Source organism: Wandonia sp. (assembly GCF_984588085.1).
The window spans coordinates 1-57,671 of record NZ_CFIGVI010000017.1 but is presented as its reverse complement, the minus strand read 5'-3'; the positions used below and the strand labels follow the sequence as shown (position 1 = coordinate 57,671).

General features: G+C 39.0%; 51 protein-coding genes (1 of these 51 running past the window's edge). 19 read left to right on the top strand and 32 right to left on the bottom strand.

Annotation, left to right across the window (positions count from 1 at the left end; genetic code table 11):
• The 10 genes from AC4PL9_RS08680 to AC4PL9_RS08635 all read right to left on the bottom strand — a co-directional run.
• Positions 1-169: the 5' portion of a class I SAM-dependent methyltransferase gene (locus AC4PL9_RS08680; protein WP_491604356.1), read on the bottom strand. 476 nt of this gene lie to the left of the window's left edge; 169 of the gene's 645 nt are visible here — the first part of the coding sequence; it begins with the start codon at positions 167-169; the stop codon falls past the left edge of the window.
• Between the two features lie 25 nt (positions 170-194).
• Entirely contained in the window at positions 195-1,148 is a 954-nt protein-coding gene (locus tag AC4PL9_RS08675) for an NAD(P)-dependent alcohol dehydrogenase (protein ID WP_491604355.1), read from the bottom strand.
• A 100-nt stretch (positions 1,149-1,248) separates the two neighbouring features.
• Positions 1,249-2,628, bottom strand: coding sequence for a hypothetical protein (locus AC4PL9_RS08670; RefSeq protein WP_491604354.1), 1,380 nt, complete (start codon positions 2,626-2,628; stop codon positions 1,249-1,251).
• A gap of 293 nt (positions 2,629-2,921) precedes the next feature.
• Positions 2,922-3,893 (bottom strand): WD40 repeat domain-containing protein, encoded by a 972-nt coding sequence (locus tag AC4PL9_RS08665; protein ID WP_491604353.1) that lies wholly within the window; start codon positions 3,891-3,893, stop codon positions 2,922-2,924.
• Positions 3,883-4,389 (bottom strand): hypothetical protein, encoded by a 507-nt coding sequence (locus tag AC4PL9_RS08660; protein ID WP_491604352.1) that lies wholly within the window; start codon positions 4,387-4,389, stop codon positions 3,883-3,885. The genes AC4PL9_RS08665 and AC4PL9_RS08660 overlap by 11 nt, the downstream gene beginning before the upstream one ends.
• A 90-nt stretch (positions 4,390-4,479) precedes the next feature.
• Positions 4,480-6,117, bottom strand: a complete 1,638-nt coding sequence (locus AC4PL9_RS08655; RefSeq protein ID WP_491604351.1) for a S41 family peptidase — start codon at positions 6,115-6,117, stop codon at positions 4,480-4,482.
• Positions 6,118-6,176: 59 nt separating this feature from the next.
• Positions 6,177-7,274 carry a serine hydrolase domain-containing protein gene (locus AC4PL9_RS08650; protein ID WP_491604350.1) on the bottom strand — a complete coding sequence of 366 codons (1,098 nt, stop codon included), beginning with the start codon at positions 7,272-7,274 and terminating at the stop codon, positions 6,177-6,179.
• A gap of 118 nt (positions 7,275-7,392) precedes the next feature.
• Positions 7,393-8,109, bottom strand: a complete 717-nt coding sequence (locus AC4PL9_RS08645; protein ID WP_491604349.1) for a heavy-metal-associated domain-containing protein — start codon at positions 8,107-8,109, stop codon at positions 7,393-7,395.
• Between the two features lie 82 nt (positions 8,110-8,191).
• Entirely contained in the window at positions 8,192-8,752 is a 561-nt protein-coding gene (locus AC4PL9_RS08640) for a helix-turn-helix domain-containing protein (protein ID WP_491604348.1), read from the bottom strand.
• A 136-nt stretch (positions 8,753-8,888) separates the two neighbouring features.
• Positions 8,889-9,509 carry a helix-turn-helix transcriptional regulator gene (locus AC4PL9_RS08635; RefSeq protein WP_491604347.1) on the bottom strand — a complete coding sequence of 207 codons (621 nt, stop codon included), beginning with the start codon at positions 9,507-9,509 and terminating at the stop codon, positions 8,889-8,891.
• Between the two features lie 187 nt (positions 9,510-9,696).
• On the opposite strand from AC4PL9_RS08635, the gene AC4PL9_RS08630 reads away from it, so the two are divergent.
• From AC4PL9_RS08630 to AC4PL9_RS08615, 4 genes are all read left to right on the top strand, one after another.
• A complete protein-coding gene (locus tag AC4PL9_RS08630) occupies positions 9,697-10,323 on the top strand; it encodes a superoxide dismutase (protein ID WP_491604346.1) in 627 nt (208 codons plus the stop codon).
• A 63-nt stretch (positions 10,324-10,386) separates the two neighbouring features.
• Positions 10,387-10,899, top strand: a complete 513-nt coding sequence (locus AC4PL9_RS08625) for a DUF2480 family protein (protein WP_491604345.1) — start codon at positions 10,387-10,389, stop codon at positions 10,897-10,899.
• A 5-nt stretch (positions 10,900-10,904) separates the two neighbouring features.
• Positions 10,905-11,444, top strand: coding sequence for an NADPH-dependent FMN reductase (locus AC4PL9_RS08620; protein ID WP_491604344.1), 540 nt, complete (start codon positions 10,905-10,907; stop codon positions 11,442-11,444).
• A 58-nt stretch (positions 11,445-11,502) separates the two neighbouring features.
• On the top strand, positions 11,503-12,060 hold the full coding sequence (locus tag AC4PL9_RS08615; RefSeq protein ID WP_491604343.1) for a pentapeptide repeat-containing protein: 558 nt from the start codon (positions 11,503-11,505) through the stop codon (positions 12,058-12,060).
• 7 nt (positions 12,061-12,067) lie between these two features.
• Here AC4PL9_RS08615 and AC4PL9_RS08610 read toward each other — a convergent pair whose 3' ends face one another.
• Both AC4PL9_RS08610 and AC4PL9_RS08605 read right to left on the bottom strand, forming a co-directional pair.
• Positions 12,068-12,763 (bottom strand): hypothetical protein, encoded by a 696-nt coding sequence (locus AC4PL9_RS08610; RefSeq protein ID WP_491604342.1) that lies wholly within the window; start codon positions 12,761-12,763, stop codon positions 12,068-12,070.
• A gap of 129 nt (positions 12,764-12,892) precedes the next feature.
• On the bottom strand, positions 12,893-14,275 hold the full coding sequence (locus AC4PL9_RS08605) for an MATE family efflux transporter (RefSeq protein WP_491604341.1): 1,383 nt from the start codon (positions 14,273-14,275) through the stop codon (positions 12,893-12,895).
• A gap of 711 nt (positions 14,276-14,986) precedes the next feature.
• On the opposite strand from AC4PL9_RS08605, the gene AC4PL9_RS08600 reads away from it, so the two are divergent.
• The 10 genes from AC4PL9_RS08600 to AC4PL9_RS08555 are packed head-to-tail and all read left to right on the top strand — an operon-like array spanning position 14,987 to position 24,089.
• Positions 14,987-16,045: a hypothetical protein gene (locus tag AC4PL9_RS08600; protein ID WP_491604340.1), complete on the top strand. Its 1,059-nt coding sequence runs from the start codon at positions 14,987-14,989 to the stop codon at positions 16,043-16,045.
• Positions 16,046-16,057: 12 nt separating this feature from the next.
• Positions 16,058-16,618: a hypothetical protein gene (locus AC4PL9_RS08595; protein ID WP_491604339.1), complete on the top strand. Its 561-nt coding sequence runs from the start codon at positions 16,058-16,060 to the stop codon at positions 16,616-16,618.
• An 11-nt stretch (positions 16,619-16,629) separates the two neighbouring features.
• The gene (locus AC4PL9_RS08590; protein ID WP_491604338.1) at positions 16,630-18,471 is read left to right on the top strand and encodes an OmpA family protein; all 1,842 of its coding nucleotides are present in this window, start codon (positions 16,630-16,632) and stop codon (positions 18,469-18,471) included.
• Positions 18,472-18,486: 15 nt separating this feature from the next.
• Entirely contained in the window at positions 18,487-18,945 is a 459-nt protein-coding gene (locus AC4PL9_RS08585; RefSeq protein WP_491604337.1) for a hypothetical protein, read from the top strand.
• A gap of 29 nt (positions 18,946-18,974) precedes the next feature.
• A complete protein-coding gene (locus AC4PL9_RS08580; protein ID WP_491604336.1) occupies positions 18,975-19,847 on the top strand; it encodes a hypothetical protein in 873 nt (290 codons plus the stop codon).
• Positions 19,848-19,906: 59 nt separating this feature from the next.
• On the top strand, positions 19,907-20,443 hold the full coding sequence (locus AC4PL9_RS08575) for a hypothetical protein (protein ID WP_491604335.1): 537 nt from the start codon (positions 19,907-19,909) through the stop codon (positions 20,441-20,443).
• A gap of 6 nt (positions 20,444-20,449) precedes the next feature.
• Complete coding sequence (locus AC4PL9_RS08570; RefSeq protein WP_491604334.1) at positions 20,450-21,508, top strand: hypothetical protein; 1,059 nt, start codon at positions 20,450-20,452, stop codon at positions 21,506-21,508.
• A 3-nt stretch (positions 21,509-21,511) separates the two neighbouring features.
• On the top strand, positions 21,512-22,240 hold the full coding sequence (locus AC4PL9_RS08565) for a hypothetical protein (RefSeq protein WP_491604333.1): 729 nt from the start codon (positions 21,512-21,514) through the stop codon (positions 22,238-22,240).
• A gap of 9 nt (positions 22,241-22,249) precedes the next feature.
• Positions 22,250-23,431, top strand: a complete 1,182-nt coding sequence (locus tag AC4PL9_RS08560; RefSeq protein ID WP_491604332.1) for a PASTA domain-containing protein — start codon at positions 22,250-22,252, stop codon at positions 23,429-23,431.
• Positions 23,424-24,089, top strand: a complete 666-nt coding sequence (locus tag AC4PL9_RS08555; RefSeq protein ID WP_491604331.1) for a PASTA domain-containing protein — start codon at positions 23,424-23,426, stop codon at positions 24,087-24,089. Before AC4PL9_RS08560 ends, AC4PL9_RS08555 begins: the two co-directional genes overlap by 8 nt.
• Positions 24,090-24,207: 118 nt before the next feature.
• On the opposite strand, the gene AC4PL9_RS08550 is transcribed toward AC4PL9_RS08555, so the two are convergent.
• On the bottom strand, positions 24,208-25,125 hold the full coding sequence (locus AC4PL9_RS08550; RefSeq protein WP_491604359.1) for a ClpXP adapter SpxH family protein: 918 nt from the start codon (positions 25,123-25,125) through the stop codon (positions 24,208-24,210).
• Positions 25,126-25,341: 216 nt separating this feature from the next.
• Here AC4PL9_RS08550 and AC4PL9_RS08545 point away from each other — a divergent pair, with 216 nt between their 5' ends.
• Positions 25,342-25,662 carry a winged helix-turn-helix transcriptional regulator gene (locus AC4PL9_RS08545; RefSeq protein ID WP_491604330.1) on the top strand — a complete coding sequence of 107 codons (321 nt, stop codon included), beginning with the start codon at positions 25,342-25,344 and terminating at the stop codon, positions 25,660-25,662.
• Positions 25,663-25,791: 129 nt separating this feature from the next.
• A complete protein-coding gene (locus AC4PL9_RS08540; RefSeq protein ID WP_491604329.1) occupies positions 25,792-26,421 on the top strand; it encodes a hypothetical protein in 630 nt (209 codons plus the stop codon).
• 45 nt (positions 26,422-26,466) lie between these two features.
• Here the strand turns inward: AC4PL9_RS08540 and lon are convergent, their stop codons facing one another.
• The 3 genes from lon to AC4PL9_RS08525 form a co-directional block, all read right to left on the bottom strand.
• Complete coding sequence (lon, locus tag AC4PL9_RS08535) at positions 26,467-28,911, bottom strand: endopeptidase La (RefSeq protein ID WP_491604328.1); 2,445 nt, start codon at positions 28,909-28,911, stop codon at positions 26,467-26,469.
• 135 nt (positions 28,912-29,046) lie between these two features.
• Entirely contained in the window at positions 29,047-30,204 is a 1,158-nt protein-coding gene (locus AC4PL9_RS08530; protein WP_491604327.1) for a GlmU family protein, read from the bottom strand.
• A 132-nt stretch (positions 30,205-30,336) separates the two neighbouring features.
• Positions 30,337-30,591 carry a type B 50S ribosomal protein L31 gene (locus AC4PL9_RS08525; protein WP_343787446.1) on the bottom strand — a complete coding sequence of 85 codons (255 nt, stop codon included), beginning with the start codon at positions 30,589-30,591 and terminating at the stop codon, positions 30,337-30,339.
• A gap of 192 nt (positions 30,592-30,783) precedes the next feature.
• On the opposite strand from AC4PL9_RS08525, the gene AC4PL9_RS08520 reads away from it, so the two are divergent.
• Together AC4PL9_RS08520 and AC4PL9_RS08515 are read left to right on the top strand one after the other, a co-directional pair.
• Positions 30,784-31,404 carry an HD domain-containing protein gene (locus AC4PL9_RS08520; RefSeq protein ID WP_491604326.1) on the top strand — a complete coding sequence of 207 codons (621 nt, stop codon included), beginning with the start codon at positions 30,784-30,786 and terminating at the stop codon, positions 31,402-31,404.
• Between the two features lie 68 nt (positions 31,405-31,472).
• Positions 31,473-32,858, top strand: a complete 1,386-nt coding sequence (locus AC4PL9_RS08515) for a contractile injection system tape measure protein (RefSeq protein WP_491604325.1) — start codon at positions 31,473-31,475, stop codon at positions 32,856-32,858.
• A gap of 67 nt (positions 32,859-32,925) precedes the next feature.
• Here the strand turns inward: AC4PL9_RS08515 and AC4PL9_RS08510 are convergent, their stop codons facing one another.
• From AC4PL9_RS08510 to AC4PL9_RS08435, 16 genes are read right to left on the bottom strand one after another with little or no spacing between them, the layout of a single operon-like run.
• Positions 32,926-36,252, bottom strand: a complete 3,327-nt coding sequence (locus AC4PL9_RS08510; RefSeq protein WP_491604324.1) for a hypothetical protein — start codon at positions 36,250-36,252, stop codon at positions 32,926-32,928.
• A 10-nt stretch (positions 36,253-36,262) separates the two neighbouring features.
• Positions 36,263-40,975 carry a baseplate wedge protein gene (locus tag AC4PL9_RS08505; protein ID WP_491604323.1) on the bottom strand — a complete coding sequence of 1,571 codons (4,713 nt, stop codon included), beginning with the start codon at positions 40,973-40,975 and terminating at the stop codon, positions 36,263-36,265.
• Between the two features lie 14 nt (positions 40,976-40,989).
• Positions 40,990-41,175 (bottom strand): hypothetical protein, encoded by a 186-nt coding sequence (locus tag AC4PL9_RS08500; protein WP_343787457.1) that lies wholly within the window; start codon positions 41,173-41,175, stop codon positions 40,990-40,992.
• Between the two features lie 7 nt (positions 41,176-41,182).
• Positions 41,183-42,889 (bottom strand): hypothetical protein, encoded by a 1,707-nt coding sequence (locus tag AC4PL9_RS08495; protein WP_491604322.1) that lies wholly within the window; start codon positions 42,887-42,889, stop codon positions 41,183-41,185.
• A gap of 28 nt (positions 42,890-42,917) precedes the next feature.
• On the bottom strand, positions 42,918-46,247 hold the full coding sequence (locus tag AC4PL9_RS08490) for a baseplate J/gp47 family protein (protein WP_491604321.1): 3,330 nt from the start codon (positions 46,245-46,247) through the stop codon (positions 42,918-42,920).
• Positions 46,247-46,672, bottom strand: coding sequence for a GPW/gp25 family protein (locus AC4PL9_RS08485; protein WP_491604320.1), 426 nt, complete (start codon positions 46,670-46,672; stop codon positions 46,247-46,249). The genes AC4PL9_RS08490 and AC4PL9_RS08485 overlap by 1 nt, the downstream gene beginning before the upstream one ends.
• 1 nt (position 46,673) lies before the next feature.
• Positions 46,674-46,952 carry a PAAR domain-containing protein gene (locus AC4PL9_RS08480; RefSeq protein ID WP_491604319.1) on the bottom strand — a complete coding sequence of 93 codons (279 nt, stop codon included), beginning with the start codon at positions 46,950-46,952 and terminating at the stop codon, positions 46,674-46,676.
• A gap of 6 nt (positions 46,953-46,958) precedes the next feature.
• Entirely contained in the window at positions 46,959-48,803 is a 1,845-nt protein-coding gene (gene vgrG / locus AC4PL9_RS08475) for a type VI secretion system tip protein VgrG (RefSeq protein ID WP_491604318.1), read from the bottom strand.
• Positions 48,804-48,815: 12 nt separating this feature from the next.
• The gene (locus AC4PL9_RS08470; protein WP_491604317.1) at positions 48,816-49,580 is read right to left on the bottom strand and encodes a CIS tube protein; all 765 of its coding nucleotides are present in this window, start codon (positions 49,578-49,580) and stop codon (positions 48,816-48,818) included.
• Between the two features lie 2 nt (positions 49,581-49,582).
• Positions 49,583-49,744: a DUF5908 family protein gene (locus AC4PL9_RS08465; protein WP_491604316.1), complete on the bottom strand. Its 162-nt coding sequence runs from the start codon at positions 49,742-49,744 to the stop codon at positions 49,583-49,585.
• A 14-nt stretch (positions 49,745-49,758) separates the two neighbouring features.
• Positions 49,759-50,211: a phage tail protein gene (locus AC4PL9_RS08460; protein ID WP_343787473.1), complete on the bottom strand. Its 453-nt coding sequence runs from the start codon at positions 50,209-50,211 to the stop codon at positions 49,759-49,761.
• A complete protein-coding gene (locus tag AC4PL9_RS08455; protein WP_343787475.1) occupies positions 50,211-50,648 on the bottom strand; it encodes a phage tail protein in 438 nt (145 codons plus the stop codon). The genes AC4PL9_RS08460 and AC4PL9_RS08455 overlap by 1 nt, the downstream gene beginning before the upstream one ends.
• A 34-nt stretch (positions 50,649-50,682) precedes the next feature.
• Positions 50,683-52,518 carry a phage tail sheath family protein gene (locus AC4PL9_RS08450; protein WP_491604315.1) on the bottom strand — a complete coding sequence of 612 codons (1,836 nt, stop codon included), beginning with the start codon at positions 52,516-52,518 and terminating at the stop codon, positions 50,683-50,685.
• 33 nt (positions 52,519-52,551) lie between these two features.
• Positions 52,552-53,973 carry a phage tail sheath family protein gene (locus AC4PL9_RS08445; RefSeq protein WP_491604314.1) on the bottom strand — a complete coding sequence of 474 codons (1,422 nt, stop codon included), beginning with the start codon at positions 53,971-53,973 and terminating at the stop codon, positions 52,552-52,554.
• Positions 53,974-54,003: 30 nt separating this feature from the next.
• A complete protein-coding gene (locus tag AC4PL9_RS08440) occupies positions 54,004-55,023 on the bottom strand; it encodes a hypothetical protein (RefSeq protein ID WP_491604313.1) in 1,020 nt (339 codons plus the stop codon).
• 6 nt (positions 55,024-55,029) lie between these two features.
• Positions 55,030-55,638 (bottom strand): Pvc16 family protein, encoded by a 609-nt coding sequence (locus tag AC4PL9_RS08435; protein ID WP_491604312.1) that lies wholly within the window; start codon positions 55,636-55,638, stop codon positions 55,030-55,032.
• Between the two features lie 589 nt (positions 55,639-56,227).
• On the opposite strand from AC4PL9_RS08435, the gene AC4PL9_RS08430 reads away from it, so the two are divergent.
• Positions 56,228-57,637 carry an ATP-binding protein gene (locus tag AC4PL9_RS08430; RefSeq protein WP_491604311.1) on the top strand — a complete coding sequence of 470 codons (1,410 nt, stop codon included), beginning with the start codon at positions 56,228-56,230 and terminating at the stop codon, positions 57,635-57,637.
• Positions 57,638-57,671 lie beyond the last annotated feature (34 nt).

The window sequence follows — 57,671 nt, the reverse complement described above, 5'->3', positions numbered from 1 at the left end:
CGAAGTCAAGAACATTATCAGTTGCCTTTACGTGCTTTTTTGCCTGCTCAATAAGGCGCAATGTATTCTTTCCTTTTTTTCTTTCTCTGCTACTAGTATAGCTTCCGGCTGTTCTGTCCCAAAATTTTTCAGCTTTACTTCTGTTATCTACATTTTCACTCTTTCCCACAACGAATGATTTTATGTGTTTTTAATTACGCATTCCTCCATACCATTACCACTTTTCCTTTTGTATGCATTGCTTCAATATAACGGATGGCTTCCGGTATTTCATTATACGGATATGTTTTCTCTACACTTGTCCTGACTTTTCCCGCCCGGATCATATCCGTCAGTACATTAAGATCACTTGTAGTAGCTTTTGCAGTAAACTGTTTGAGCTGAAATTTACTAAAAATATTTCTGATAAGTACAGATATCATATTGCTCATAGATGTAAAACCGACCATCACACCTCTCTTACCCATTCTGGTATAATCGGCATGTGTGAAATTACCGTGTGTATCTACAACAAGATCATACTTCCCCGTATGTTCATGGATATTCTCCTGATCATACGCGATAATATGATCTGCACCCAAACCTTTCACAAAATCAATACTTCCCGATGAACAAACAGCCGTTACGATTGCTCCGTACGCCTTTGCTATCTGAACAGAAAAATGCCCCACTCCTCCTGATGATCCATTAATGAGTATTGATTCTCCTGATGTCAATTTTCCGTGTGTAATCAGTGCCTGAAATGCTGTTAGTCCCGCTACAGGAACACAAGCCATTTCTGAAAAATCACGATTATCCGGCATAATTGAACAAGCATCAGCAACTATACAAAGGTATTCCGCAAACGCTCTTCCTTTCAGACTTTCACCAAAAACCCTGTCCCCGACTTTAAAAGTCGTTACTCCCTCTCCTACTCCTTTTACAACACCGGAGAAATCTATACCCGGAACTTTTTCTTTTGGGCGGAAAAGACCAAATGCAAAACGGGATAAAAAAGGTTTACCTCTAAGAATATGCCAATCTGCCGCGTTAGATGAGTTTGCATATATTTTCACCAGTATATGTCCTTTCTTAACGGAAGGTTTATCTACCTCCATCAATTGTAATACTTCCGGCCCTCCGTACACATCTCTAACAAAAGCTTTCATCTCTGTTCATTTACTTCAAGTGTTGTATCAATATACAAGTTTCTATAAAAAAACAGAGTGATGCTACTGTTATATTTTATTGTTTAGAAATACTCTTAATCTATTCATATCTGATATATTTTTGCGTACTCCCGTCAGAATAAATCTCAATTACCATTCCTTTATAAAACTCATTTACATCCTGTCCTATCAAATTGACTGTTTTTAGCAGTTCTTTCTTTGAGCTTCTGTTGTCGACACTAACTATATTGTACATTCGTGTTGTTCCATCAAAGTCAACCTGTTTCAAGCGATAATAATTTATTGTTTTTGAAAACGCTCTATCTTCCAGTTCATACTGTAAGATAGATGATGAGTTTCCCGCTGCTTTTACTCTTTTCATTAATTTCCAATCAGCACCATTTAAAGAATGTTCAACCTCAAAATAGTCACTATTTAGTTCGGTTGCAGTAGCCCAGTAAATATGATTCATGTTTTCTTTAGATTTAGCGCTAAAAGCTATGAGTTCAACAGGTAACGGGCTAAAATAACAACCACTGTGATTTGAAAAATCTTCAGAGGGACCACCTACCGGTGTCCAGCGAAAGATCGTTCCTGTCCCGGGACCAGCCGTCACTGTCAGGTCTCCTCTATTTGCAGGAGTAGCATATACAGGTTTATTGCTAGCGTTATTCCTTACATTATTGAAATTCATCGTATTAATTGTTCCGGAAGGAAGCCCTGAAGCTGCACTTGAATTGTTGTTCCAAACAGAACCGGTTGTTGTTTTTGTTCTTACATTAAAATCGATGGCAGAAGTTCCTCTCAAACCAACCTGAACATCACTGGTAAGAGAACCTGATGAAGAAGTTCTGGGATTTCCAATCAAATAATGAAATTCAATAACATTTGTTGTTTCGTACAACCGAATCTGGAAATGCAGATAATCATTATTGTGACCGTTTATAACTCTGCGCCAATAATTATGTCCTCTATAGGTTCCATTTAAAGTAGCATCACCGAAATATCTTCCTCCCCATTGGAATACAATAACCCGATTAGGGGCAGTTCCCACTACTCGTATTGATAAGTTACTGGATCCTGTAGTTTGTAATCCCGTCCCAAAAGCACTTATCGAATTATTTATATGGGTTAACGGTGCTTGTCTGGTTGTCGATGAGATAGATGGGTTTCCAAATGCTATCCAACCATTATAATCCATAGAAATACGCGTTCCTGCCGGAAAAACCTGCCCTCCTAAACAAAATGAAAAAGGAGTTGTCATAGATGTTGGAGTTGTTCCACCTGACGGATTATTTGTTCCATTGGCCGTTCCACTCCAACCTCCAAGAGATGAATTACCTAAAATAGCCTGATAAGTACCTGTTGTCTCAGTAAAAGCATAATTGGCGACTTGTAAATAGGAATTCTTGGGAACTGAAAATAATATACAGCTAAAAATGATCATTTTTTCCAAAATGAAAAAAACTACAGTTTTCATAAATTATAAAGTTAGATTGTTAGCTAATATGATACAAAATGAATCTCTTTTGTAAAATTAGAAAAGAATAGGCAAGAAAAAGATGGGCTGCCCCCTCATTTTCAAGCATTAAGAAATAAAAGTCACTTATCCCTGAAGTATAAACTATTTTGCACGTAACAGCTACCCAAAATTAAGGGTGATCTACATTATTATATTCAATAAAACACTTGTATCAATAATTCAAACCCTTTTTACCAAAAGAAGCCCTGCAGATAACCGGACATTCCCATTCCGGATACTTTCACGTATTTTTACAAGTTCCAGAAATGAATTTCACCCATCAAATCAACGGAAACTAACTGTGATTCATCTTCTGAAAGAGTTACTGCACTTATTGTTCCCTTATGCTGTAAAAATGTTTCTATAAGTTCCCCGGACAGTTTGTCCCACTTTCTTATTGACTTGTCCAACCCACATGTATAAATATGTTCTTCTGTCAGAACTCCGGAAATAAGATGCAAACTCAATGGAATGTAAATAGTTGTATCCCTGTCTGCTATATACATGGGCCAATCAGGGTGCCGTTTTTTAAATCGAAAACCATCCGCTTCTTCACTGTAAAATGCAAATTGTTTGTTACTGAACAACAAACAATTTCCCTCACGATCCACATCAATGAGTTTTCCTTTTACACCTTCTATTTCCGTTACTTCATTCATTGGATATTTCCATACATAGATAGAAGAAACTCCATCAAAATAAACTATTCCATCGTCTGAAATAAAACGCGGTAGTACCCCTTTCAATTCCACAGGTGTCATAAGTGTATTGAAGTTGTCTTTCGCATTCCAAACGTATGAATTCCCTTTTTCATCGTACGAGCAAAGAATTCCTATCTCTTCGTTATAATATAAATCGTGGCTCCAGGTTTCTTTTAGCTTGATCTTTCGCAGTACTTCTCCTGTTTTCCCATCAAGAACCAAAATTCCAGAGTTCAATGTTGCTACGATAATCTTATCTTGTCCGAAGTCATACACCATACTATAAACTTCGTCTTCAATAGCTGCAATTTGATTTCTTCCCGATCTTCCATTTATGATTTCATAGATCTTACCATCAAAAGTAGAAACAAGTACGGTATCCAACGCACCTTTGTAAACAACATCAGTATAAGAAACCGGATTAATACCTGTTAGCTTCCCCGGTTTAACAGATAACTGCTGTCGGCAGGATGTATAAACTACTAAAAGAATAAAACCAATAACCAGCTTACTATTTTTCATGGTCTCCCTCCTTTATTAGATTTTGTCTTTTCCCATTCTCAGAGACAGTTAACCAGGGGCCTTCGTCAGAAGCTCCGAGATTAATTTCATTCCCATTTTCTCCCCAAACCCTCAGAGTTGTTGCTCCCTGAGGTTCTGCGACAAAAAGTGCTTGTTGAGATGTTTTAGAGTCAAGTGTGAAAAATACATTTCCATAAGAATCATCCGTTACATAACCACTCCTCTCCTGACCTTCATGATCATATAACATAATCCCCGATACGGATGAGTTATCCCCTCTGTAGAAACGATAACCAAACGACTGCGCCGGAGGAAGTGGTGCCCCGATTATAACACGTTCTTTTCCTGTTGAATCTGTAACCACTAAGCCCCGTACTTTCAAAATCTGGTCAGAAATATCTAACTCAATTCTATGACTTCTTACGACATAGATCAATAACCCAATAGTCACAAGTGTATTTGCACCAACAATTAATTTCAGGAATACATTCTTCATAATTATATCAACGAAGAATAAAAAGGAAATGTTACAGCTTATGCCAATAGATATTCAACAATGCCACTCAGCTACCTTCGAATGATTTTGTTATTCATTACGAATTAACTCCAGTGCTTTATTCATAATCAAGTCGTTACCGGATTCAATATAACTTTTATCCTGTACAACGGGTATATCCCGTTTAACCCCCACTTGCTGTGTTCCTGTGCCATTCGGATAATAGACGCCTAACCCTGAAAACACAGAACGGATTCCAAAAGGCAGAGGAATTTCGACTATGTTTCCGTCTGCACCTGCCGTTTGCCCTCCTATTACAGTTGTATTTGGATGTTGTTGCAGTGCCATAACTGTATATTCAGCCTGACTCATTGTATTGTAATCCACCAGAATATATAATTTACCTTTGTATTCTTTGCGTTTATTTCCTATAGTCTGACTGGTTGTCCATTCAAATGAACCCGGATAATTAAAGTCCATTTTTATGAATTTTGCAAAGTTCCGTTTTCCTTTTATCAGTGCATCAGACAATTTTAAAACAGTCCAGTTCGGATAATTTCGGATATCAATAATAACATGATCTGTTTTGTGTAGTTTTCGTTGAAACGTATGTGTAATTTCAGAAGACTTCAGTCTCCCCATGTGGATATACGCATACTCTTTTCCTGAAACAGAATCTTTCAAAAAAGCATACGAACTCTTCTCACCATTGCTTTGGGTAGGTTTATATCGGGACTGTAAAGTCTCTCTGTCAATGGTTAACAGCGTATCCGTTATCAATTCCCCATTTCTTTCTACCGTTATCACCATTGTATCTTTGTCAGAAATCCGGAGGTAATAGGTTGCTTTTGATAGATAGTAATCATTAGAAGTAGATACTACCCGACTGATTTCTTCCCATTTTTCTTCTATTGTCTTTCCGTCTATAGCCACCAATCTGTCCATTGGCTGAAGGTCAAAAGGTTGAAGTGTATCCTGCCAGACGAGCTTTACAAATACTCCGTCACTTACACTTTCACAATAAAACGGGGCAAATTTATAGCGCTCCATAGGATTATTTTCTGTTCGGATAAAACCATGTGCATCCCGTATCTCAGTAGTTAAATTTCTCACAGCAAAATAGTAGGCATCGTAGGTGGAAGCCGAAATAAACTCAGGAATATGTGCCCTGTATACCGCTGTCCACTGCTTAGGAATCAGATCGCGATATGGATAATAATAATTGATAATGTTCCAATACCGTGTAACAGCCAGATAATTAACCGCCGGACTAAAAACGAATGTCTCATATTTGTTTTCACCCGTAATATCAGGGCTTCCCACAAAGGCTCCTTTGATGTATTTGTTCTTAAACGCGGGTTTATTCAAACGTAAATGATGCAACCATGCTTTGTTATCGGCAGATATAAGTTCATTTTCTATCCATTCAAAACTCTGGTGAAACAGCATGGAATCATTCACCTCTCTGGGTATGGGTTCGTAATCTTTGCAAATTTCCAGTAAATCAGAAAGAGTGATATTGAATGCCTCTCTACTCTTACAATTCTTTACGATCTCATAATTATCCAGTAAAACCTGATCCCAATCTCTATACCCCGGTTCGGGATGAAAATACTTAAGAAAACCCCACACTTGTCCATAAACGATTAATCTTTCTGTTGCTTCTTCTTCCTGTCCCTGACAGATACAACTTATCGCAAGTAGTATTACCGTTAGTATTCTTTTCAATTACGTTTATTTTTTAACTATAATACTCAATTTCTATTTTGTTACAAAACCCGGGAGCTTTAATAGAATTTGCTTAAATCCGTGAATAAGCTCCACCAATCTACACTTCCTGATTTTTTACCCAATCGGACGATAATCAGATTTTTCGCTGGATTGACATAAATAAACTGCCCCAGGATTCCCTGTGCCATAAAATCACCGGTTTGAGTTGGTAACCACCATTGGTATTGATAATACCAGGCACTTCCATTGGTCTTATCTACTTTCGTGGACTGCTCTACCCAGCTTTCCGAGACAATTTGTTTCCCATTCCAGTTCCCCTTGTTCAAATACAGCCTGCCAATTTTAGCGTAATCTCTTGCCCGGGCATTGATGCAACAAAACGTTTTTTCCAATCCGTTTTTCTTCCTGTCAAGGCTCCAACTCGCCTCATACTCCATTTCCAAGGGTTGCCAGAGTTTCTCTTCCAGATAAGACGAAATCGTTTGATTCTTAATTGCTCTTTCCAAAATCAAACCTAATAGCTGTGTGTTACCACTTATATATTCAAACTTTTGTCCGGGGTCCGTTTTCAATTTCATTTTCCGAATAGCCTTTCGGAGATTCGTTCCGTAATAAAATGTCGCAACATCCCCGAAAGGATTAAAATATCCTTCGTCAAATTTTACTCCCGATGTCATTTGTAACACATGCTCAATTGTCACTTTTTCAAAACCACTCTCTATTAACTCCGGAATATAGTTGGTAATCGGTTCATTTACTGATTTTATATATCCCTCATCAATTGCACAACCAATTAAAATGGAAGTCACCGATTTTGCCATGGAAAAAGAAGGAACAATAGAATTTTCCGAATAGTTGTCCCAATAGTTTTCGTACAGAATCGTATCATTCTGAATCACCATAAAAGCTACCGTTTCATTTTCTTCCAGGTAAGATTCAAACGGTAAAACAGTAGTATTAATCTCTATTTCTTTCGGGATATTATTCTCTTCTGTTTTTGAAAAGTAAAAGCTGGTCATCCCTTTTTCTACTGATCGGGAAGGAAACTTTTTGTAGTCTTTTATATCAGCAAAATTGTAAATAATAAATCGTCCGACTTTACAGGACGAGAAAATGAATATCATTACAACAACTAACCAACTTATCTTCCTCATTTCATGCAATTTGTTAAGCAGGTCAGTAAGTTACTATTATTTTTTATTTCGAGCGACTACAAATAAAACAAAGGCTCATGGAAAATCCATAAGCCGCTGTTCCGAACAATACTGTTTATTAATTGAAAGCCATGTAAAGCATTCCCAGACTCATCAGGATCATTAATCCGTCTTCTATAATTGTGACCGTACTCATAGGAAGATTGAATACGTCTCCCAAACAGGCACATTTAATCGTTTTTTTATTCAAAACAGTTTTCAAAACCCCGATTATACTTACTGACATTACTATAAAAGTGATACCATTGACCAATACAGGATTAAAATTCAGTAAAAAAGCGATTCCTAAAAACAGCTCGGTAAACGCATAAATATACCCCCAAACCGGAAATTTTCGGGCTACAATATCATACATAACGTAACTTTCTTTAAACCCTTTCAGATTCAACATCTTGAAGAACGAAAAAGTCAGAAAAAAGCCCGCCATAAAATGACGCATCCATCTTGAATAATCAATTTGTTCTGTACTAAATTCTATCAACGCTGTTACTGCCAGAATATAAAAAAAGATGAGTAAAACGGGTTTATATGTCGCTAACCACGATTTTGTCTGTTCAATAGATTCATGATGATGAATTGCAGAAATCTGATACTTATTTCCAAGCATTTTCTGAAGCTCGGACAAAGCAATGTGTTTGTCCATCGTTATTGTAGCGGAAGCAGTTTCCCTGGAAACTTCGGTTGCCGTTACATGTTCAACAGCTAATAACGCTGATTTTACTTTCGCTTCACAACTCCCACAAGTCATTCCGGTAATCTGATACGTATGTGTCATAATTTTATATTTTCTTATGCCACAAAGATCACCTGATAACTGTCGTTAGCTATTACACTATTTTGGAATTGATTTGTAAGATTTATAGTTCTTCAAGGGGTTTTCGTTTGATCGTCCCCAATTTCTTAAAATGACTTGGAGTTAACCCTGTAACCTTTTTAAATTGATTACTCAGATAGGAGACACTTGAATAATTCAGCTGAAAAGCAATTTCACTTAACGTCAATTCATCGTAAACCAGTAACTCCTTTACTTTCTCAATTTTTTGCAGGATATAATATTTTTCGATTGTAATCCCTTCAACTTCCGAAAACAAATTACTCAACGCACTGTAATCCTGATGTAACTCATCGGATAAATACTCCGAAAGCGTTCTGTCCAACTGATTGTTTCTGTTCTGTACAAGATCTGTGATACGATTTTTTATTTTCTCAATTATCCGTGTTTTCTTATCGTCCAACAAATCAAACCCGTATGATTGTAACTCCCGTATCAACTGTTCTTTTATCGATGAGATTTCTTCCTCCATCAATTCAATCTCTCCCAACTCCACCTGCACAGGATGTAATCCCAGTCCTTCAAGTATTGATTTAACAACCATTTTACAACGGCTGCAGACCATATTTTTAATATAAATTGTCATTGTCTGAGTATCCCGCTTCCGGTATTTCAACTTTGTACTGAACCGAAGGTACTAAATACTCGTTATATTTTGCTTTTGTACCTACAATTCGCATTGTATTTCTGGTTATATGAAATTCAAACTTTGGCTACTATACTCATTCTGTTATCCGATAGGTACACCTTTGCCCTCCTGTTACGATGTGCTGAATCCTTTCGACAGTATAATCATCCCCCAAAAGTTGTCTGAAATTAGTCAGCTCTGTCCTACAAAACCCCTGACACTCTGTTGCTGCTGCACAAATCGGGCAATGATTTTCTATTAAAAAATAAGCACCGCTTTCTTTCTTCCATTCGGCCATATATCCCTCATCCGAACGCATCTTACACAGTCTGTTCAACTTGCCTTCCAGTGTTTTTGTCTTACTAATCTCTTTTTCATATCGTTCGTACACCTGTTTTTCCCGATCACTAATCAATAAATCAAGAGCATTCTCTCCCAATAGTTTTTTTACTGACTGTAAAAGCTCCACAGTAACCTGCGCATGTGAATCCGGAAATTTAGACAGTCCTTTATCGGTTAATTTGTAGTAGATTGACGGACGCCCTACTCCTTCACTTTTTGTAACAGTCTCAACCCAACCTTCCGAAGCAAGTTGTAACAAATGTTTTCTGGCTCCTTCTTTAGTTATATTAAGTTCACTCGCTATCTCTTTCGAATCAGCTTCTCCCCGCATTTTTAAATGCATCAAAATAATATCTGATTGCTTTTTCTTCATTTAGCAACAATAAGTTGTTTTATACCTTCATACACAAAGATACAAAATTATACAATCAGTATAAAATCATTAATAAATATGATTTTCAGAATATCATAAATCCAAATCACAAAAAATAAAACAACAAAAAAGTTGTTTTATTAAATCTCTCCTTCTACATTTGTAACCGATATTAAAAACATTTCTTATGAGCAAATTTCAATTACCGGCTCTTCCATACGCTTACGAAGCTTTAGAGCCACATTTCGATAAAGAAACTATGACTATTCATCATCAACGTCATCACCAGGCGTATGTTGATAATCTGAACAAAGCCGTTGCAGGTAGTGATGCAGAAAACGAAACACTGGAAAACATCCTACGCACTGTCAGCAAGTACAGCCCTGCTATCCGAAATAACGGAGGAGGACATTACAATCACTCTTTATTCTGGGAAATACTCTCGCCAACTCCCCAGATACAACCCGAAGGACAACTTGCCGAAGCGATAAAAAATACATTCGGAAGTCTTGATGAACTGAAAGCACAGATCAAACAAGCCGGACTGGGACAATTTGGTTCAGGTTGGGCCTGGTTATTTGTAAAATACAACGGTAGTTTAGGAGTAGCAGCTACTGCCAATCAGGACAATCCGCTGATGGATACAAATTTAACCAATCAGGGGTATCCAATATTGGGAGTAGATGTATGGGAACATGCTTATTATCTTAAATACCAGAATAAACGTGCGGACTATCTGGATGCTTTTTGGTCTGTTTTAGACTGGAGCGTAATCGAAAAAAAATACGCTGAAATCATCGCTAAACTGCAATAATGTTCATAGATAAGGAGTAAGAGGAATGCGACCTCTTACTCTTTTTTGTTTTAAGTTGCTAATATGGCCAAAGAATTACCCGTAGAAGGAGGAATTAAAAGTAACATTATTACGATTGACCTGCTGGATTACAGACCCGCAGCAAAAAGTCTATTTTTTGACCTGAAAGAGGGGCTTTTCATGGAAATGATCCTGAAAGAAAAGGAATTCCGACACTTTCTCTCAGAAATTAACTGGGAGCTATTCAGGGATCAGGCTGTGGCAATTGGTTGCAGCAGCGAGGCTATTATTCCTTTTTGGGCCTATATGTCCGTAGCAGACAAGTTGAGCGGAATAGCCTCAATTATCAATTACTCCACTCCTGAAGCTCTGAACGAATATGTTTGGAAAAAAAACATTGAACAAACTGATTTTTCTTTTCTTCAGGGTGAAAAAGTAGTCGTCCGGCAAAGTATACATGTTCCCCCTTCTTTGTATATTGCAATCACCCAACAATTAAAACCATTTGTAACGACACTTATGTACGGCGAAGCCGGGCTTCCCAAAGTAATCTCAAAAAATAAAACTAGAAGTTAGAAGTAATGAAAGTATTGATCTTTAGCGGAGCTCCTGAAAGAATGGAAAATTCAACCTCCGAACGTATTTCGAATCATCTGAAGGAAAAACTAACCGGAATGGGTATCGACTCAACTGTATTTAAAATCACAGATGCAGGCATCCCCTTATTCGATACAGCACACAAAAATACTCCCAGATCCGTGATACTTATGAATCATCTTTTCCGGGATGCTGATGTGCATATCTGGTTAACTCCCCTCTATCACGGAAGCATGACTGGTGTTATGAAAAATGCACTGGACTGGCTGGAATACAGTTCTCAGCTTCCTCAGCCCTATCTAACCGGAAAAATAATCGGACTCGTTTGTTGGGCGGATGGTGTTCAGGCAATGCAGGGAATCAATGCGATGGACTCTGTTGCCAAAGCACTCCGTGCCTGGACAGCTCCACTAAGTGTGCCCATTCAACGAATTGAGTTATTTGACGAAAATGGAGCTGTGTGTCAAAAATATGACGATCGATTCACTGCATTACTTGGGTTACTTACTCAGAAGAAGAGTTAAAATAAACTTCTCCCGCCTCCTCTCTTATTTCTTATATTTATCTCCTTAAAACGGAGAAATGGGTTATTTTGAAGAACAGCGAATAGAGAACGTAAATGAGTTAGGAGCGGGAGAATACGAATTATGTGAATTCGTCAACTGTGATTTGTCAGAAAGCAACTTATCGGGGTTAAAATTTACAGATTGTGAGTTTGTAGAATGTAACCTAAGTGTTACCCATGTATCCGGTACTGCGTTTAGAAATTGTTCATTTAAAAGCTCTAAACTTCTCGGAATCCGTTTTGAGGACTGCAATCCCCTCGGACTCAGCTTTTCTTTTGATAGCTGTATCATGGATCACACCTCTTTTTACAACCTGAAACTAAAAGCCACCACTTTTACTAATTGTCGACTTACCGAAGTTGATTTTACCAATACTGACCTATCCGGTTCTTCATTTGAAAACAGTGACCTGAGTGGAGCTGTATTCGATCGTACCAATCTCCAGAAAACAGATTTCAGAACAGCTCTTAATTATCGAATTGACCCGGAAATCAATTCACTAAAGAAAGCCAAATTTTCCCATCAGGGGCTCTCCGGTTTACTGTACAAATATGATTTAAACATAGAAAAATAAATCTCTGTTATTTTTCAAAATTATTCTCATAGTCATTAATATTTTCTTCAGTAACATCTGGTGGCATAGCACCAATTTTTGAGGATACGAAAAAGATAAATGCAAAGGAAAGTATAAAAACAAAAGCACCTATAACAAGAGAAACAAGGTATATCTCTACATAATTATGAATGTAATCATTCAATTTTATAAAAGGACTACTTAACTGTCCATCAAAGAAAATATACCCCAGAATTTTTACGGGAAAAAGTGCAATATTTTCCAACCTTCGAAAGAACACTTCATCCACCCCATTAACATAAGCAAAATAGCTTATTGAAGCAGCCCATGCTATTATACCCAAAGTAATAGCTCTGAAAAAGACAAAAATAAAATTTCTATCAAACCATTCATTTGAAGGTTTCACTACTAAATTCTCATGTACAAGTTTAGCATAAGCAAGTTTTATTTTCAAATATTCAGATTCTTCTTCTGATGCATATCCCTCTCTCCCTCTGAGATCATTTAAATCATTGTTATAATGAGCAATTTCACCTAACGAATGAAAGAAAAGTTTTTTCTCAAAAGGTGTTAACCAATAATAGGAGACCTCTCTCATCCGCGCTTTGTTTTTAAACAGAAGAACAATCGCTATTACTAACCATAACAACAATAATAGAATCGGAGCAAAAACTAAAAGAATAATCAATAAGATTCCGATCATAAAACTCCTAAGAGGTCTCCCTCTCGAAAACATTCCAGAAGACATTGTAGTAGTAAGTTTAGTTACATTTTTTTTGCTAAATATAAAAATAACAAACTATAATGCAACAACTTAACCCAAAAAAAACACCTATACCTCCACTTGTTTCCATCGACCTTTTCTAAACATCCAAAGAGCTACCAAAGCATGTAGCGAATGACAAAAAGCTATCGTGATAAAAATTCCCAGCATCTCCATTTCCAAAAATAACGCCAGGAAGAAAGCCAAAGGAATTTCGATCAGCAGAAACACAAATATATTAATAAACATAGGGGTGCGCGTATCCCCTGCACCATTGAAAGCCTGAATCATCACCATACCTACAGCAAAGAACACATATCCCAAAACAATCACCCGTAAACCTGTGCTTATCGTTTCTATTACTGCCGGAGATTCAATAAACCAACCCGCTATTGTATTTCCAAAAACAAGATAAATAACTGTAACTAAAAACAGAAAGATCACATTATACCGTACTGTTAACCATACGGAAAGCGAAGCCCTTTTTACCTTTTTTGCTCCGAGGTTTTGTCCGACAAGCGTCGAAGCTGCAGCACTCAATCCCCATGCAGGCATCAAACTAAACATAATGATCCGGAAAGTTATGGTAAGCCCTGCCACAGCATCATCTCCAAAACTACTCGACATACGGATCAGAACAATCCATGCAACAGAATCAATTAAGAACTGCCCCATTCCACTAACAGATATAGAAAGAATCCTTCGAATAACAGACCATTTAACAACAATATGTTCTCTCAAAATTACTAAATGATGTTTTCCATTTAGCAAGTGATACAACTGATAAATTACTCCTATACTCCTTCCGATTGTCGTTGCCCAGGCCGCTCCTTCAAGTCCCATTCCGCCCCAGTTTCCGACCCCGAATATCAGAATCGGATCCAGAACAATATTGATACCGTTCGAAATCCAGAGCGCACGCATAGCAAGATGTGGTTGCCCTGCTCCGCGAAAGGCTCCGTTTATAAGGAATAATAGCATAATCGCCATATTCCCGGCAAAAATTATTCTTGTGTAAGGCACACCTATTGCCAAAACTTCTTCACTTGCCCCCATTATCTGGAGAATTTCCTTTGCAAAGACAAAACCTCCTACCGCTATAACAAGGGAAAAAATAGCCCCCAACCCCACTAACTGAAAAGCTGTTGCTCCTGCCTCACTATATCGTTTCTCTCCGAATCGTCTGGCAACCATTGCAGTTGCTGCCATACTCATTCCTACTCCAATTGAATAAACAATCATCAGAATAGCTTCCGTTAATCCCACAGTAGCAGCAGCCTGTTCGCCAAGTTTTCCTACAAAGAAAATATCAACCACAGCAAAAGCTGATTCCATCATCATCTCAAGGATCATGGGAACGGACAGCACAAAAATAGCCGTCTTTATATTTACTTTTGTAAAATCCTGCTCCTTACCTAAAAGAGCATCTTTAAATAACTTCCAGCGGTTCATCTATTTTCAAAAAAGAAGTACAAAAATAGAGCTTTGCGGATGAGTGACAATCATCCAAAGACGAATAATCCGGTTAAGAGAGTCTTTTTTCTCACGAAAAGTGAAAATACACACTTACAGGCGCCATAATTATTTTTTTGGTTTATTAAAAATCAACCTACAGCAAACTAACAAAAATAAGTACAGATCAAAAACATGTGAAAGCATTATGTTCAGAGGGATTTGCGACTATTGTTCAAAGGTTTTTCAAATTGATGCGAGGCGTATTGAACGACGCTAAAAAAAGCTACTGCAAATACAGAAAAAGAGTATGTTCAACGCATAAAAATTGAAGCTGCTAAAAAATCTTTTGAACCCGGTTTCAGACAAGTTAACAAAGTAATGTTTGAAGTATATTATTACGATCTCAAAACCTTCCTTGATGTATTCAGAAAAGGAACCGGATTAATGCCTCCTGATTATCGACAACGGTTTATGAAATAAAGAAATTGTTACGATAGTCTACCTTTCCAATCTGGTTGTATTTGCTGAAAAAACAAATTAAACGATAAAAATTATAGTTTAATCTATTTTTTATTATATTTGATCGCAACTAACAATTACAACTTCATGAAACTAATCTTTTATTCATACTCAAACTTCTTGTTTCAAAAATTTACTTCTTCCGGATTTCACCACCTGTATTTTCAATAAACCGTAAATCCTATTATTTTGAAAAGAGTAATTATTGTATCCATCGGAGAGGCTACTCCGGGAATTGCTAAAGCACTATCTGAAGCATTTAAACTGAACCATGAAATTCTGGTCAAAATGCTGTACAATGCACCTACTGTATTTCTGGAAAATGCTGATGGAGAACTTGCCGAAAAGTCAAAAAGCATGCTTTCCGAACTCGGACTGGAAGTGTTAGTTCAGGATATGTCTGAAGAAGCTCCTGCGCCTTCTGCACCTGTTGATATTGCTGTCTATATTGAAAATCCTGCACAACTTACGCTCGTCAACAAACAGCTATCGGAATTTCTCGGTTGTAAAGAAAGTGAATCATTACAATTGCTTCTAAACGAACCCAGTGTTGTTTTAGGTGGTGTTTCTATGGCTACAGCCGAAAGTCTTCAAAAACGTCTGGAAGCCGAAGTCATGGCCAGTAATCCCAAAACAGATTTGTATACGCTTGAAATAACAGAAAAAGATCCATCTATACGCTCTGCTATTCTTTCTTTACTGAAAGACCAAAAAGTAGTCATTCAGAAGGATACTGAAAAATGGATTAAAAACATAACGTATGAACAGTTAAACACGGTTTTATCGCGTTATAGAACACAGAACGGAATTCGCATTTATAACCAGAGCTTTTCCAGATATACAATCCTGTTAGAAAACTTTGATCTTAATTCAGAAGCGCAAACTACCTTCCTGAAAAAAGAAATCGGCATGCCTGCCGAATCTCTCGCTGAAATTCACGATAACTTACCTGTGATCCTTGATGAATCCGTCAACTACAGCATTTTGCAAAAAAAGCTTGCTATATATCAGGAAGCCGGAATTCAATGTACCGAAGAACGTATTCCATTCGGAAAATACAAAATAGCTATCAGCAATATAACCGATACAGAAAAAACAGGGGAACTATTAGAGAAATTCTTTTCCGGCATACAAATCGGTGAAACAACCCAACGCTGGAAAGCACCGCTTCCCCTGGACAGTATACTAAGTCGGTTTTTAGAGAAGCAACTGGAGTACATCGGATGCGAAATTGAACACGAATACTAAAAAACAACTAATATGAGTTCTACTACCACAAGTAACCTGCATCTGCATGTAGCAGAACAGGGAAAAGTTCTTGCACTGAAAAATGATCACAAGGAAGCTTTACGACATTATAAAGAAGCATTAAGAATGTGTCAGAATGATGCTAACTCAGAGGTATTCCTGCAACATTACAGTCTTTGTGCCATGGAGTCTCTCGAACGCATGCAGGCACACGAAGATGTTATTGCTTTTTGTGATAAAAGTATTGCTTTTCTGGACGAAAAAAAGACGGAAAGACCTGATAAATTATTCCGTAAATACCTTGCCTCCCTTTGGGAGCGAAAAGGTATTCAGTATACATTTTTAGAGGATAAACAAGCTGCTGTTTTCGCATTCGGACAGGCACTGGAAGAAGCAGGAGACTTACTTATGCCCCTGAGCAAAGAAATATTATCCTGGTTACAACGCGGTTACAAGATAACTGATAAGCAAATTCGTGATCTACAAAACAAGCACTCGTATTTCACTGTACGAAAAGAAAATGTCAATGAAAAAATAGCTATTCAACTCCCGGAAATGATTAACCCCTTTTAAACTAAAAATCTATGAGTAATTTGACTAAATTCAGTGAAGGTGCTGCCATTCTACAACAAGTGGATGTTAGTGATATCTTCAAAAACCTGGCTTTAGGTATTGCAGAAGCACAACAAAAGCTTGATGACAATTCCGTTGCCCAGGTAATCCGGCTTTCTCAGCAACAAATCAATGGAGTATCACTTCTCCAACTCGGTTTTGCCCCGGTTTTTTATGCATTTCAGTATGCTGACATCAGTGCCAGTATCAACCTGAAAATGGCCATGAAAGAATCTATGGAGTTTGGTTTTGGTTTTGACCTTTCCATTGCCAATAAAAAAGGATACAAAGAGTCAGAACGTCAGTTTATCAGCGAGAATAATCACGAAGAATTTGCTCAGGAATTTAAAAGTTCCCGCACACTTACTTTTAAAGCCAAAGAAAGAAATACAGTAAAGGTAGAAAATAAATCTTTCCGCCTGAAAGAAGACCTTCAGGCTCTCCACAGAGTAGAAGACCTGGAAGACAGTATCGTTAGTGAAACATCTGTTGATTATCTTATACGTGAAGTACAATCCGAAAGTATTCGTGAGAACAGAAGCGAAGGAATAGACATCTGGTTAGAAGGTGGTTTTATACGTATTGAAGAAGGCTTGGCTTACAAGAAAAAGACACTGGGAGTATTAAAAATCAGGGATTACAATGACGATGATGTAGATCTTGAAGGAGACGGTTCGAATGATTTTATGATCTCCGGAAGTTTCAGTGATACAATTGATCTGGCCCTTACGAAAAATACGGGTACCGTTTATGGAGTCAGACGAGACGGAACCTTCTTTAAATATGATGGTGCAGCATGGGTTGAAATCAGTAGTACTTTACACTTTCTGCACGACAACATTCGAAATACATCCGGACGCCCAAGAGGTCATGAGGTCGTGTATGGAAGTTCGCTTCGGTACGGAACTGAAACTCCGCCGCTCACGCATCACGGAGGAGGAACTTCGTGGGAAAATCATGCAGACCATGCACTAATACATCAGGCTTTACGGGTTATTAACCGATACGATTCTTCCGCTGTAATTACGATTACAGGCTATACAGACGACAGTGGTTCCGTTAGTTACAATGAATCTCTGGCAATGCGAAGAGCAGAATCTGTAAAGAATCATATTTTCGGAAGTTCTCCTGCTGTTCGAACAGTACAGGGTACTGTCAGCGGTGGTGGAACAACAGATGTTAATAAGCGAAAAGCTACTATTACACTGGACGCAGATTATATCGTTTTTATAGATGGAAACATTACAGAGGACGCAACTCCTGAAAAGTCTTCCAGCGGTTCTAATAAATTTATTCATCTTCAATCAACTCCTGTTGCCAGCGGCTTCCACATTCTGAATGCGAGTTACGGAAATATAGCACTGGAATACACACAAGACTCCGGCTTTGAGCAAGTCCTTACGTATGTTGGCGAGCAACTTGAACATTATTCTTCCGAAACCCGGGAGAGCAGACATTACTTCCTTCACAATGAATCTATTATGAAATTTCATCTTTTCTCGATGGATTCCGAAGATATTTCCATTGATTATTCCAGAGAAGAAAGTCTGGATACCAATGAAACGGAAGATACCTTCATGTCAGGAAAAACAATGAACTCCTCATCTATGGCACAAGAAACCTTCAAAGATGTTTCAAAAGATAATACGTTCGCTTTAGGAGCCAATGTTGACTTCCGGATGGCAAAACAATTTGAAATGTCCATGGAAGGAAATGCCTCGATGTCAGCTCGCTTAGTTGCCGTACCTGCACCGGAAAGCTTTCTGAACTTTGTACAAAACACTTTCGTTACAACAGATTCTGATAACGAATAATAACGATGAACCAATATGCCTGCTATTGACACTGTACAAAACACGTTGACCAACTCTCCCCTGTCAACCATGATTGAAAAAATGGGACTTTCTGTTGCGAATGCTCAGGCCGCACTGGATAGTAATTCCATCGAAATGTTAAAAAAAATGGCTACGACCAAACTCACGATTGGAAGTAAAGAAATGAATTTGATTAATCTGGGGTTCGTTCCCAGTTTTTACACCTTCACAGAAGCCAGTTTTGAAGCAAAAATGGAATTTTCTCTTTCAGAATCCATTTCCTATGGAATATCAGGAGAAGTTTCTGTGAATACAGAAGTTGTCTCAGCCAATGTCAGTGCTCATTTTGCAAGAAAATTTGAACAATCGGCCTCCGCTTCTTCCAGTATTGCAGCCAGAATGGTATCTCTTCCACCTCCTGAAAACCTGATTGAGATGTTGAGAAATCTGGATACAGAAGAAGACAACGCCTGAATACTTTTAACGACAAAAAACAATTAACTATGTTTGGAAACAGAAGACCACGGATAGGACAAGAACTCCTTGACGTACCAATGGGCGACATGATTCGCCAAATGGCTTTTGCGATCGCTGAAGCCCAGATCCAGCTGGATCAAAACTCAATTGATGTTGCTGAAATGATGGGTGGTTTACGCACCATAACAGATGACTTGGGTAATGTTACTTTTGAAGATAGTCGTGTCTTTTTCGGGAACGAGCTAGTCCAAATAAATACAGCTATCGCTCTGCATAATAGTAGTGAGGATGTACTATTGAAAAACGAAATACGTAAAGCGCTCGGAGAAGGTAATTACACCCCAAATCTTGAAGTACACACGGATCAAGAAATACCCAAAAACGAAGACATTTCTACAGATGAAGCCCTTACTTACAACGGAATGATTTACATCAAAAATGAAGGTGGAACATCAGATCCGGCTACTGCTATATCCTTTGCCAGTTTTCAAATCGCACAAAAAGGATCTATTGATCCTTCCGACGAAATCTCACTTCCCCGACGAATTTCTATGATGGAACTGGGCTTTACCCCTACTTTTTATCAATTTGTCGATACAATAATTGAAGTGAAAATTTCGATTAAGTATACCCAGGAAGGAGAAGTCGGTTATTCACGTACCACTAATAATCGTTCTTCTTCTGCGAGTCTGGGAATCGGTTTTGGTCGTATTAAAGGTGGAAGATCCGTTCAGACTTCACAGGTTAATGCTACATATTCACAGAAATATAGCTACTCTGCGGAAGGTTCAAGTCTGCTGCGTACTAAATTGGTTCCTATTCCACCACCCGCAGTACTTGAGCAGCGAATTCAAATGATGCTTGAACAGGAAATCATAGATCAGGAAAATTCTAATTAATTCTATTCATCCGGCAGCTATCTCTCCAGGGATAGCTGCTTTAAAGCTCTACCGGTCGTATGCGTAATGTTGGTAAAGAATTACTTAATGCACCTTTTCCCGAATTGATACAAACACTTGGTGTCGGTATAGCCGAAGCCCAGTTCGCTCTTGATAAGGTTTCTATTCGGATGGCTCAGCTAATGGCTGGTTTTAAACTGGATGAAGATGATAACCTCGTCCGGGATGAAACTTCCCTGATTAAGCTGAAAGAGGGCACTCCCGGTGTCAGTTTACTGGCACTCGGTTTTACTCCTACATTCTATCAGTTTGTTGAAACACATATAGAACTCAAACTTGCGATCTCTATGAAAACCGAATCCGATGTCGGAGTCAGCTCAAAAGTAAAGGGAACCGCCTGGTCTCCATTCGGGGTCGTCAGTGCTTCCGTTAATGCGAGTTATTCACAGAAATACCAGTACGAAGCTAGTGGAAGTTCAGAAATGAGAACAAAACTGGTAACCGTTCCGGCACCCCCGATGTTCGAACGACGATTAAAAGAAATCATGGATGAATCTGCTACAGAAGACCTGAATCCGGATCCACAACCTGAATAAAATTCTATGGCAAAGAGTTGGAAAAAAATTATTCAGAAAGATCCTTCCCCTCCTTTGGAAGAAGATTTGTCCTGCGAATTGGTTCAGCCTACTCTTGATGAAGTTGCTGCACAACATAAAGAGTTAGAACAATTACTTCAGGAGCGAAAATCACTTGAAGAAGAAATGAATACCCTTATTGATTCGGGTATTTCAAACGAAGATACTGATCCCAGGTTTTCCGGAACTATTGAATCTTTTGCTAACAAAAGAAAAGCTGAACAAAAAAGAAGATCTACAAAAGAAAAACTTGAAAAACAGTTACTTACTAAAAATAAGGAACAGGAAAAATGGGAGCGTAAAAAACAACAACTCAAAGAAAAGGTATACCAACAAAAAAGGCAACTCAAAGAGAAAATTGAGTTCCGACAAAAAATCAACCCTCAAAAGGAGAAAGACCTTCCGCTTAACCGACCCAATCATTCAGAAAAATCTCCTGAAAGACAATGGTTCAGTATAGACTATGAAACAAGAAAAAAGCAAAACAAAGTTGTACGAAAAAAGAAGGCTACAATTTCTTTTAATCGCCCATCCGAGAAAAAATCACCGGATTTATTTGAAATCAGGGATGCAAAGAAATTAACTCAAAAATTCAGTTCCCCAATCCAAAAACGATCTGTCAGGCAGGCAGAACGACCATTGAATCGTCCAAAAAAGAAAAACAATAAAATTCCTTATTTGCTTGTTCGCTCTACTTTGATAAAGGATAAATGGGAGGAAAAACATGATAAAAGAAGAGAAGAACAACAAAGACAGGTTGTTATAACTCATATCACACAAATCGTTGATCCTCCTCTTCGCTCCTTTTATTCGGATAAAAAACCGGTAAATCCCAAGCAGACAAAGGAGCCGTCTGACTGTAAAAGAAAACTCAATAAAAAAGAAGATTCTTTTTACGACCAGAAGCGAAAAGAACAATTGAAAGAACAGTCTTTATTAGCAAAAAAAGCGGAGCGGGCACAAGAAGAAAAGGAATTTCGAAAAAAAGAAAAATTGAAACTTAAAGCCAAAGAAAAATACAGTTAAACTATGAGCCAATCAGGATATAACTCACTTGCCCTTCATGAAATACTTCTCAGTATTGCTAACAGTCTGAATGAAGCACAACATACATTGCGCAGTATGCCTGCTTATGATGAATACGGAAGACCCAACACCTTATATCACCTCCCCTATCTTGATTTCAATCTGGAGGTCGTTTCTTCATTTGAATCAACAGAAAGTACAATTCCGGAAGATACCGCAAAGCGAGTGACTTCTGATTCTTTTTTACGCAAGGAATCTTTTGCTCAATTATCTTCCGTTAATGCGATTCGGTTTATTCCCTACAGGAGCACTGAATCTTCTTCTAAAAATACAGGGGCTATTACCAGCTCTATTTCCGGCAGATTTGTAGCTGTAATGCCTAACGAAGGTCAAAGACAAGTCGTTATGACCTATTCAAGCGAACTAACAGAACAAACCGATCTACATATCGATTATACTATATCTCTTCGGTTAGTCTACCCTGATAATACACCAGTAGTCGGACAGCGGGTCGAACTGAATTTTGATGAAATGACCAGTTCTGCTATCAATTCCGCTATGCAAGTAACCGCTCCAATAGTACTTGAAAGCAATGATGGATTTACCAATACAGAAGGAGAATTCTCTTCCACCCTACGTTTTGATAAAGATGATTATTCAACCGGAGCTACTTTTGTTTTTGTAGCCAACAGTGGAACCCAGTTTTTATCAATAGCTATTAGTAAAGATTAATACCTGACCATGATTACATTCAAATATATAAGCTTCACAATTAAATTAAACGATACGCAGAATACTCCTGTTAATGATTTGGCGCTCTTTGTGCAGTACTTCAATTTTTCAGAACAAAAATGGGTTAACATCTATCGTTCTATTGTATCCAACGGCACCTTTTTTTGTAGAGGGACTGTCTCTTCTACGCTCAAATACAGACAACCTTTTTTAGAAGCGATTCAGAAGGGGCTGATGCTACCTGTACGCATTGTTCCAACACAAAAAATCTATGATAGCAAACAAAAAGAAATTATAGGCATGACTTTTTCTCATGTGTACAATCCGGAAAATGATATGCTGGAGTTTGATTTTGGCTCTATGTGGCTTATGCCGGAAAATAGCATTGCAAAATATGCAACCTACCATGACTTTGTAACCATAGCTTCTCTTTACCCGCCTGAAATGACTTCTGTTACAGAAAATTCAGATGATATACCTATCAGGTCAATAGATGGTCAATGTGAACAGCAGTTGAATGAATGCACAACCAATCTTCAGACAGTCAGTTCTCAATATGAAAAATTATATTCAGCCCATCAAATACTGGCTCGTTCCAATCGGGCAACTCTTTCACTAAATAAGGAACTGGAAGGTCAATTAACCAGCCTCAAAAACGATTTACTAGACCAGGAACTTCAAATTCAAAAGCTACAAGATACAATCGCTGCATTATCAGTAGAAGAAAATCCCACAGAGGGAAATCAACTTATTCCTATTAATTCTCTCTACAGTAACATACTCGGACAAGTTGAAACGGTCAATAAATCAACCGAAACTTCTGCATTTAAACTCTCCAATCTCTCTTTAAAACTAAAAGCTATTATTCAAAAAGACGGAGACAACCTCAGTGCTTCGTTGCTGGATCCGTCCCTTTCTGATACTATAAATGGTAATTCTATCAGTGAGCTTTCTTTCGAAATTACTCCAACACAGAATCAGAATCCAGCGACTGCAAAAATGCCCGATCTGAGTGGATTAACAGAAACTGCCGTGCGCAGGGTATTGCAAAGTATTGGTTTACGTCTCAACCCCGTATATCAGCAAAATTTCAATGTCGTTCACGGTAGTGCTTTCAAACAAACTCCCGAACCGGGTACAACTATCCAACCCAATCAATTAGTAACCGTAATTTTCAGCAAACATGAGTAATGACAATACTAATCCGGTAAAACTATTCAGCGAACTCCTCGGAGGGCCACTAGGTGAACTCATCAGTAGCATTGGTAAAGGTGTAGGAGAAGCACAGGCTGCACTGGATGAAGGAGCGCTTCGCCAAACACTTGAATTATATAATAGCGAGAAAGACAGTGAACGTTCTGAAGAAGAAATGAAACTGCTTAACCTTATCAGAAGTATGGGATACCAACCCACCTTTTATACGATTCCCGAAACAGAAGTTGAAGCTCAGATTTCATTATCAATGGATCTGAATTCGGAACAAACGGGTATCGTTGGAAAACATCCACTTTCCAAGTATTCCGTTAATGCGATTCCTGTCAACGCGGGAAACGTTAACCGCTATAATCTGCAATCCAATGCAATGGCCAAATTAAAGTTCAAGATCGTTCCTGTTCCTCCACCTTCTTCTGTACCTGAAATGCGTGTCGTTCCTGATCTTATGCATCAGAAATGGAACAATGTAAAAGCAATACTACTCTCTCTGGGGTTTGAAGTACAGTTTCAGAATCAATTGGGAGATATTTTGAGTGAGGACACATTAGAAGAAAAGACAATTACAGCGCAAAGCATTCCTGAAGGAACAATAAGTACAGTCAATACTATTCTAACTCTTACTTTTACGGACTAATATACTTACCGGGGAATTACCATTGGACATCAGGATAGGAAATGCAGATGGTCTTAATCAATTCATTATTGCCAATGGCATACTAAATGATAATTCCCCGGAAGCTTTAAACCGGTTCTTATTGCACTTTGTACAAATTCCCGTTTTTGGTGGTAAATTTACTTAGCTTTCCTTGGGTTACAAGCTTTTCCAATTGAATCTCCGCATTTTCTCTTGACTCTCCGGACAACACGGAAAATTCTTTTGCTGTAAGTGTCGGATAGATCGAAAATAAATCGCTCCATTCTTTTCCGTACTCTTGTTTTTCTCCCTGAAACAACTTCAGAACAGATCCTTCATACACCGGATAGGGTTTTGAACCATATACGCGCTCAACAGCATTTTTCTCATCTATAAAAAAGATGGTTGGAAAACCTCTTACTCCCATTTCACGAGCAAGTTGTAAGTCTTCTTTAAACAATCTTTCTGCCTGCCCTCCTTCGTAATCAGCCTTTAGACGTTCCACATCTAGCCCTGTTGTTTTTGCTGCCTGCTCCACATACTTCCACTTCGTTATATTCTTCTTTTCCAGGAATACCAGCTCTCTTAACTCACGCAAAAATTTCACTGCCTTTGTCTCATCCTGCATTTGAGCAGCCTTAAACGCAATAGAAGGAGGATACGAAGAGTTAAGCGGGTCTTCCAACCATACATCACCATCAATAGGCATATCATAATACACACTAACCTCGTCCCAGTGGTGAGCCACATCAGAAGGCTTATTGATCCCTCCACTATTATAACTCCAATCCGGCAGCAATCCACCCATTCTGTAATCAATGTCCAACGCATAACCGTACTCCAACTTTAGTTTTCTTAATTGTGGCTCTATCCCCCAACAAGAAGAACAAATAGGATCTGTAAAGTAAATAACACGTACAGGTTTAGCTCCTTCATTCTCTACATCAATCTTATTTTCAGAAGTCTCCGGTCCTGTTTCGCACATTCCGGTTTCAATATCACACAACAGCGGATTATTCTCTTTTGTATTTTCCATTTTTTCTTTATTTGACTTATTCGCTACAACTTGTCCACTACAACCGTTCATTGTCATTAAGAACAAAAAAGCACTCATTATTCCTTTTATCTTCATATCCTACCTCTTTCCCGTAAAAGCATGAAATAACGCTTTTGATACATTATTCAGTTATCTTTGTACAAAGATAGGCTCAGACAGTCATACTGTCAATTAGTCAAAAATTTATGACTACCCATGAATACTGATAATCAAAACAATTGCCCGGCAGAAAATGCGATAAAACTTCTTTCAGGAAAGTGGAAACCACAGATTTTTAAATTGGCGGTCGAACAGCCGATTCGTTTTAATGCTTTATTACGAGCCTTACCCGGGGCAAGCAAACAAGCAATCGCTACCGCTTTAAAGGAATTAGAAGAAGCCGAAATACTAGATAAAATCAAAATCAATGAAAAACCATTGCATATTGAATATCATCTAACCGAAAAAGGAAAATCAATCGTTCCTGTTTTTCAACAACTGGAGACAATTTTCACAACTACGACAGAATCTAACTGATTTCTTTTCGTATTTCCGGATATGTTCTAAGTATTAGTACATAATTTCTATTTTGTCTGGCGAATCTACTTTGACAACTTGCCTAAGATCTCTATCTTTCTTTGTAAAGAATACATAAAATTCATGCTTATGAGACTTTTTCTTCTGAAAAAAGCAGATTTGTTATTCGGAATCAATCATTCGAGAGGTTATTTTGGTACATCTGTTAAAAATGAATATGCAACTGCATCTGCTTACGAAGATGTGCTACAACAAACCGAAAATGCGGAATCACTTAACAACCAAATTCTTCATCTACCGGAAGGATTATCTCTATTCTCAAGTAACCGGAAAACTATACGAAAAAAGTATGGGCGACCTGTTTTCTATTTACGCTCTCTTCCTTTTCAAAGCAAAATGGAAATCCTGTTTTTTAAACAAACAGTTGAAAAAATGCGTATTCACATAGAATGTCATTTGTACGAAAACCGTCTGTGTATGGTCAAATACAAATTTCCGTATGCTGATGAAAGACAAAGCGCTGCTATCCGAAACAAAATTCTATCCGATTATGATTATTCAGACACATCAGGTAAAATTTCGGTAAAAGACGATCTTCAACAAGCACTTTACATAAAGGGTAAGTTTGGACTGGAAATCAATTATTTGAATCTTAAAAATGAAGCGTTCTCAGATCTATTATCACCTGAACCAGAAGCACTTGTAGAAGACACTCAATTACACAAAGCCATTCAGTGGTTACAAATACAAAAGAATTAATGTGTAGTCGCTATTTCTACCCTAACGACTACACTATTAATCGTCTCAATTTACCGTAATCTTATCTTGAACATCGACTTTAGTTAGAGCAATCTCTACAACCTCTTTCATTGTTTTTACATAATGAAATGTAAGCCCCTTCAAATAATCCGGCTTGATCTCTCCGATATCCTTTTTATTCTTTTCACAAAGAATGATCTCTTTAATATTAGCTCTTTTTGCCGCCAATACCTTTTCTTTAATCCCGCCTACCGGCAATACCTCTCCACGAAGTGTTATTTCTCCCGTCATCGCCAGGTCTTTCTTCACTCTTTTCTGAGAAAACAATGAGGCAAGAGAAGTTAACATTGTAATTCCCGCCGAAGGTCCGTCTTTTGGTGTAGCTCCCTCAGGAACGTGAATATGTACATTCCATTTATCAAATACCTCAGGCTTGAGGTCAAACCATTTCGCGTGAGCTTTCAAATACTCTAATGCAATTACAGCTGACTCTTTCATCACATCCCCAAGATTTCCTGTAAGTGTCAATTTTCCTTTACCAGGCGTCAGTGATGATTCAATAAACAAAATATCACCTCCGACCTGAGTCCATGCCAACCCGGTGACAACTCCTGCCACCTCATTAGTAATAGAACGATCTTTTTCTCTTCCCGGTCCTAATACCTTTTCTACTTCTTCGGCAGTCATCTTGGGAGTAAACTCTTCTTCCAAAGCGATTTGCCGGGCGCGGTTCCGAACAATTTTAGCGACAACCTTATCTAACCCTCTGACACCTGACTCATTCGTGTATTCTACCACCAACTTTTCAAGAACAGATTTGGTTAACGATAATTGTTTTTTGTCTACCCCGTGCTCCCCCAGTTGTTTTGGCAACAAGTGTCGTTTGGCAATTTCTACCTTTTCTTCAATTGTATATCCGTTTACTTCTATCAATTCCATACGATCTCTCAATGGTCCCTGAATAGTCGCTAAATTATTTGCCGTGGCAATAAACATCACCTTGGAAAGATCAAATTCTGTCTCAACATAATTATCGTAAAACGAACTGTTTTGTTCCGGATCAAGTACTTCCAACAAAGCAGAAGACGGGTCTCCGTGATTACTCCGTCCTAACTTGTCAATTTCATCAAGCACAAACACAGGATTGGCTGATTCGGCTTTTTTAAGACTTTGCATTACCCTACCGGGCATTGCTCCGATATATGTTTTTCTATGTCCTCGTATCTCTGATTCATCATGTACTCCTCCTAATGACATTCTCACATATTTCCTTCCAAGTGCTTCGGCAATTGATTTCCCTAACGATGTCTTTCCTACTCCCGGAGGGCCATAGAAACAAAGAATAGGTGATTTCATATCTCCTTTCAATTTCAGAACTGCCAGATACTCCAGAATACGTTCTTTCACCTTCTCCAAACCGTAATGATCCCGGTTAAGAATTTTATCAGCCCGCTTTAAATCCAGATTATCATCTGTATATTCATTCCAGGGAAGATCCAGAAGATTATCCAGATAGTTGAGCTGAACCGTATATTCAGCGGCCTGAGGATTCATACGCTGTAAACGATCCATTTCTTTGTTAAAGAGTTTGTTTACGCGTTCATCCCAGTGTTTTTTACTGGCCCGATCCCGCAAATCAGTCACATCCTGCTCCTGAGGATTATCTCCCAATTCTTCCTGAATCGTACGCATTTGTTGGTGCAGAAAATACTCCCTCTGCTGACGATCCATATCCGTCTTAACTTTCTGCTGAATCTGATTTCTCATATCCAGCAATTGGATTTCGAAAGAAAGGTGCTCTAAAACTAATTGCGCACGTTTCTTAATATCCAGTTCTTCCAACATTCCCTGTTTCTTCTCAACATCCGCATTCATATTGGATGAAATGAAGTTTACCAGAAACGTCGGACTCTCAATATTTTTAATCGCAAATGCTGCTTCTGATGGAATATTCGGCGAATCACGGATAATCTGCAAAGCCATGTCTTTCATCGATTCATACATCGCTTCAAATTCACGGTCATTTTCTTCCGGTTTAATTTCCGGTAAAAATTCAGTAGTGGCTTTTAGAAAAGGCTCTGACTCCAGTGCCTCTTTCCATTCGAAGCGTCTTTTCCCCTGAATAATAACAGTTGTCGTACCATCAGGCATCTTCAGTAAGCGAAGAATCTGAGCCATTGTTCCTACCTGATAGAGATCATCAAACTCAGGAGTTTCTTCATCCTGATTCTTCTGAGCTACTACTCCGATAATTTTACTACCCTTGTTTGCTTCCTGAATCAAACGAATTGATTTATCCCTTCCTACGGTAATAGGAATTACTACCCCCGGAAACAGTACATTATTCCTCAAAGGAAGAATAGGTAATACTTCGGGTAGATCCATTCTCTCCATCGCTTCCTCATCATCACTCGTAATCAACGGAATAAACTCCGAGTCTCCATCCAGCATTCCTGTAAAATTTATTAATTGATCGTTCTTGTCATTCATATTGTCAAAAGGCCTACGCCAAATTGTCAGTTAATACTTGTATATACTTCTCCACCCCAATGATTATCTATATAACCATTAAGAACACATAAAGTTTCAAGATTCATGCCACTAAGAAAAAACTGAAATTTTGTCTTATTTCAGTTCATACAGATAGGTTAAAACCGATTTGTCGGCAGCTGTAAGTGCAATACCTCTGCGCTGCATCATGTTTTCAGCGGTTTCAAACACTTTTTGAAGATCGAATTTTATCTCTGGTGCTGCACCCCAGGCAAATGAAGGAATGTATTTTGGAGGAAATTCCGCACCAAATACATTAGCGGAAACACCTACAACGGTTGCTGTATTAAACATCGTATTGATTCCTGATTTTGCATGATCTCCCATCAAAAGCCCCAGGAATTGTACATCTGTCTGAACCATATCTTGCTTTTCGTAAGAGTATACTTTTACTTTTCCGTAGTTATTTTTTAAATTTGAGCTATTCGTATCAGCTCCCAGATTACACCATTCTCCGATAACAGAATTCCCTAAAAATCCATCATGCCCCTTATTGGAATACCCGATAAAAATGGAATTTGAAACCTCTCCTCCTACTTTACAGTGTGGTCCAAAACTGGAAGCTCCGTACACTTTCGCTCCCATTTTCAATGTCGCATGTTCAGCCAGAGCCAACGGTCCTCTGACCATAGCTCCTTCCATAATTTCAGCATCTATACCAACATAGACTGGTCCATTGGTCGTATTCAGAATCGCTCCTTCAACACAGGCTCCTTCTTCCAGAAAAACAAGTTCTCTATCCCCTATTACCGTATTGGAAGAAGAGAGGGATTGTGATTTTCTTCCCTCCGTATGAAAAAAGAAATCATTTTTCAGAACTTTCGCATTCTCCTGAAACAAATCCCAGGTATTCTCAAGTATTAACAACGGTTGATTCACTGCTATTTTCACTTCAAAACCGTGCTTATAGATACCTTTTCTTGCGATCCAATTGTGTTCTGTCCGCAATTCTTCTCCAACTTTCAAGTTAGACACTTCTCTGGCCAGAGATTGATCCGGAATAACAGCAGCATTAATATGAAGGTATTCCGTGTTTTCATCTGCCTTTGCGTATCGCTCATTCAAATACGTTTCCGTAGCAAATACACAAAACTCGTTATCATCTCTTCCCAATAAACGTAACCAGCGCTCTCTGTTCGTAAACAATCCCATTCTCAATTCCGAAAGAGGACGTGTGAGCGTTAATGGATTGAAGCGCTTGTGTAATTCGTTATCGTGAAAAGCTAAATACATACTATCGATTTGTGCAATTATAGGTTAAAGATACATTATTCCGAAAAAGCTCACCGAGTAAGTTGTCAAAAATTGCTAAAACAAAAAGCCCCGATAAAATACCGGAGCTTTATACTATAGTGTAATAAACTTTTATTTCTTAAACTTACCGTAACGCGAGTTGAATTTGTCAATACGTCCTGCAGTATCCACAAACTGAACTTTACCTGTAAAGAAAGGGTGAGAAGTATGAGAAATCTCCAATTTAACTAGAGGATACTCATTTCCGTCTTCCCATGTTACTGTTTCTTTCGAAGGTGCACAAGAGCGGCACACGAACGAATAATCATTCGAAACATCCTTAAAAACTACTAATCTATACTCTGATGGATGGATATCTTTCTTCATCTCTTTTAAATTTCTTAATTCTATCTCCGTGAAACGGACTGCAAATTTAGTGTTTTATTTCTTACAAAATCAAATATTCGCAAAAATATTTTTTTCATCGGGTTAATCAGCAAAATTAGTCTTGAATTCGATCCAAATTCGCCTCATGTTTTCCTTTCTGTTTACTACTTTGCAAAGCAAATACATTTTCGCATGAAAAAGCAAGATTTAGAAGCAAATTTTATTTCTTTACTGGGTAATTACTCTTCGGATTTGAATTTCATAACAACGAACCTTACTCACCTCATCACTGCCTATTCGGAGAAAGGCAGACATTATCACAATTTGGAACATATTGCAAATATGTTATCCGAACTGAAAGAAGTTATAGCGGACGTTTCTTCTCCTGACACCATACTGTTCTCTATTTATTATCACGATATTGTCTATGATCCGAAAAGAAAAGACAGCGAATACCAAAGTGCTTGTCTGTGCAGAAAGATTCTGGATGCAACTGACTTTAAAGAATCATCTGCCTGTTTCCAACAAATTATGGCAACGAAAGATCATTTATTGAGTACTGATTCGGACACCAATATCTTACTGGACATTGATCTTTCTATTCTTGGCAAAGAAAAACGTATTTATACTGAATATAGTTCTCAAGTCCGAAAAGAATATGCGATGTATCCGGACTTTTTGTACAAACCGGGACGAAAAAAAGTATTACTTCACCTCCTTCAATCAGACTTCATATATAAAACAGATTATTTCAGGAATAAATACGAGGATCAGGCCAGAAAGAATCTGGAAGATGAAATACGCAGTCTGTAAAGCAATTCCAACGACTTTATTCCTGTTCTACTACTTTTTTAGTATCTTCATTGTCTAACATATTTGATATGTCAACAAACCATAAAATTTCCAGACTTACTTTTGAAATAACCTACCCTTTATCTCAAAAGGAAGCCACACAGCAACAAAAACATCTTGAAAAGATGTCACAACAGGAGATTCCGGAAATGCTTGAGCATATTTTCAATACAATTCCTGATATAGACAAACGATCTCTGGTTTTGGATCAACTTGAAATTGATTTGGAGGAAATTGACTTTGTTAACTCCAAAGCCGTTTTCCTTGAAAAAATAAAAAAAACAGTCAAAGAAAAACTTACCGAGCTTCAGCGTAAAAACTCCGACTCAAAAGAAATGGTCAAATCTTATCAGGATCCTGATCTTATTTTATTCATTTTGAGAAACGGACATTTGCCCTGGTGGGCAGATCACCTAAGTTCAACTTCCGTAAGAGGAATAATAAATAATACAGCATTACTGGAGGATAATGAATTTGTACAACGACTCTTTACTGAGTTGAATAATGATGCTTCAATCGTCCGGTTTATTAGATATTTCAAAGGTACCCCCCTTGTTTTATTTCTGGAAAAACAATTGCCGAAGAATTTTATTTCCGGAGAGATCATGTCTTTTATTCAACAACTCGCTCCTGAAAAAAGTGAGCTTCTTTATTCGTCCTTAATTCGGTTGACATCAAGTACGAAGCCACAACATTTACTTGCGTATAGTATTCGGTTTGTTCATTTATTGCTAAACAATTCTCCTTATACAATGGCTACCATCTTCGAAAAAAAACTTGTTTCCATTTCTTCTCTCCCCTTTTCCAAGGAAGAGACAGACCGTTTTTACGCAGCTATACAACAACCTGACTACATACGAGAAATTGAAGATGATAACGATACTCCTGAACTAAACGAGGATGACTTTACTCACAATAGTATGGTTTCCAAAGCAGGGCTTATACTTCTACTTCCTTTCCTTCGAACTTTCTTCGAAGCGACCGGACTCGTCTCTGAAAACACATTCCGATCTAAAACCGATCAACATTATGCCGTTTACTTATTGAATTTTCTGGCTACAGGAGAGGACACTCTCCCCGATGAGCATTCTTTGTTAATGGAAAAATTACTCTGTGGCATGGATCTGAATGAGGTTCTTCTTCCCTTTAACGGACTAAGAAAAGGACATGCTGAGGAATGCGAATTTCTGTTGCAGACCGTAATCGAACGGTGGAAAGCACTCAAGAGTAGTTCTCCTCAGACCATCCAAAAAAGTTTTTTGAGCAGAAGTGGTTTTTTGAGCAGACAGGCCGATGGAACCTGGCGATTATTTATAGAGCGGGAAACAATTGACCTTTTATTGGATAAACTTCCATGGACTATTTCTATATCCCGAATTCCATGGACTACGGAAATGATTTATACCGAATGGTAAAAGTATCGTATAAACATTCTACTCAAGAAAATCTATACAATACTTTTTATCTTATCCCATTTTTACTTTAGGTAGCAACTACCGAAATAACTGATCGTGTCCCGTTTTGTAATACGGCTCCTGTTCTCAAATCAACAATATCAAATGTATAGTAGAAGCTGTCGACTCCTCTAAAGAAACTCAACGGTTGATAATATATAGAAGTGACAACGCCTTCGTTCAATACAACACCCGCTACCCCAAATTGGGTTGTATTCCCGGGGTCATTCGGATGATTATAAGTATTGATCATACCAACTTGTTGTTCATCTGTTGCTGCTCTGTCTGTTGCATAAGGTTGTTTTACCCCTTTTTTATTCACCAGATACAATCTGATTTGTTCAGGTGAATAACGATTCGTGTCATATTGAATAGCTTCTTTGATATCTATAATCACTTTTCTGGTCTCAGCATAAAGTGCCTTACTTTCATTGACCGTTGCTGCTGAATCCGATGGTAACATCATTTTCGAAACAGGTTTCGCATATGCATAGTCTCCAAGACTGTAAGATGCAATATAAGGTTCTGAAATAGCCGGTATATTCAATTCACTTTCTGTTGTGGGAGTTGGAATCTCATCGCAAATACAATCACAATCAATATAGTAGGGCAGCGCAAAATCAGCTATTACCTGATCCGGTTCTAAAGCATTTGTTGTAACAGGGCTGGTCACCTGATCAACCGGAACACCGCTTCCTAAAGCTAATTCTACCCTGGCTAATTGCAATTTCTCAGCTTCAAGATACTGCATCTTCTTCACTTCTTCGGTTGATTTTATCGGCTGATATTTTAATCTCGCAATATCCACATTGACTTGTTTCAGTCTTTTATTAATTCCAATTGCATATTCTCTGGAAGGAACACTAACTTTTACCGGATCCCCATTTACAACCATAATGTATGTTCCTCCTTTCGGAACTCCTGCCTGGTGAGAAATTCCCGGGTGACGTTTTATGAAATTAGAGAATAACTTAGTATCATTTTGTGTGAGGTATTGAATACGATACTGATACGTATAATTCAGCAGGGTTAACCCGCGGTATTTCCCTCCGTAAATCAGGTTTCTGAATACGGTATTGTTTTCGGAAAAATAAGATGAAATCGTAGCATATAACTCAGAACTATTGTTCAGTTTTAAACTTCTTTCCACAAGATCCAGAATTTGATTTTGAGCAACAGTAACATTGATTGCATATTGTTTAGCACTCAAATAGGTTTGGATAAAGCCATCTTTATCATTAGGCTTTGTACCGGTATACCCAAAATTAAAATCAGTCAAATCAAAAGGTAACATTTCTGTTCTAAGTGTATTCACACTTCGCGCCAGTCCGAGCATATTGGTTGAAAAATACTGAATGGCTTCCTGCATACTTCTTCTTTGCGCATAAACGGGTAGAATCAATTCCTGGGCAGCATATTCAACTCTTGTTTCTGTTACTTCCTGCTGTTTAGAAGTACCAACCTCAGGATTGTCGTTTACTCTCATCAATTCCTTTGAGGATCGGAACATTTCTCCAACCTGAGGTTGTGTAACAGATCCCTTATCATCTGCCCCACTATCAGCCTGATTGACTAATGAAGAAAGAAAAGAAGGCATTGGTTTCAACTCTACTCCCCTCCTTACCACTGCAATCTGGTTAAACAATCTGTTCAGGTCATTTTTTAATTCCGAACTGATAGTTACATACTGGCTATGCAAATCTGTAAAATTACATCGCTCTTTTATATCTTCCAGAGAAGGTCCTGACAATCGTACGGTAATATACTTAAATGGCAGATTGAATCTTGAACGCAGATCTTCCAGTTCCTGCTCTACTGCCACATAGTTTTGCCTGATTGCACCTTCTATCCTCAAGAAATTATACTTGTCCGTATCATAGTATAACGGAGTTTCTATCGGACCTTCATCACTGATCTGGACAGAATCCTGATTTTCATACGCCAAAGGGCGTAAGCCTTTTTTAAATAAGCATTTCTGAATAAACTGGTAGCTCCAGTTTTTTTCCAACGTCCCCAATCCGTCTACCGGTTCATTTATTGAATAGTAATATGGAATAGAACGTAAACTTAAAGGGGCTTGTTTTTCTACGCTTGGTGTAATCAGTACGGGTTGTCCTACTGTTGAGGGTGGTACGGGTGTTGCCGAAGGGTTATTTATGAGATTCAAATTGAATCGTCTTGTCATCAGAACCATACGTTTGTGCAACATAATGATTTTATCCAGTGCATCCCTTTTTTCAACTACAGCCGGTGAAGGAGCAAAGTAATTTCGATATTTCCAGGTTTCACACTCTTCATTACTTCCCATTATCTCCCCCAGTAAAAGGTGTTTGGGGAAACAACTCATATCCGGACAACACTCCGCCATTAATGCTGTAGCTTCTTCACAAAACTCATCATAAGCGAGGATCAGGTCTTTTATAAAATCATAAAAGTATTGTACTCCCAGGTATCGTGGTCCTGTGGATTGTTGATTCAGGAAATTAGTCCAGGTTACATTCGGTAGCCCGGCAAAAGGGTTACTTCCTCCATAAACAGGTGCCAGAATACCCGCAAAATCAGTATACGTCTGCCGAAGTGCTTCGAACAAAGCCCTGTACAAAGTAGCATTAGATGTAGAAAAATCGCTGATAAATCCATCTCCCTGAATCTGGTTTACGTAATTCTTCGAAAATTCATTGTAATTCGTGCTCTGTGGAGTTGACGGTTCAAACCGGGGACGACGAATGATAAACCGGGGAAGATCATACCCGGCATTCTCACCTGTTTTTGGTGCACACGTTCGCGGAATTATTTTCTGAATCAGGTCTGTCTTACTAACCAGTAACTTCCGAATAATAAAATTTCTGTTCATGCCCCGCTCGTCACAACTTCTCCCCAGACAACTTTTCAAATCGGCATCCAACACCTCCAAAAACAATAGAGCAACCTTATCGTCCAGAAAACCGGAAGGCTCATTCAGAAAACTTGTTGTAGTACCATCTTCAATATCTGCATCAACTGAAAGAATTTCAAACAAATTCACATCCTGAAGTTTTGTGACCGGATCTATAAAAGGTCCGTATAACACGCCGGATGGTAAGGTATACGTTCTGTATCTGTTTATTTCACAATCTCCCAATGACAGTAAGAATCCCTCAGAAGAAACCCCCAAACCTCCTGAAATATTTAGCAAAGGTGGATTAGATGTAGTATTTAACTTTAACTCCAGACCACACACCACGCCAGAGCCAATTAACTTGACGCGGGTTAATCTGTTTTGTTCATCAAGATATGTAACCATTTGGTTAAGCTGCGAACTGGTTAGTACCTGATTTCCTTCAAATACAGGATAACTATTTGTTAACTGGCTCATAATTCTCTTTTTAATTTGTTCCTAAACTTGTTCTGTCCAATACAATTGTATTTTCACCTATTGTGTCTTCTATATCGCAATCGTGAAGTAATCCTTTTGGATACACACTTCTCAATCCGTCTATCACTTCTATCAAATCCGCAAGTGCTTTATTCAAGCTTAGCGTATCTTTGTTTTCTTTACTATTCTCTATCAACCACTTTTTATATGCTTTCTCAAAATGCTTCATTTGTGGATAGTCAATCCAACAGATGTTAGGTACAATGTGTGCCGGACATTCTAACCTGAATGTTCTGTCGAAAAAAGCTCTGAAATTCTGGTTACTGAACCTGCCCTGCCAGGAAGGCAGAACCACAGTAAGAATAAAAGAATAGGGATCATCTGTTTTACAGGAAGTACAATCTGCATCCAGGTTGATTGCTAATAACCTGTCCTCTACATGTACCTGTCTTTCTGATACCTCAATAGTTGTTTCTACAGTATCACCTGTTAGCAGACCAATCTGATAGATACCGTCATTTATACCATCTTCTGAACCTATTATTTCTATGGGATGACCGGGAACAAAAGCATCTACATTCTCATTCACAATACAACTTGTATTTGTTGTAACGGATACAACAGGAATACTTGTGTAATATTCTATTCTTCCGGCAGTATTAACTCCCGGATCAGGAATAGGTTGATAAAGTTTTAAGGCAGTCTCAGTACCTGTAAAGCTAGCATTTAAGACATCGTACTCCTGATCATTTACTCCATTATCTGAGTCTTTGATCCAAAGCTTCTGTATGGGGGTAAATTCTGTTGTTACATTTCCCTGTACTAAAACTGTATTCGCAACAGCATCTATTCCTGTAATCTCCAATTTTTTCCTGAAGCGAAGATTCCCATTCGTTGCCAAACCTGTTTCCAACGCGGGTACATTCGCTCCAAAAGGGAAAAACTCCTTTTGATTATTTTTAGGTCGCAATAAAATATGTTCAACCATGTGCATTCCCTCATGGGAGAAAAATGTCGATTTCATAAAACGAATCATCTGTTGAACAGCAAACTCGTCCGCACCTCCGGTAACGTATACAGTTGATGTAGCATCTTCGATACGCGTAATAGTGAGTTCTTTGGAATAGTTTAGTTCACCAAGGTTTCCGGAATCATCATTTATAATCTCGTTCACCCATATTGTTGTACGATCATTAACCGGGTTATATAAGATGTCCTGAATCGTATATTCCCCATTATTATCAGTTGAACCAACAATACTGAAAACATCTCTTATAAATAATTTCAAAGCCAGATTCTCTCCGTTAATTTCAAATCGCTTATCTTTTTTATCTGCAGCTGAAATGGTAAAACTTTTTTCCTCAAAAAGGACTGTTCCGTCAACCTGCATTCCCGGAATTACTTCCTGAACAGTAATGGCAATCTGAGCTCCCAATGCTTCTGTCGTATCTACCGTATAGGTTCCATCATTTTCTGTGGAACCAATTATTTTGATTACAGCGGCTCCCGAAAAGCCATTTGGATTCTCAATTGCTTCGGCAAGGTCTGTATTGAAATCGAACGCTTCGCTGGTTCCTATTACTTCTCCACAACTATCGACCACGTGGAAGTAATAAGGTTCCGGAGCCTGAGGATCAAAATCTGAAAAACGGTAATTGTAACGATAAGTGGCTCTTTCTGACAAGTCAAAAAGTGAGTGGTCTATTGAATTCGTTCCAATATCAACCAACTCACTTTCGTTCTGAGTATTATACAAAACAACACCTCGCGGAAGTGTGTCCTGTAATACGGGTGCAGCTGTAAAAGTAATTACTGTTTCAAACGTACCGGGAGTCGGTTCGTTTATTGTAATTGTATCGATCGTATATTCTCCGTTATTATCTGCTGAGTCAGAAATAATAACTACATCTTCGACCTCCAGATATTGAGACAAATTTCCTCTGACAGTAACTCCTGAATTTACCGTATCTACTGCCAAAATACCAGCTGATGATTTGCATTTTCCATATCCTATATACGGACCTCTTAAAATCGGAAAATTGTCAGCGGATCCTTCCGGGAAGTAATTTACAGTATAATTTAGTAAATAACGTGGTGGATCCGTCACCATATCAGCGCTAATGCTTCCTATGTTATAATAATTGAAAAATGGAGATAAGAGGTTATTTCTATTGGACTCCGGATTGTCATAATATTGCGCATTAAATATCGTTAGCGCCTCATTTACAAATAAGTCAAATGTGTTCGGATCAGGTGCTGTAGCAAATTCTTCACTCCACGCCAGAATTTCTCCGTCACGGCATACAATTGCGATTCGGTACATTCCATCTTCCTCAACAATTATATAACGGGTTTGATCAACTCCATTTACAATTAATTTCTCAATTGCACGATTCGTCTCCGTTTCATTTAAATAATCAGTTACTGAAAAAATTTCATACCCCGATAAAGTAATCTTGTAGCTAAACCGTAAAGGATCTACGGGCGAAATTATTATTTGAAATTCAGGCGAAAAACTAAGTTTTACTCCTTCACCGGTATCTATCCCTGACAATAACTCTACTCTCCTTTCAACTCCCGGAACATTATCAATACTCCATATCTGACAGGGACTCTCATAATTAAACGCTGTAAAACGTCCTCCGCTTATTTCAGGATATTGATCCAGAAAATTCAGTTTATCCACCAATAATTCCGTAGATGATTTTTTCCCTGAAATTTTATAAACCAGCAATGCATAGTCTGTAAACTGTTCACCAAAACGAGCCATTAAATGGTTCAGAAAACGATTTCTTCGCGCATCAAATCCTCGCTTTCCTTCAGTAATATCTTGCAGGTACTCCGGATACTCTGATGGATCAATCAAAATATCTTCAATATCAGGCACTATTCCCTGTAAACTTTGTGAATAGTAGGTTTTATCGATGACAAACTCACCATTCTCATTCCGTTCTCCATTCATTGAAAATAGCTCTCCAATATTCGACAACTGGGAAAGATAATCTGCCAATAACTGATCAAAGAACAACAGAAATCCTTTCAACTGCTTCGTTTGTGCTTTTCTCAATTCATTCATTCCCGCAGGTAAACCTTCGGAACCAACACCATATACCAATGGAAAATCTTCCTGAATACTCTCGTATCCCGACAAATCTCTGTAGGTCCCTTTCGGAACAGGAATATCCAGTAAAACATTATGCAGTTTTTGTGGTCGCTCTTCCCGTATTTGCTTTTCAAGCAGGGCATTTACTTCCTCGCTGTCTGCTGAATACGGCAATTCATCCTTCAGGAACGTAAAATTGGACCGGTTAACGCTTAATCTCGGGACATAATTCTTATTAAATGCCAACTTCAAACACCATTTTACACTTTGAGATTTAATTCCCTCTGTATTATCAAGAGGAATATTTGCAACTTGTAGTCCCCTTACTGCCTCAACTCCAGGAATATCCATAATGACCTGAATAAGATCAGAAACATGAATAGACGCACGGATACCGGAATTTATCAACTCTTTATCATCAATAAATCCATGTTGTAAACGGGGACCTTCAAAAATCTCTTCCGAACGATAGCCCTTATCAAACATTTCTTCCAGCGTATAGAAGTATACAGTAGGAGAAAGAAATTGTCGTATTGCGAAAAGTATATTTGCTTCTACTTCCTCAACAACTGCATCAGGAGATATGACAATATCGCCACAAACAGCGATTTCCTCCACTTTAAGAGCACTGATCCTTATAAAGTCTTCGCATAGATTCCGTGAAGCCATCAATTTTCTCCGGACTTCTTTCACGATCTGTAAGACCTTTTTAACCTTACGCTGATACAAATTGACGAAACTTTCCGGATTATTTATATCAAACAATAAGGTCTTTAATTGTTCCTGAATACAAGTTGTATTTACAAGTTCATTATTTCTTGTTATTACAACGAGCACCTCATCCCCTTCGATTCGGTACTCATCAACACGATATCCCGAAGGAAGACCTTCAAAACTTATTCTGAAATTAGAAATAGCCGAACCTATAGCTTCCGGATCATTCCAATCAATGTTTTGGTTATCCCATCGGGGAAATTCTGCATACACAAAGATTCTTACTCCACATAAGTTCACATCAAATCCTGCCGCACCACAATCGAAAACACGAATGCTGCGTTCAATCGTATTTTCATTCAAATCTCCCAGGTATTCACATGTACCTAATTCGAGTAGAACATCATATAATGGCCGGATATTTATCTGACCCTGTTGAGCGGGATTTTCGGGTTCATAACTTAATTTGTTGTCCGAATAATTTGTATAAACCGGTATTTCATTTTCTGGAGCCATCTGAATCCATGCATTCTTCACTCCTGCAACGGGACAAAGTTCATCAAAAGGTGTCTCCACTTCAACATCAATCAAAACCTTCCGGAAATCATTAAATGTTACCGGGTTCATTGGCAAAATCTCCCTTGCTGAATAAAAGTTTTTTAACCATGCAGATTGGGGATGCTGAGCAAGGATATCAGGTACAGAATAAGTTGTACGATATCCCAGATCGGTGATTGCATAACTCAGTACCTCAAGAATCGTTACTCCGGGATCACTCAAATTATAATCTGTCCATAGTTTCCCGGATAAACGTTCCAGATACCGTAACCCTTCTTCCCGGAGGAATGCGTACTGCATACTTTCAATTTCCGGTTGCTTTGTTGATATTGTTATACTCTCCGCCATGATTGTCAATTGGTTTACATATTACTCTCCTGCAACTCTTGTTCGGAATTCATTTTTGTTGTTTCGGTATTTACCTGAGCACTCGCCTGTGAATGAATTTTCATAATCAATGTATACACCTGATTATATGGAAGGTTTCCCAATGACTTAATAATTGTATTCACCTCGTTTACAGATAATTTTAAATTTACTTCTTCCATACTTCATCTATTTATCTAAGAGTCCTATGTACTGTAAAACATCTTCTAACTGATTAATTCTCTGCCTCATATTATCAATGATTTTTACTGTCATTTCATCATAAGTCATAGGAAAAGGATCTGACAAAGCTCTCGATATTGCTTTTTGCTTTGCTAATGTCACTACATTACCCTGTCCATCCATAACAGAAAGATGAGGAGTTCCTCCTACATCGGACGCATACATCTGAATCGTTTTTAACTTTGATGGTAATTTTGGTACCTTCCCCATCTGCATCGCCAGTACATGAGTACCTCCTTCTCCTATCGGAGAACCTTCAACATCTTCTATTCCACCAATTAGTGTATTACCATTCAAAATAGCGGCAAAATTATTCGAAGGGGAAGTACTATTACCATTTACCTTACTAACAAGAAAGCCAATATCTTTTGAAGATCCGTCTCCCCAATCAGTATCATTTTGTATTACTAAAGAAGCTCTGACTTTCGTTACTCCCGATATATTCTTTTCAGTATTTCTTACCAACACAGAATAACTATCTTCTTTTGTTTCTCCCATACTCTCTGCACGAAGTGCTCCGCCACCGGAATCAGGAGATGAACCAATTATTACTTTGGAAGTAGTTGATTCGTGGTAAATTTCTCCTTTCCCTCCTTCTGCCCATGCAGCGTCTGTGCTTGTAAACGACTTCCAAACTGTTCCATCAAACCCCTCGAAGTCAGCACCATTCCATCGTATTGTCCCCTGATTCAAAGTGGAGGTATTTCCAACTCGTAACGCTCCGTTTACTTCTAATTTTTCAGATGGACTCAGCGTTCCAACACCTATTGAACCACTATCTGTAATCACTGTTTTACGATTCGATCCAATTGTATCATCACCATGGATGACGATATCACCTCCCAAGCGCTGCAGATGTAAAGAAGATGTAGAAAGACTCAGCGTGTCTCCTATGTACTCTCCTTCCCGTGCCTGAACCCCCTGAGCATCTAAAACAACACTACCTGTTATTGGTCCGACATTAACGATACCTGTATTTTCATCAAGAGCTATTATGGAATTAGGATCCGAAGCAGGTAAGGAAACATGTAACTTCGTTTGCGGATCCGGCTCGTTAACTCCAATATTTCCACTTCCCGTAATCAGCAATCTTTCCATAGCGTTATCCAAATCACTTTGAAAAGATAATCCTCCATTTCTTGAAGAATCAGGATCATCAACATGACCAATTAACCAACCATTATTAGCTACTGTAGCTGTATTCAATACTTTCACTCCTGTCAGGGAAGAAGGATTATTATCTTCTACATGTAATTTTTGCCGGGGGTTTAAGGTTCCGACACCAATATTTCCCGTTGATTCTTTTATAAAGAGTCTGCTGATACTTCCGTCTGCCGTTTCCTGTGAAAAATTAAGTCCCGTATTGTTTTCTCCCGTTGCCGGATTAAGATCAACAGACCATTTATTTATGCCACCGGAAGTATACAGGCTTATTAGTTTTTCTGCAGCGCCTTCAGCTGCAATTCCCAACCGGGAAGCGGGCTCTGCCACCCCAATTCCGAAACGTTTTATCGCACTATCCGGTCTATAAACATATACCCCATCTTCAACCTGATGTACATAGGAGTCAATCAAATCAGCAAATTCCTCTTGTGTAGGGATATCTCCTGTTTCAAAAAAACTATACAAACTCTCTCTGGATACTATCGCCATGGTATTTCTTTTTTAATCCATTTATATCTTATTCTCCCAACGGAGTACCGTCTCCTACTATAAAATTCTGTCCTACCCTTGATCCACCTACTCCATTCTTCACCGGATTCGGCGTTTCCCTTTCATCGCACGAACAATCGACAAGAATATCGGGGTTCGTCACTACATTATCATCACATTCGCAATCATCAGTTTCCAACACATGAATAATATGCTGCTCTACTGATGTAAGTATGGATGCGGCTGATTTTACCACGGCAACATCAACTGCCGTATATGTTGCGTTTTGCGTTATCTGATCCATCTCAAAACAGGTCACATAATCCACATAGTCGCGCTCTTCTATGAAATTCAGGATCACAGATGCTTCTACCTTTCCTCCGAAGGATATATCAATCGAATCAAACGCCCAGGGCGCCAGGAATCCTTTAATTTCATCATTCAGTTGTCTGGTGTAGAAACCTGCATCAATTCCCGGATAAAACCGAACATTGAACCGTACCTGAATTTCTTCATACACCGGATTTTTAACATATAAGCTCACAGCAGGTGACATAATCTCCGAAATGAACCCATGGATATCATCCAACAGTGTAAGACTTGTTTGTGGTTTAAGCAGGTTTACTGCGTTCTGGTTTCGCAGATTTGATACTACTACCAGTGAAACATTTCCGGGTGCAATTTCCCTTATATCTGACGGAGAAATATACTTTGTATGATTAATACACTTGACTTTGTACACATTGGGGAATCGTTCCAGAATCAACCGCTCATAGTCCCAAATCATTACCGCACGATTCTTATGTCTCAATCGCTCACTTATTCTGATATAAAAATCATCATCGCTTTCTTCAGCTCTTCCTCCGAAAGAAGCAAAAGGCTGCATCACTTTTTTAATTCCTGAAATACCGTTGGTAAAACCTGTTATACTATCAGCGGGAAGTGCCTGTTGGTAGTGTTGTTCATCTGTACCATTTTCAACAAATTGAGCTACCTGTACCTGTGCCTGGATACTTACCATATCACACACAGCCCTAGAATTTTTATTGACAGACGCTTTCAACCATACATACCCGGAAGGTAAAATAGTATTGGTTGTATTCAATGCCTTTGGTAAATCAAATACAATTATACCCGAAGTAAGAAACCCTTTTGTACCGTCCGAAACAATTCTATCCTCCGATAAACGATACCACTCATTGTCCGAAAGGTAACTCCATTTCAACTTTTGAACCGGTAACCCCGGATCTGCACTTCCCTCCGCGACTTTAAACAGTACAGACAATACACCCGGAACTTCCAAATCAGTTATACCTATGTACAAAGTACCCTCATCATTATAGTCCGGTATCAGTTTGGCAATAGGTGTCTGGTTAAACAAGTAGGGATGTATCTCTCTGAAACCGAAGGGCTCAATATGATAATATGCTGTTTCCCGGTTTGTGTAGCTTTCCTCTGACTGATTAACTACAGAACTCTGAAGGTCTAGAGTACTTGTTGCCCCGTAACTAACAGAAAGTTCTGAAATTGTTGGTGTATAAGGTTCATTAGGTAGATCATTCCCTTTTGTACCATTTCTGGCGGCGTTAATTGCCTGTGTTGCATAAGAGTTCTGATAATCGGCATGCCCGAAATCTACATTCTGCAATTGAAAACGTATAAATCCTGCCTGAGAAGCGACTGTGTAGCTGTCAATTTCAGCATCAATCTTTGCGTTGTAACTATTTAACGTAGAATTATTGGTTACCGCTATCTGTCGAAAACTCTCCAGTTTAGTACTACCAAGAAAATAAAAATAAGAATAATAAGAAATAAAACCGGTATTCATTAAAAGTCCGGAAGAAGACGTAACAGGAGTATATGTAACTGGTTCTTGTTCAAATAAACGAGCTGCCCACGAAGTCCAGGGAAGTAGTTCTTTCCAGTTACGTCCTTCCAGAATATCAACCTGAACTTTAAAATTATTATTGGCTCTTCGTTTGAAAATGTTGTTTATTGCCGGAATATAATAGTTGTAATACTCCAAAAAACCAGTACTACCTTCCGGTAGACCTTTCCAGGTGATATTCATTCGAAGTGACGTTAATCGTTTTCTGAAAATCTCCTGACTCCCGATGTAAAACGAAGAAGTAAGTTTTGGTCGTGGTCCGAAGGGTTGAAACGGATTTGAGGCATCTAATACTCCATTGTCATTTTGTAAAACTAATTCTCTGACTCCTTCTACATTGACATCCAGCCGGGCTGTTTGGATTTCCAGACCTTTCAATTTCTCATAGATGTAAGGCGAAGCGACTGAAAGCGTATTAAGTGTCACTTTGACTACCGGAAGATCTGTATCCAGTTGATCTTCAAAATTATCAGCATTGAAAGCTACTATACCAGGCTGATCTTCCGTTAAAGTTCGCTGTATGACAATAGTATTCGACCCTGGAGTTCCTAAATAGGTTGTATCTGTTGGTAATTTTGCCGGGGAATCAACCGGATGGATCCATTCCTCTTCTCCACTAAAAGCAACAGTAAAGCAATCTGACAGTAGAGCATTTGTGAGTCCGTTGGTTGTATTAACCGTCAAAATAATCTGTACTGTTCTGTTTCCCTCAGCAAGAAATAAAACCGGAGAAGCCAAAGCAAACCCGATCTCTGCCTGCGGACGACCTGCCCCTGAAACACTAAACGGAGCAGCCGGATTACTTATGTTTCCAAAAGTTCTCCATTTGGGTTCGGGAGACTCAATTTCTTTTCCAAGACCATTTTCCGAATTCGCTACAGGAGACGCATAAAGCCGACCATCATTACTTTTATTATAAAATAAGGCTTTAAAAGATGCTGTACGGGCTTTGTTTACAATGAGATTTTTGGTTGTTCTATAGGTTATATCTTCTCCTGCACGGTCTGTTCCTGCAGCCAGTCCTGTGTTTTCAGGAACGGCAACCCGGGCAACATTTTTTGCCAGCTCAAAAACTACATACACCTGATCCGGAACAGGGGTTCTCTTTTCCAGCTTCAGAACATCCTTGTAGTAAAAATCAAGATGCCTCTTCGAGAAAGTATTGATTGCATCCTGTGCATAGCGAAACAGTTCCAGAAAAGCGATAAATAGTGCATAATGTGGTTCTGTTTTCTGACCGACCTCGTCAATCAACTGACCGACCATTAATTCTTTCCAGGATCCATTTTTCTGATTATTTGCATTGTAATACTGAATCCGTTCTGCGAATTTATCTGTAAAGTCAATCAGATCTTTCATGCTCCGCTCATCGACAGAAACATAGTCCGGTAGTAAAGACTTTATCAGTCTTTGCTGCTGGCTTGTTCCATCTCTGAACAAAGGGTTGCTATTCTCACATGTACTACTCATTATCCTTCAATATCAGTGCCTTCTTTCAAATAAAACGGGTAAACAATATTATATCGGGAGTTTGTCGATAATACTGTATAATAAACGATTATATCAATCCGCCCTTCAAGCGGCTGTTCGTTGTATTCAACTTTCGCCAACTGAGCACGGGGTTCATTTTTTATAATAGCTACCCGTATCTGTTCAGTAACAAATGTTCTGAAGTTTGAATCCATTGAATCAAACACATAATTAGTCAGATTCGCTCCAAATTCAGGTTGCATAACCCGTTCTCCCAGAGTTGTTTGCAAAATAATTTCTATACTACTCCGTATGTTTTCTTCTGCTTCGGTCATTACTACCTGCTTTGCAGTCTTTGAAAACGTCACAGGAAATCCCCATCCTCTTCCTAAAAATGCTTTTTTTGTATCTATGAAATCGGTCATATTATCCTATAATTACAGTTAATTCACCTATAGCTGCGGAAGCTCCGCAACCACATACATCACCAACTCTCAAAGCAGGCTTCCCTCCTATCAGAACCGTCTGGCTACCATTTACAAACGGTGATGTCTGCAAATGAGGAGTATTAACCGGAATCGCACATACATGGTTATCTCCAAACACTGCTGCCGGCATCCCTGCAATTAAAACAGTAGCTTCTCCGGGACCTGTAATGGTTCCCCCGTGTGTAGTTGTATCTAATATTCTGGCTGCTGAAGGCATTTCATTCTAATTTATCATTACTAAAGTCCCTGAAACTTCCGTATTTCCTCCGGAGGAGTTTAGTTTAGCCCCTGTTCTTCCGGCAGCTTCAAAGGTTCCGGTAGAATCAAGAGAAATGTTGGCTCCTTTCAGATTTATGTTCTGTTTGGCTTCAAAAGACAGATCTTTACTGCTGTAGACAGAAATTCCGTCTTTGTCCATGGTGATCGTATTTCCATGCGCATCTTCGATCCGGATATACGCTCCGCTACTATCTTCTTTGTCTGACAGAATTACTTTTTGTTCTTCGGGAGTAGCAATCGTAACAGTATCTGTAGCTTCATCAAACGTGAGATTCATATTGTTACGCGCAAAAAAACCTGTTATCTCACTGCTAGACTCGTCGGATTCATCGGTCATTTCAGGAGGAGCCAAATGACTGTAAATACTTCCCAAAACAATCGGTTGACGAGGATCGTCGTTCAGAAAACCTAAAACAACATCGTCCCCTACCTCCGGTTTAAAGTAAACTCCTCTGTTTTCTCCCAGTCCGGCTCCGACCACACGTGCCCATACTCCGTTATCGGTATCATTTACCAATGGAATTTTTACTTTCACCCAGTAATTACTGTCGTTCCCATCTTCGGCTTCTACGGAAAGTACCTGTCCGATAACCAATCCATTAACAGCCGGAAGCAATCCGGAAGCAGGCTCCTGTACAATGTCATCGTACAACTCTGCAAACCATTCCTGACTAAAGCCAATCTGTAATTCTGTATACCATCCACTATTGGATGTAAATTGGTTCATTACTCCGGACACAAAAGCTATTCCGTTAAACTTATCTGAGATTTTACCCAAATCGATCAGAACCCCCGGCTTTATTTTTTCCCAACCATCAATTTTCAGAGTTCCTCTTATTTTTTCAAGGTGACTTCGCATCAACTTGGAGTACGCCCATGATTTCAATTCCGCATTACCTAACTGTCCGGAATGTTGTAATGGGAAATCTGTTACTCCCAATACTTCGGAAAGGTCAGACGAGGACAAATCTCCTTGTTTTGTTGAATCGGCACGTGACACGTCTTCAGAGACAACCTCTCCCGTACCCGAATCAAAACAACGTGCTGTTACTTTATCATACTGACCTACTGCGTTTAATTCCAGATCAAATTCATAAATATTTCCACCAAAAGATAGGTTAGCGATTGGCTGTTGCAGAAAATCCGGCTCAGCTACTCTCAGCAAGCCATTTTCAGTAAAAACCAGACGACCTATTGCATCTGCTCTTGAAACCAGAAAATCCCAATCTGTACAGAAGTACTGCACCATTTCTCTGTGCTTCTGGCTTCTGTCCGCATTCTGTTCAGCCGGAACTTCAACTTTCTTCAGTCCTCCTGCCGGATCTGCATACTGTTCCGCAATACTTTTGATGATTTCAATATCGGTTTTATCAGCAAACAAGCTGTTTTTTCTCTCTGCTGTCAGCTTTACTGCCACGTCTTTTAATTCGAGGCAAAGCTGTGTATTTCCATTAGCGAGTTGTTTGACTTTTTGTTTTATAATAATTCCTGCAAATAATACATCTTCAAAATCATCATGCCGGATTTTTATTGACAATTCATTCCCCGGGTTAAAGTCATTACTCTGACTCGCTGAAAAACGCTGCTCCGAAACACTACCATCCAGCAAAACAAGTTTAGCTGTAGGAATTTTATTAATACTGTTCATCGTTACTACAGAACTAACACCATAGGTATTCGTAAGCTCTCTGGTAACACGTTGTCCGGCTTCCTTAACAGTTACGAAAAGTGACAACGAATAATAGGAGCTTCTATTCTTTGGAGTTGTATTTGCTTGTAAAAATGACATTGTTACTACTTTCTATTTGATCGGTGGAAATATGAGTTCGGTTCCCGGAACCAGTTTTCTGAAATTCTTTAACTTATTTACCTCTGCAATCTGCATATACATAGAAGCGTCCCCGTATTCTTTAAAGCAAAGATTCGGTAGCGTGTCCCCCTCCTTCACCAGAATTGCTTTTGTAAGATCCGGAGATAATAACTTCATCGCTTTTTCAACAAGAGACACATCTGAGGACTCCAGAATAGTTACATCCATCTCCGCACGAAGCGGAATACCTTCCGGACTGAACATGGTGTACTTGACATTGGCAGAAGACAGTACTCCTGTCATAAGAAATGTGCCCCATACCACCATCATATACATAGGTTTATGATGATCATTTGTCTTACCTACCTCTCCATCCAAAGCTGAACTTACAACTCCCGATTCACTCCAGTTCCCTACTCTTGCTCCAAGTGTCAGAAAAGCCTCCACTTGTGCTACCACGCTATTGAAATCGGGAATATCAGCCAGATCAACTCCCAAACCGGATAAATTACTGGGAGAAGCATTGGTTCCGTCAAAATATAATTTCAGGCTTAATGACTTGGGTTTAATCCGAAGGAATTTTTTGTCCAGATTCCCGACAATCATTCGTTCTTCAGAATCGTAATCCAACGCATGATTCAGATTATAGCTTTCCGGATTATACATTGGCGTAAACGGAATACCTACTCCCGGTATATTCTTATCGGGATAAAAGATAATTGTCATTTTTGTCAGTTGTCCTCTCGGAAAAGCCATGTCTATCGTTCCTTTTTACTTTTAACTATTTCTTCAACCATATTCACTGTCATCTGAGCCCTGTTTGCGCGCTTTTCAGCTTCCCTGGGGGAGTTCGATTCGGCATTCGTTGCCGGTTGGGCAACGATTCCCCTGATAACAAGTTCTTTTATTACAATCGGCATACGTCACGTTGTATTTAGGTTCCTACTTCCAGACGGGTATAATACTGGTAAGAAAGTTCAATGGTCTCCGCCATGATTCCATTCTTTTCAGCATCAAATCCTTCAATATTCCACTTGGAAGGCCAGGCATTCACAAACTGCCAGGATTCCAACGGCTCGTGGTTTTCGTTTAACAGATTTACAGTAACCGTAATCGGTTGAAACTTAAAATACTCAATTGCATCTCTGAACCACCCGATTAATTCCGAGCCAACCAGTAAACCTCTCTTCAAGACAAGGTTATCATAGGTAGCTCTCTCCGGAAGACGATGTGTAAATCGGTTTTCTCCCCCTTCTTTGATTTCAAAACTGTTCGGAATAGAAGCATTTAAACCCGATACGGATTGAAAGCCTGTTTCCTTCTCCGTTCCCAGCCCATCAAAAATGACGCTGAAATGAAACCCCGCCGGTGGATATCGATTCACCATTACCCGATTGCTTCAACGGTTAAACCTTCGTGACTTAGCTCGATCTCCTCTATCGCGACCTCATTCGATGTCGAATTTAGCCCCGGACCTGTCACTTTTGATGGCCAGGCATTGAATACCGTCCAAACCATTAACGGCTCATGGTTTTCGTTCAACAACGAGATTGTTACATCACGGCGCTCTACCTGATTCAACCTGATAGTAGCTAACCATTGATGAAACTCATCATCACCTTTTAAAATTCCTCTTTTCAGATTGATATTTGTAAATTGTGGAATTCCGGGCATTTTCGTTACCTGATAGGACTTATAACTCCCCTCTCGGTAATCAATCGGTTGGATTTCAATATCCAAACCGGAAACTTCTGTAAAACCTACTCTTGATCCTCCCCATTCTACCTGAAAATGGAATACGGATACAGGATAATTTGCTGCCATATTAACGTTATTAGTTATACTTAATTAATCTATTTTATTCCTGAATGTAATGCGTGAAACGCAGTATGATAAACTCAGCCGGACGAACGGCTGCCGCGCCTACTTCTATGATCATTTCTCCGGCCAGTACATTTTCCATGGTCATGGATGTACCTACACCAACATTAACAAAGAAAGCTTCCTGTGCTGTTGCTCCGGTCAACCCTCCATCTTTCCAGACACCTGTCAGGAAGTTGCTAATCATTGCCTTTACATTTACCCAGGTATTTGCATCGTTGGGTTCAAATACGAAACGTTCTGACGCTCTCTTTATGGATTCTTCGAGATAAATAAACAAGCGTCTTACATTAACATATCTCCATTCGTTACTATTGCCTTCCAGTGTCCGTGCTCCCCAAACAATAGTCCCTCTGCCCTGAAAATTTCTAATGACATTTATCGATTTACCACTTAAGGCATCCACATTTAATTCTCCCTGTTGTTGGTTTGTCACCCTAACTGAGGGACCTATTACGTTGCGTACTCCGACATTAGCCGGTGCGCTCCATACTCCTTTGTTAGTATCAACTCTTGCATAAATACCTGCTATTGTACCGGAAGGGTTTAACATCACTCTGTATCCAGCTATAGCACTCATTACTTCTGTATAAACAGAAGGTTGATTATCTCTGAGATAATTGAGGTTACCACCGACAAATTCTGTAGAAGGATCATTGTATCCATCCGTCATTTCTGTCATAGTAGTTTCCAGTGCAAACAGGAGTTTCTGTAACGTCGTTTTTAATGCATTCGCATTTGCCTTATCGGTGGTTGTTACAAAATCTGCGGCTTTAGTTACAGCAAGTACCATTTCTCCTTCACTACCAACAGTATCTACCAAAATAGCCTCTATAATATCACCTGCCTTTTCAAATTCTGGAGGTAAACCCCCGACAAGACTATCTGCCGATGTAACATTAGCATTAACAGTTGTAACAATCGATTGTACAGCCTCGGCATCTTCCTCTGATAATGTTTCGGTTGCTACCATCAGGTAGCTCAAAGCATCTTTTGTCCCTTGCAGAGCTTTAGATACATCTGTATTAAAATTCCTTACATCGTCAAAAGCAGTAACGGGGCCACCATTTATTGTATATGACGCAACCTGTATTAATAATGGGTTCGTTCCATAATTCAACGTGGTATCCAGGTAAGGATAGTAAGCTGCACCATAATTTAGGTTGTCAGGGCCCACACAATTATTCCGGAAAGTGTTGCCGTCCGAAACCGGAGCAGGAGTTGCCGACTGAGGCACATCCATCACTGTAAAACGATTTTTCATCCCTTCACATTGCGCAAGAGCATCTTCATAAATAGCCTTACGGTCCGAATCAGATAAATCAGCAGATACTGCATCGGGAACGACCAAGAGTGTTACCTCACTGATTTTCTCCAGTGCAACCAATCCTTTTTGTAACGTACCCTTCTTAATCGTTATTGCTGAGTAGACACCAACGGGAACGATCCAACATGGACCTCCTCCATTAGCAAAGTACATTTGCAGGTGATAATACATCCTGAAATCAGAATCAGCAGTATCCTGATTTACTGTAATGGTTCGCGTCTCAATAACAGAAGAACTCGTTACAGGAGTATCAGCAGTATCAGCAATGCTGATAGAAAATGGCTGTGCATAAGCCCCGCCAAATAGACTTTCGTACTCCAGCATGGATGTAATGCGTACAGGGGTACACATTGGAATCCCTAGCCCATCACGTTCCGCTTTTTCTACATAACCAATGAACGCAGGTATAGCAGTTGAAACGCCTGCTACTGATGGAGGGAGCGAATTTATTTCTCTGATATAAACGCCCGGTGTTGCTATATTCATACTCATAATTCTTTGTATTATATTTTCGTGTTATCAGGACTCCTGTTGAATGAAATGCGAAAATTTCAAAATGATAAACTCCGAAGGTCGGGATGCTGCCAGTCCAATTTCAACAATCATTCGTCCTTCCAGTACATCCTGTATGGTCATTGTTTTTCCGACTCCTACACTCACAAAGAAGGCTTCTTCGGTAGTAGCTCCAACCAACCCTCCGTTTCTCCACAATAAAGTCAAAAAGGAGTTAATCATAGACTCAACTCTTTTCCATGTGACAGCACTATTGGGTTCGAAAACAACAAACTGAGAAGCATTTTTCACCGATTGCTCAACAAATAAGAACAAACGTCGTACATTGATAAAACGCCACTCGTTGCTATTCCCATCCAATGTACGCGCTCCCCATACTAACATTCCTCTTCCCTCAAATTGGCGAATTGCATTGATTGATTTTCCGGATACTGTATCAATATTCAAGAGAGCCTGCTCCTGATCTGTTAACAACACTGAAAGCTCTCTGACATTTCTGATTCCCACATTAGCTGGAGCTTTCCACACACCTCTCTGGTTATCAACCCGTGCGTATATTCCGGCCATGGATGATGACGGGTATAACTCTACAAAAAACCTATTCAAGACTGCCACAATCTGGTTGTACAGTGTCGTATCCGCATTTTTTACAGCATCTAAATACTGACCTGTAAAATCTGAAGAAGCTCCTCTTGAATCTGAAACAATTTCTACGCCTGAGTCATCAAAAGCATAGTGCTGCGTGGTTATCAGTCCGGGATAATAAGAGGCGCCGTACTTCAGACTATCCTGACTAACATTCTCGTCTCTGAAATTAGCAGCATCATTAAAAACTGTTTCCCCGGAAGTATGAAGAACATCCAATAACGCAAACCGATTTTCCATCTTCGCACAATGTGCCAACATTTCATCATTTAACTCCTTGATGTCAGCATCATCAATAACTCCTGCATTTGTGAGTTTTATAATTTCCGGAATATTTACCAACGTGATCTCATCAATTTTCTCCAATTCATCCAGACCTGCTGAAAGACTCGTTCCACTAATTGCATCAATATCTCCACTTCCATATTTACCAACCGAAACAACATAACAAGTTCCTCCTCCGTTGGCATAAAACATCTTCATCTGGTAGTACAGAATATAAGGGGCAAAGGCAGAATTAGCCGGACTAATCTCAATAACCGGATCTCCTGCGGTTCCTGAAAGTTCAACCTCATAAGATTGTTTAAACGGCCCTCCAAACAGTTCCTCAAACTCCAACATTGAGGTAATCCTAATTGGTTTGTTGACCAATGTTACGCCATCCTTCTCATCCTCTCCGGTGTATCCCACAAATCCTGGAATAGCGGTTGCAACTGCTGCTACAGAAGACGGAAGTACCGAAACTTCTTCAACGTAAACCCCTGGAGTTCTATATTTTGCCATGCTATTTATTTTTTAATTACTATTTCTATTTTATATATACACAAAGACATTACTAACATTCGGTTCACCAACATCTTCGTTCACAATGTTGACAGCAGGATTAGAAAGGTTATTGACTAATGTGGACCGGATTCCATCCTGCTCCCGAATAAACCGAAGCTTCTTACGAGGTAACTCCGATAAGGGAATAAGTTGTTCCGAATCAAAAACGACAACCGGATATCCATTCATTTCCTCATTATTTGTCTGAACAAAAGAGTATTCTCCCAACTGATCCTCTACAGCAAATACATAGTCGTCTGCGCTCATATTTTTTATCACAAAATGGTAACGCCAATACGGTTGTTTTGTAGTGAACTGAGCTTTAAAGGATGATGCCAGGACCTCTTCTGTCAAAGTAATACGAATAAGTCCGAATGCACTTTGTCGTTTTACCTGTTCATCCACATAGATTTGTTTTGTTATCACCTCGGGATTATCACTCAGAGACGTTTTGAAATCGTAGACACCCTCAGGATACTTTGAAAGATCTACCGGATAACGGAATTCTTTTTCTGCCGTTCGGGGTATGGTATCCGGGTCAGGAATTTCCAACGGGATTATGTTTCCTGCTTCATCCCTAATCTCCAATTGTCCCAAAGCTTCCGGATTTTCCGATTTTTGCGGAAATACATAGATAAATACCTTTGATTCTGCTCCCGGCAAAATATCTGGAGTAAGTTCGGATGTTAGCCCTGAATTTTTAAACAGTAATAAGTCCCCGGATGTATAGTTCTCCCCTCCAACATTCAAATCCGTTATATTAAAAAAACGGGTTCCTTCTTTCAATACTAGCATGAACCGCAATTCCTTTTCCGTAAATGGTACAAAAGGAGCTGCCGTATAGAAAACCCGAAACCCGGTTTCATCTGATCGAAACAGCATTTTATTCTCTTTCAACCAACTCATTGTATCGCGGGTAGGCAGAATAGAAAAGTCAGGAGTCTGACCGCTGGTGTAATACGAGTGGTCTAACGTTACCTGAAATGCTATTCTATACGATCTGTTCATTACTTCTTAATTGTTATCACTGGTTATAATTGTCATATCGGTAATTGGCAGACTTTGATTTTCTGCTGCTCTGTTCTGATAGCTCACTAAACGAACTTTGTACAGGACAGAAGGCAAGTACTTTGCTCCCAGTATCGACCAGAAATTGTACTGTTGTTCAAAGGAATAGGAATAAATATCAACGATCAATTTCTCCAGTTCCACCGGCATATTAGGTGAGCTTTCGGGTGAGAAAACATATTTGCTCTGAAAAAAGCTGATTACATTCGATAATTGCTTCAATCCTTCCCGATAGGTAGATGTATTATTATTCTCTGCTGAGTTCACATAATTCGCACAGAATAAAACGTATAAGTTTAATTTTAGCGCCGGATTGTACCGTTCATACGTTCCGTTACTGTTTCTGTGTTCAAACACCTGATCTTTGATGACACGCTCTTCTTCAACATTAATTAATGACATCCCTATTTTACCCGAAGGGATGGCCCAGTCACCATTCTGACTTGCTACATTACTAAGGACAATAAAGCCATCATCATCAACGATCTTGTTATTGACCAGTTCGAGATGATTCTCTACTTCCTCTTTTAAAAAATCTAATGCAACATCAATCATTACACGTTTTTCTTTTTCTGATGCCGATCTTCGGTTTCGAAGATGAACATCAATTGTTAGTTTCTGAGTACTGGGCTGTCCGGTTCAGTCGTGTTTGGTTTTTTCCGGAACAATTCCAATGCTGTAAATTTCTATGCTTTGTTTGATGAAATCAAGGACATGTTGGTATAAAAAAAGAAAAATAAAAGCAAAAATTTAAAACATAAATATTTGACAATCAGTATTTAAAACTTATTAAAACCGGAAAAATAAAGCTCTTTTTTCGCTCAATTTGTTAGTTTCTGATTGTCATTGGAAAAATAATTCAGAGAGTGAAAAACAATATTAAAACACTAAAAATCAACAAATTAAACAACAAATTTTCTGCTTTTCGGAAAAATGCACAATCCGCTTCATTTTTCCGTTTTATACAGTTTGTGTCCGGAATTAAAAATCTGATTATCAAATAATAAACAAGCAAAATTATTTATATACTGTTCTGTTTTGTCCGTTTTTATTTTTCCGGTTATCACATAAGATGTCCTTGACATTGCAGAAAGCGATTCGGAAATTTATACGCTTAATACACCTGCACAATTTACCCGATTATATGGACCAGGATTTTGACAAAGAAAAAGCGTATTCAGACTTTCATGCTTACTTAAAAACAGAGGATAAAACACCTTCTATAGGCGAAATTTCAGAACTAACAGAAGATATTCTTTTAGACCTTCAGTGGTTGATTACCTTAACTATTTTACGGATTCAGGATCTGGAAAAGGACACGGTTTCGTCCTTTCAGGATGTCACTCCTCCGGAGCTTTCCGGAAATTCAGGGTATGCACAATTAATCCGTAACCTGAAACTATCTGTACCGGAACGGCTACTTCTTATCACTACGATTGCCCCTCTGGTAGCACCGGAAAAACTAACACGTCTGTTGCGCGATGAAAGAAATCACGTACGACTACTTTACCCCGAATTCGGTGGTTATCTGGATCTCCTTCATACGGGGTTTGTCCCCACCCTGCAAACGATACTGTTTCTTCTTGCCGGCAAAGACAAAGTTAATGCTGTGTATTATAAAATGGCGGTCTACACCAACGGAAAGTTAGTCAGGGAAGGAATTATCCGGTTTATCCCCTCCTCTTCTTCGGAGCAAAACGAACTGCATTTTTCGCCTTCACTTACGCAGGAATACCTGCATTATTTTCAGTCCGGAAGTCAGCCCCGACCGGATTACGGAAGAGCTTTTCCCGCAACCTGGGTAACTACCGGACTAAACTGGGAACACCTGGTACTGGAAGATCGTACTTTAAAAAATATCCGGGAAATTATGCGGTGGGTAGAGCACGGAGACACCCTCCTTGCATCCAGTAGTATGTTCAATGTTTCTTACCCCTGTCTGTTTTACGGACCACCCGGAACGGGAAAGTCTCTCACCGCCAAACTAATTGGTAAAAAATACGGTAAGGACGTATTTCGCGTCGACCTTTCGATGATCGTTTCCAAGTACATCGGTGAAACGGAAAAGAATCTGGCTTATCTGTTTGACCGGGCACAGGGAAAAGACTGGATCCTGTTCTTTGATGAAGCGGATGCACTGTTTACAAAACGAACGGCTGTCAATTCTTCGCAGGACAAATGGGCGAATCTGGAGGTCAGTTATCTGCTGCAACGGATGGAAGAACATAAAGGTTTAACAATCCTTGCTACGAACCTGAAAAATAACATCGATACTGCCATGACCCGCAGGTTTCAATCCATTATTTATTTTCCTTCTCCCAAAGAAAACGAGCGAAAACAACTTTGGATCAACCTGCTCCCTTCCCCGTTTACGTATGAAGCATCCATCAGTATGGAACAATTATCAAAACTGGAATTTTCGGGAGCCAACATTGCTAACATCCTCAAAGATGCCTGTTTGTGCGCACTGGATCATCAAACAAAGGAAATTCATCACGCATGGTTGCAGGAAAGCATCCGTAAAGAGTTTATCAAAGAAAACAGAACGCCCTGATGTACGCTTACAAACCATATCAGACACGTACACG

Coding starts and splice junctions, on each gene's coding strand:
- AC4PL9_RS08675 (WP_491604355.1), bottom strand. CDS start 1,148: ATGAAAGCTTTTGTTAGAGATGTGTACGGAGGGCCGGAAGTATTACAA.
- AC4PL9_RS08670 (WP_491604354.1), bottom strand. CDS start 2,628: ATGAAAACTGTAGTTTTTTTCATTTTGGAAAAAATGATCATTTTTAGC.
- AC4PL9_RS08665 (WP_491604353.1), bottom strand. CDS start 3,893: ATGAAAAATAGTAAGCTGGTTATTGGTTTTATTCTTTTAGTAGTTTAT.
- AC4PL9_RS08660 (WP_491604352.1), bottom strand. CDS start 4,389: ATGAAGAATGTATTCCTGAAATTAATTGTTGGTGCAAATACACTTGTG.
- AC4PL9_RS08650 (WP_491604350.1), bottom strand. CDS start 7,274: ATGAGGAAGATAAGTTGGTTAGTTGTTGTAATGATATTCATTTTCTCG.
- AC4PL9_RS08645 (WP_491604349.1), bottom strand. CDS start 8,109: ATGACACATACGTATCAGATTACCGGAATGACTTGTGGGAGTTGTGAA.
- AC4PL9_RS08640 (WP_491604348.1), bottom strand. CDS start 8,752: ATGACAATTTATATTAAAAATATGGTCTGCAGCCGTTGTAAAATGGTT.
- AC4PL9_RS08635 (WP_491604347.1), bottom strand. CDS start 9,509: ATGAAGAAAAAGCAATCAGATATTATTTTGATGCATTTAAAAATGCGG.
- AC4PL9_RS08630 (WP_491604346.1), top strand. CDS start 9,697: ATGAGCAAATTTCAATTACCGGCTCTTCCATACGCTTACGAAGCTTTA.
- AC4PL9_RS08625 (WP_491604345.1), top strand. CDS start 10,387: ATGGCCAAAGAATTACCCGTAGAAGGAGGAATTAAAAGTAACATTATT.
- AC4PL9_RS08620 (WP_491604344.1), top strand. CDS start 10,905: ATGAAAGTATTGATCTTTAGCGGAGCTCCTGAAAGAATGGAAAATTCA.
- AC4PL9_RS08615 (WP_491604343.1), top strand. CDS start 11,503: ATGGGTTATTTTGAAGAACAGCGAATAGAGAACGTAAATGAGTTAGGA.
- AC4PL9_RS08610 (WP_491604342.1), bottom strand. CDS start 12,763: ATGATCGGAATCTTATTGATTATTCTTTTAGTTTTTGCTCCGATTCTA.
- AC4PL9_RS08605 (WP_491604341.1), bottom strand. CDS start 14,275: ATGAACCGCTGGAAGTTATTTAAAGATGCTCTTTTAGGTAAGGAGCAG.
- AC4PL9_RS08595 (WP_491604339.1), top strand. CDS start 16,058: ATGAGTTCTACTACCACAAGTAACCTGCATCTGCATGTAGCAGAACAG.
- AC4PL9_RS08590 (WP_491604338.1), top strand. CDS start 16,630: ATGAGTAATTTGACTAAATTCAGTGAAGGTGCTGCCATTCTACAACAA.
- AC4PL9_RS08585 (WP_491604337.1), top strand. CDS start 18,487: ATGCCTGCTATTGACACTGTACAAAACACGTTGACCAACTCTCCCCTG.
- AC4PL9_RS08580 (WP_491604336.1), top strand. CDS start 18,975: ATGTTTGGAAACAGAAGACCACGGATAGGACAAGAACTCCTTGACGTA.
- AC4PL9_RS08575 (WP_491604335.1), top strand. CDS start 19,907: ATGCGTAATGTTGGTAAAGAATTACTTAATGCACCTTTTCCCGAATTG.
- AC4PL9_RS08570 (WP_491604334.1), top strand. CDS start 20,450: ATGGCAAAGAGTTGGAAAAAAATTATTCAGAAAGATCCTTCCCCTCCT.
- AC4PL9_RS08565 (WP_491604333.1), top strand. CDS start 21,512: ATGAGCCAATCAGGATATAACTCACTTGCCCTTCATGAAATACTTCTC.
- AC4PL9_RS08560 (WP_491604332.1), top strand. CDS start 22,250: ATGATTACATTCAAATATATAAGCTTCACAATTAAATTAAACGATACG.
- AC4PL9_RS08555 (WP_491604331.1), top strand. CDS start 23,424: ATGAGTAATGACAATACTAATCCGGTAAAACTATTCAGCGAACTCCTC.
- AC4PL9_RS08550 (WP_491604359.1), bottom strand. CDS start 25,125: ATGGAAAATACAAAAGAGAATAATCCGCTGTTGTGTGATATTGAAACC.
- AC4PL9_RS08545 (WP_491604330.1), top strand. CDS start 25,342: ATGAATACTGATAATCAAAACAATTGCCCGGCAGAAAATGCGATAAAA.
- AC4PL9_RS08540 (WP_491604329.1), top strand. CDS start 25,792: ATGAGACTTTTTCTTCTGAAAAAAGCAGATTTGTTATTCGGAATCAAT.
- lon (WP_491604328.1), bottom strand. CDS start 28,911: ATGAATGACAAGAACGATCAATTAATAAATTTTACAGGAATGCTGGAT.
- AC4PL9_RS08530 (WP_491604327.1), bottom strand. CDS start 30,204: ATGTATTTAGCTTTTCACGATAACGAATTACACAAGCGCTTCAATCCA.
- AC4PL9_RS08525 (WP_343787446.1), bottom strand. CDS start 30,591: ATGAAGAAAGATATCCATCCATCAGAGTATAGATTAGTAGTTTTTAAG.
- AC4PL9_RS08520 (WP_491604326.1), top strand. CDS start 30,784: ATGAAAAAGCAAGATTTAGAAGCAAATTTTATTTCTTTACTGGGTAAT.
- AC4PL9_RS08515 (WP_491604325.1), top strand. CDS start 31,473: ATGTCAACAAACCATAAAATTTCCAGACTTACTTTTGAAATAACCTAC.
- AC4PL9_RS08510 (WP_491604324.1), bottom strand. CDS start 36,252: ATGAGCCAGTTAACAAATAGTTATCCTGTATTTGAAGGAAATCAGGTA.
- AC4PL9_RS08505 (WP_491604323.1), bottom strand. CDS start 40,975: ATGGCGGAGAGTATAACAATATCAACAAAGCAACCGGAAATTGAAAGT.
- AC4PL9_RS08500 (WP_343787457.1), bottom strand. CDS start 41,175: ATGGAAGAAGTAAATTTAAAATTATCTGTAAACGAGGTGAATACAATT.
- AC4PL9_RS08495 (WP_491604322.1), bottom strand. CDS start 42,889: ATGGCGATAGTATCCAGAGAGAGTTTGTATAGTTTTTTTGAAACAGGA.
- AC4PL9_RS08490 (WP_491604321.1), bottom strand. CDS start 46,247: ATGAGTAGTACATGTGAGAATAGCAACCCTTTGTTCAGAGATGGAACA.
- AC4PL9_RS08485 (WP_491604320.1), bottom strand. CDS start 46,672: ATGACCGATTTCATAGATACAAAAAAAGCATTTTTAGGAAGAGGATGG.
- AC4PL9_RS08480 (WP_491604319.1), bottom strand. CDS start 46,952: ATGCCTTCAGCAGCCAGAATATTAGATACAACTACACACGGGGGAACC.
- vgrG (WP_491604318.1), bottom strand. CDS start 48,803: ATGTCATTTTTACAAGCAAATACAACTCCAAAGAATAGAAGCTCCTAT.
- AC4PL9_RS08470 (WP_491604317.1), bottom strand. CDS start 49,580: ATGGCTTTTCCGAGAGGACAACTGACAAAAATGACAATTATCTTTTAT.
- AC4PL9_RS08465 (WP_491604316.1), bottom strand. CDS start 49,744: ATGCCGATTGTAATAAAAGAACTTGTTATCAGGGGAATCGTTGCCCAA.
- AC4PL9_RS08460 (WP_343787473.1), bottom strand. CDS start 50,211: ATGGTGAATCGATATCCACCGGCGGGGTTTCATTTCAGCGTCATTTTT.
- AC4PL9_RS08455 (WP_343787475.1), bottom strand. CDS start 50,648: ATGGCAGCAAATTATCCTGTATCCGTATTCCATTTTCAGGTAGAATGG.
- AC4PL9_RS08450 (WP_491604315.1), bottom strand. CDS start 52,518: ATGAATATAGCAACACCGGGCGTTTATATCAGAGAAATAAATTCGCTC.
- AC4PL9_RS08445 (WP_491604314.1), bottom strand. CDS start 53,973: ATGGCAAAATATAGAACTCCAGGGGTTTACGTTGAAGAAGTTTCGGTA.
- AC4PL9_RS08440 (WP_491604313.1), bottom strand. CDS start 55,023: ATGAACAGATCGTATAGAATAGCATTTCAGGTAACGTTAGACCACTCG.
- AC4PL9_RS08435 (WP_491604312.1), bottom strand. CDS start 55,638: ATGATTGATGTTGCATTAGATTTTTTAAAAGAGGAAGTAGAGAATCAT.
- AC4PL9_RS08430 (WP_491604311.1), top strand. CDS start 56,228: ATGGACCAGGATTTTGACAAAGAAAAAGCGTATTCAGACTTTCATGCT.